Source organism: Arthrobacter sp. H-02-3, from assembly GCF_003097355.1.
GTDB classification, from domain to species: Bacteria; Actinomycetota; Actinomycetes; order Actinomycetales; family Micrococcaceae; genus Arthrobacter; species Arthrobacter humicola.
Window position 1 is genome coordinate 1 of record NZ_PYUI01000029.1, and the last position, 47,454, is coordinate 47,454.

At 64.3% G+C, this 47,454-nt stretch carries 47 protein-coding genes and 2 pseudogenes; 18 read left to right on the plus strand and 31 right to left on the minus strand.

What is annotated here, in order from left to right:
* Positions 1–169: 169 nt before the first annotated feature.
* On the minus strand, positions 170–514 hold the full coding sequence (locus C9424_RS19750) for a cupin domain-containing protein (protein ID WP_116768556.1): 345 nt from the start codon (positions 512–514) through the stop codon (positions 170–172).
* Between the two features lie 288 nt (positions 515–802).
* Here C9424_RS19750 and C9424_RS19755 point away from each other — a divergent pair, with 288 nt between their 5' ends.
* The 5 genes from C9424_RS19755 to C9424_RS19775 all read left to right on the plus strand — a co-directional run bounded on the left by C9424_RS19755 (position 803) and on the right by C9424_RS19775 (position 5,669).
* A complete protein-coding gene (locus tag C9424_RS19755; protein ID WP_116768591.1) occupies positions 803–1,447 on the plus strand; it encodes a DNA alkylation repair protein in 645 nt (214 codons plus the stop codon).
* Between the two features lie 197 nt (positions 1,448–1,644).
* Positions 1,645–2,493 (plus strand): SDR family oxidoreductase, encoded by an 849-nt coding sequence (locus C9424_RS19760; protein WP_116768557.1) that lies wholly within the window; start codon positions 1,645–1,647, stop codon positions 2,491–2,493.
* Between the two features lie 203 nt (positions 2,494–2,696).
* Complete coding sequence (locus tag C9424_RS19765) at positions 2,697–3,203, plus strand: hypothetical protein (protein WP_116768558.1); 507 nt, start codon at positions 2,697–2,699, stop codon at positions 3,201–3,203.
* Positions 3,204–3,423: 220 nt separating this feature from the next.
* Positions 3,424–3,948 carry a DUF2087 domain-containing protein gene (locus C9424_RS19770; protein WP_116768559.1) on the plus strand — a complete coding sequence of 175 codons (525 nt, stop codon included), beginning with the start codon at positions 3,424–3,426 and terminating at the stop codon, positions 3,946–3,948.
* A gap of 269 nt (positions 3,949–4,217) precedes the next feature.
* Positions 4,218–5,669, plus strand: a complete 1,452-nt coding sequence (locus C9424_RS19775; RefSeq protein ID WP_237563582.1) for a phospholipase D family protein — start codon at positions 4,218–4,220, stop codon at positions 5,667–5,669.
* 147 nt (positions 5,670–5,816) lie between these two features.
* Here the strand turns inward: C9424_RS19775 and C9424_RS19780 are convergent, their stop codons facing one another.
* On the minus strand, positions 5,817–6,422 hold the full coding sequence (locus C9424_RS19780) for a cysteine hydrolase (RefSeq protein WP_116768561.1): 606 nt from the start codon (positions 6,420–6,422) through the stop codon (positions 5,817–5,819).
* A gap of 1,018 nt (positions 6,423–7,440) precedes the next feature.
* On the opposite strand from C9424_RS19780, the gene C9424_RS19785 reads away from it, so the two are divergent.
* Both C9424_RS19785 and C9424_RS22250 read left to right on the plus strand, forming a co-directional pair.
* Positions 7,441–7,704, plus strand: a complete 264-nt coding sequence (locus C9424_RS19785; protein ID WP_116768562.1) for a cyclase — start codon at positions 7,441–7,443, stop codon at positions 7,702–7,704.
* Between the two features lie 189 nt (positions 7,705–7,893).
* A pseudogene (locus C9424_RS22250) lies at positions 7,894–8,146 on the plus strand (IS110 family transposase); the annotation flags it as partial.
* A 284-nt stretch (positions 8,147–8,430) separates the two neighbouring features.
* Here C9424_RS22250 and C9424_RS21350 read toward each other — a convergent pair.
* Both C9424_RS21350 and C9424_RS21535 read right to left on the minus strand, forming a co-directional pair.
* Positions 8,431–8,733, minus strand: coding sequence for a hypothetical protein (locus tag C9424_RS21350; RefSeq protein ID WP_133247543.1), 303 nt, complete (start codon positions 8,731–8,733; stop codon positions 8,431–8,433).
* 113 nt (positions 8,734–8,846) lie between these two features.
* Positions 8,847–9,335, minus strand: coding sequence for a DUF4304 domain-containing protein (locus tag C9424_RS21535; protein ID WP_161958263.1), 489 nt, complete (start codon positions 9,333–9,335; stop codon positions 8,847–8,849).
* Positions 9,336–10,085: 750 nt separating this feature from the next.
* Here C9424_RS21535 and C9424_RS19800 point away from each other — a divergent pair.
* The gene (locus C9424_RS19800; protein ID WP_116768564.1) at positions 10,086–11,060 is read left to right on the plus strand and encodes an aldo/keto reductase; all 975 of its coding nucleotides are present in this window, start codon (positions 10,086–10,088) and stop codon (positions 11,058–11,060) included.
* 202 nt (positions 11,061–11,262) lie between these two features.
* On the opposite strand, the gene C9424_RS19805 is transcribed toward C9424_RS19800, so the two are convergent.
* From C9424_RS19805 to C9424_RS19820, 3 genes are all read right to left on the minus strand, one after another.
* Positions 11,263–12,630 (minus strand): ferredoxin reductase family protein, encoded by a 1,368-nt coding sequence (locus C9424_RS19805; protein WP_116768565.1) that lies wholly within the window; start codon positions 12,628–12,630, stop codon positions 11,263–11,265.
* Between the two features lie 932 nt (positions 12,631–13,562).
* Complete coding sequence (locus C9424_RS19810; RefSeq protein WP_237563583.1) at positions 13,563–14,363, minus strand: hypothetical protein; 801 nt, start codon at positions 14,361–14,363, stop codon at positions 13,563–13,565.
* Between the two features lie 1,206 nt (positions 14,364–15,569).
* A complete protein-coding gene (locus C9424_RS19820; RefSeq protein WP_116768567.1) occupies positions 15,570–16,802 on the minus strand; it encodes a GIY-YIG nuclease family protein in 1,233 nt (410 codons plus the stop codon).
* A 109-nt stretch (positions 16,803–16,911) separates the two neighbouring features.
* On the opposite strand from C9424_RS19820, the pseudogene C9424_RS19825 reads away from it, so the two are divergent.
* Positions 16,912–17,201: pseudogene (locus C9424_RS19825) on the plus strand (transposase); the annotation flags it as partial.
* A complete protein-coding gene (locus tag C9424_RS22255; protein ID WP_133247544.1) occupies positions 17,182–17,409 on the plus strand; it encodes a helix-turn-helix domain-containing protein in 228 nt (75 codons plus the stop codon). The pseudogene C9424_RS19825 and the gene C9424_RS22255, both read left to right, overlap by 20 nt.
* A 111-nt stretch (positions 17,410–17,520) precedes the next feature.
* Here the strand turns inward: C9424_RS22255 and C9424_RS19830 are convergent, their stop codons facing one another.
* The 5 genes from C9424_RS19830 to C9424_RS22120 form a co-directional block, all read right to left on the minus strand.
* Positions 17,521–18,363, minus strand: a complete 843-nt coding sequence (locus tag C9424_RS19830; protein WP_116768568.1) for a GIY-YIG nuclease family protein — start codon at positions 18,361–18,363, stop codon at positions 17,521–17,523.
* A 44-nt stretch (positions 18,364–18,407) separates the two neighbouring features.
* A complete protein-coding gene (locus C9424_RS19835; RefSeq protein ID WP_116768569.1) occupies positions 18,408–18,803 on the minus strand; it encodes a hypothetical protein in 396 nt (131 codons plus the stop codon).
* 401 nt (positions 18,804–19,204) lie between these two features.
* Complete coding sequence (locus tag C9424_RS19840) at positions 19,205–20,209, minus strand: tetratricopeptide repeat protein (RefSeq protein WP_133247545.1); 1,005 nt, start codon at positions 20,207–20,209, stop codon at positions 19,205–19,207.
* 166 nt (positions 20,210–20,375) lie between these two features.
* Entirely contained in the window at positions 20,376–20,501 is a 126-nt protein-coding gene (locus tag C9424_RS22115; protein ID WP_272914167.1) for a hypothetical protein, read from the minus strand.
* 171 nt (positions 20,502–20,672) lie between these two features.
* Positions 20,673–20,795: a hypothetical protein gene (locus C9424_RS22120; protein WP_272914168.1), complete on the minus strand. Its 123-nt coding sequence runs from the start codon at positions 20,793–20,795 to the stop codon at positions 20,673–20,675.
* Positions 20,796–21,367: 572 nt separating this feature from the next.
* On the opposite strand from C9424_RS22120, the gene C9424_RS21760 reads away from it, so the two are divergent.
* Together C9424_RS21760 and C9424_RS19850 are read left to right on the plus strand one after the other, a co-directional pair.
* The gene (locus C9424_RS21760) at positions 21,368–22,171 is read left to right on the plus strand and encodes a helix-turn-helix transcriptional regulator (protein ID WP_202615940.1); all 804 of its coding nucleotides are present in this window, start codon (positions 21,368–21,370) and stop codon (positions 22,169–22,171) included.
* An 85-nt stretch (positions 22,172–22,256) separates the two neighbouring features.
* Entirely contained in the window at positions 22,257–22,610 is a 354-nt protein-coding gene (locus C9424_RS19850; protein ID WP_116768572.1) for a hypothetical protein, read from the plus strand.
* Positions 22,611–22,666: 56 nt separating this feature from the next.
* On the opposite strand, the gene C9424_RS19855 is transcribed toward C9424_RS19850, so the two are convergent.
* The 3 genes from C9424_RS19855 to C9424_RS19870 form a co-directional block, all read right to left on the minus strand.
* On the minus strand, positions 22,667–24,607 hold the full coding sequence (locus C9424_RS19855) for a hypothetical protein (protein ID WP_133247546.1): 1,941 nt from the start codon (positions 24,605–24,607) through the stop codon (positions 22,667–22,669).
* A 368-nt stretch (positions 24,608–24,975) separates the two neighbouring features.
* The gene (locus C9424_RS19860; protein WP_133247547.1) at positions 24,976–25,662 is read right to left on the minus strand and encodes a hypothetical protein; all 687 of its coding nucleotides are present in this window, start codon (positions 25,660–25,662) and stop codon (positions 24,976–24,978) included.
* A 499-nt stretch (positions 25,663–26,161) separates the two neighbouring features.
* A complete protein-coding gene (locus tag C9424_RS19870) occupies positions 26,162–26,644 on the minus strand; it encodes a hypothetical protein (protein ID WP_133247548.1) in 483 nt (160 codons plus the stop codon).
* Between the two features lie 916 nt (positions 26,645–27,560).
* Here C9424_RS19870 and C9424_RS19875 point away from each other — a divergent pair.
* Positions 27,561–27,758 carry a hypothetical protein gene (locus C9424_RS19875; protein ID WP_116768577.1) on the plus strand — a complete coding sequence of 66 codons (198 nt, stop codon included), beginning with the start codon at positions 27,561–27,563 and terminating at the stop codon, positions 27,756–27,758.
* Here the strand turns inward: C9424_RS19875 and C9424_RS19880 are convergent.
* From C9424_RS19880 to C9424_RS19895, 4 genes are read right to left on the minus strand one after another with little or no spacing between them, the layout of a single operon-like run.
* A complete protein-coding gene (locus C9424_RS19880; RefSeq protein WP_116768593.1) occupies positions 27,751–28,311 on the minus strand; it encodes an RES family NAD+ phosphorylase in 561 nt (186 codons plus the stop codon). The two genes, C9424_RS19875 and C9424_RS19880, sit on opposite strands and share 8 nt — an antisense overlap.
* The gene (locus C9424_RS19885) at positions 28,308–28,835 is read right to left on the minus strand and encodes a hypothetical protein (RefSeq protein WP_116768578.1); all 528 of its coding nucleotides are present in this window, start codon (positions 28,833–28,835) and stop codon (positions 28,308–28,310) included. Before C9424_RS19885 ends, C9424_RS19880 begins: the two co-directional genes overlap by 4 nt.
* A 43-nt stretch (positions 28,836–28,878) precedes the next feature.
* Positions 28,879–29,328 carry a DUF6884 domain-containing protein gene (locus C9424_RS19890; protein ID WP_116768579.1) on the minus strand — a complete coding sequence of 150 codons (450 nt, stop codon included), beginning with the start codon at positions 29,326–29,328 and terminating at the stop codon, positions 28,879–28,881.
* Positions 29,325–29,528, minus strand: a complete 204-nt coding sequence (locus C9424_RS19895; protein WP_116768580.1) for a hypothetical protein — start codon at positions 29,526–29,528, stop codon at positions 29,325–29,327. The genes C9424_RS19890 and C9424_RS19895 overlap by 4 nt, the downstream gene beginning before the upstream one ends.
* A gap of 113 nt (positions 29,529–29,641) precedes the next feature.
* Between C9424_RS19895 and C9424_RS19900 the strand changes: the two genes are divergently transcribed.
* The 3 genes from C9424_RS19900 to C9424_RS19910 all read left to right on the plus strand — a co-directional run bounded on the left by C9424_RS19900 (position 29,642) and on the right by C9424_RS19910 (position 32,330).
* The gene (locus C9424_RS19900; RefSeq protein WP_161958264.1) at positions 29,642–30,910 is read left to right on the plus strand and encodes a hypothetical protein; all 1,269 of its coding nucleotides are present in this window, start codon (positions 29,642–29,644) and stop codon (positions 30,908–30,910) included.
* A 172-nt stretch (positions 30,911–31,082) separates the two neighbouring features.
* Positions 31,083–31,646 carry a DUF805 domain-containing protein gene (locus C9424_RS19905; RefSeq protein WP_116768582.1) on the plus strand — a complete coding sequence of 188 codons (564 nt, stop codon included), beginning with the start codon at positions 31,083–31,085 and terminating at the stop codon, positions 31,644–31,646.
* A 156-nt stretch (positions 31,647–31,802) separates the two neighbouring features.
* Positions 31,803–32,330 (plus strand): hypothetical protein, encoded by a 528-nt coding sequence (locus C9424_RS19910; RefSeq protein WP_237563587.1) that lies wholly within the window; start codon positions 31,803–31,805, stop codon positions 32,328–32,330.
* Between the two features lie 72 nt (positions 32,331–32,402).
* Here the strand turns inward: C9424_RS19910 and C9424_RS19915 are convergent, their stop codons facing one another.
* From C9424_RS19915 to C9424_RS19940, 7 genes are all read right to left on the minus strand, one after another.
* Entirely contained in the window at positions 32,403–33,029 is a 627-nt protein-coding gene (locus C9424_RS19915) for a hypothetical protein (RefSeq protein WP_116768583.1), read from the minus strand.
* A gap of 88 nt (positions 33,030–33,117) precedes the next feature.
* Positions 33,118–34,989, minus strand: a complete 1,872-nt coding sequence (locus C9424_RS19920) for a hypothetical protein (RefSeq protein ID WP_116768584.1) — start codon at positions 34,987–34,989, stop codon at positions 33,118–33,120.
* A 190-nt stretch (positions 34,990–35,179) separates the two neighbouring features.
* Positions 35,180–36,079, minus strand: a complete 900-nt coding sequence (locus C9424_RS22010) for a hypothetical protein (RefSeq protein WP_237563588.1) — start codon at positions 36,077–36,079, stop codon at positions 35,180–35,182.
* Between the two features lie 158 nt (positions 36,080–36,237).
* A complete protein-coding gene (locus C9424_RS22015; protein WP_237563589.1) occupies positions 36,238–37,008 on the minus strand; it encodes a hypothetical protein in 771 nt (256 codons plus the stop codon).
* A gap of 146 nt (positions 37,009–37,154) precedes the next feature.
* On the minus strand, positions 37,155–38,993 hold the full coding sequence (locus C9424_RS19930) for a hypothetical protein (RefSeq protein WP_116768585.1): 1,839 nt from the start codon (positions 38,991–38,993) through the stop codon (positions 37,155–37,157).
* Between the two features lie 88 nt (positions 38,994–39,081).
* A complete protein-coding gene (locus tag C9424_RS19935) occupies positions 39,082–39,348 on the minus strand; it encodes a hypothetical protein (RefSeq protein WP_133247549.1) in 267 nt (88 codons plus the stop codon).
* Positions 39,349–39,353: 5 nt separating this feature from the next.
* Positions 39,354–39,575 carry a hypothetical protein gene (locus C9424_RS19940; RefSeq protein ID WP_133247550.1) on the minus strand — a complete coding sequence of 74 codons (222 nt, stop codon included), beginning with the start codon at positions 39,573–39,575 and terminating at the stop codon, positions 39,354–39,356.
* Here C9424_RS19940 and C9424_RS19945 point away from each other — a divergent pair.
* Entirely contained in the window at positions 39,562–39,924 is a 363-nt protein-coding gene (locus C9424_RS19945; RefSeq protein WP_133247551.1) for a hypothetical protein, read from the plus strand. The two genes, C9424_RS19940 and C9424_RS19945, sit on opposite strands and share 14 nt — an antisense overlap.
* A 278-nt stretch (positions 39,925–40,202) precedes the next feature.
* Positions 40,203–40,790 (plus strand): hypothetical protein, encoded by a 588-nt coding sequence (locus C9424_RS19950; protein WP_116768589.1) that lies wholly within the window; start codon positions 40,203–40,205, stop codon positions 40,788–40,790.
* 1,169 nt (positions 40,791–41,959) lie between these two features.
* Here C9424_RS19950 and nrdF read toward each other — a convergent pair.
* From nrdF to C9424_RS19975, 5 genes are all read right to left on the minus strand, one after another.
* The gene (gene nrdF, locus C9424_RS19955) at positions 41,960–42,934 is read right to left on the minus strand and encodes a class 1b ribonucleoside-diphosphate reductase subunit beta (RefSeq protein ID WP_091253615.1); all 975 of its coding nucleotides are present in this window, start codon (positions 42,932–42,934) and stop codon (positions 41,960–41,962) included.
* Positions 42,935–43,023: 89 nt separating this feature from the next.
* On the minus strand, positions 43,024–45,144 hold the full coding sequence (gene nrdE, locus C9424_RS19960) for a class 1b ribonucleoside-diphosphate reductase subunit alpha (RefSeq protein ID WP_116768590.1): 2,121 nt from the start codon (positions 45,142–45,144) through the stop codon (positions 43,024–43,026).
* 62 nt (positions 45,145–45,206) lie between these two features.
* Positions 45,207–45,722 (minus strand): class Ib ribonucleoside-diphosphate reductase assembly flavoprotein NrdI, encoded by a 516-nt coding sequence (gene nrdI / locus C9424_RS19965; protein ID WP_237563590.1) that lies wholly within the window; start codon positions 45,720–45,722, stop codon positions 45,207–45,209.
* Between the two features lie 54 nt (positions 45,723–45,776).
* Positions 45,777–46,022 (minus strand): glutaredoxin-like protein NrdH, encoded by a 246-nt coding sequence (gene nrdH / locus C9424_RS19970; RefSeq protein ID WP_018773329.1) that lies wholly within the window; start codon positions 46,020–46,022, stop codon positions 45,777–45,779.
* A gap of 456 nt (positions 46,023–46,478) precedes the next feature.
* A partial coding sequence (locus tag C9424_RS19975; protein WP_133247552.1) for an SAM-dependent methyltransferase occupies positions 46,479–47,454 on the minus strand: 976 nt, incomplete at its 5' end.

The window sequence follows — 47,454 nt, forward strand, 5'->3', positions numbered from 1 at the left end:
GGACCCCTTCCCCGACTGGCACCACTTCACGGCCGGGCACCCATTCCCCGCCGCAAACACCGACGACCCCGACTGGCCGGCACCCCTCGACGACCCCACCCACGAATGCGCCCTGTACCAATCCGCCTGAACGACCAGTCGCGGGCCGATTCAGATCTTGGGCCTGAGCCTAATCTTGGCGGACTATGTCGACCGAGATCTCCGACGCGGGAATCGTTCCTCGGTTCTCCAGCCAGTGAACGGTGTTCCGGTCCTCGGGCCAGCCCACCCCCGGCCCGTAGTCTGTAGTGACTCCATTCCTATGGTCGGTGATCGTTCCCTGCAAGATGTAGACGATGCCCGGTCGGTCTATATGGTCGTGCACCGGGCCGAAGACTCCCCCTGGCTCGAAGGTCACCATACGCATTCGAAGCTGGCGCCCGGCCATACCCTCGATCTCAGGGCCGAGGTCAACCGTCGCAAGCAGCTCCGACGTGACACCTTTCGTCTCGGGTACCGCCTGGTCTTTGCTCATCGCGCTTTCTCTCTGCACTTCCAGGGGCTAGCATTCGACCTTCAACACGAGCTGATCTCCGGACCGACGTGCCCGACGTGCCCGACGTCACGTCATTGAACCATGGAACCGGAATCGGCGTCTGGGACTTTTCCAGATTCTTTGACCCTCGGGGTTTGGTCAGCACCCCTCTTCAACCGCATCCCGAGTGCGCTCCTGACGGCGCAGGCTGACCGCTTTCCAAGTAGGCTCAACCTCACAATTGATGAACAGGAGGCCGAGGTGGCCGAGACGACGGCGGACGACGTGATGGCGGAACTGGCCGATCTTGAGGACCCGAGGGCACGCGTGGTGAACGAGAAACACGGTGACGATCACGGTGTGAACCTCGGCAAACTGCGCGCACTCGCGAAGCGGCTGAAGACCCAGCAGGACCTCGCGCGCCAGCTTTGGGAGACGGATGACACCGCTGCGCAACTGCTGGCGGTCCTGATCTGCCGCCCGAAGGCGTTCGAACGTCAAGAGTTGGACTTCATGTTGCGCCAGGCGCGCAGCCCCAAGGTGCACGACTGGCACGTGAACTACGTGGTGAAGAAGACCCCGCACTCCGAAGAGTTGCGCCTGACCTGGTTGGCCGACCCGGATCCGGTAGTGGCTAGTGCCGGCTGGGCGCTGACCAGCGAACGCGTGGCGAAGAAGCCCGAGGGCCTCGACCTCGCAGGACTGCTCGACGTCATCGAGGCGGAGATGAAGGACGCCCAGGACCGCCTGCAGTGGGCGATGAACCACTGCCTGGCCCAGATCGGGATCGAGCATGCCGAGCACCGCGCCCGCGCCATCGACATCGGTGAGCGCCTGGAGGTGCTCAAGGATTATCCGACTCCCCCGAACTGCACATCTCCGTTCGCGCCCATCTGGATAACCGAATTGGTGCGCCGACAGCACGATAAATAGGAGCGTTCGCACTCGACTGCGACCCCTGCTAGCTCTTGTCGGCAATCGAGCAATCCGCCGGAAGCACGCCGCATTGGGACGCCTTGAGTCCCGAAGGAACTTGTCCGGCCGGGCTGCCACCTGCGGATCCGGCAATATTCCGGCCCTCTGCGCATCTCGCTCTTGCTCTCTGCGGCCGTTGCGCGTATGAGAAGAGCATGGGTTCGCAACGAGACGTCCTCCGCGGCCGCGTGGCGGTCGTGACTGGCTCGACACGCGGTCTGGGGTTTGCAATGGCCCGGCTACTGGGGCATCAGGGCGCGACGGTGGTGCTGGCGTCCAGGTCGGAAGTGGACGTCGCGGCCGCCGTCGAGCGGCTGCACACGGAAGGGATCGCGGCGTCCGGACGTCACTGCGACACCGGTGAGCTGGCCGACGTCGAAGCCCTGCGCGACGAGGCCTTAGGCCGCGGGACGCTCGACATCTGGGTCAACAACGCCGGAGCCTCAGGTGTCTACGGGCCCACGGCGTCCACGCCGGTCGATGACTTCACGCGAGTGGTGCGCACGAATATCCTCGGCACGTTCCACGGGTCGAGGGTTGCGTTGCCCGTGTTCCTCGGCCAAGGCCGCGGCGATCTCGTCAACGTCTATGGCCACGGCGACCAGGGGCCGGTCGCGCTGCAGAACGCGTATGCGTCGAGCAAGCGCTGGGTCCGCCAGTTCACCGAGACGTTGCGGCTGGAGACCAAGGGCACCGGCGTCCGGGTGCATGGCATGAATCCGGGATTGGTGATGACAGACATGCTGGGGCACGTCACGTCCCAGCCAGGGTACGAGCATCGACTGGGCGGGCTGCAGGTCGTCGTCGGGCTCTGGGGGCAGAACCCTGACGACGCCGCGCGCCCTCTCCTGGACCTCGTAACGTCGGACGCCGCCGAGTTCCGGGATCTGACCAAAACGACCATGGTGACCCGCGGGGTGCGCAACGTGCTGGCCGGACGCCTCCGTCGCGCCAACCGCATGCCCCTGGACGTCGCTGTGCTGGACGCGAACCGCCAGGGCTGACTGAAGACTAGCAGGGGTCCATCGCGAGAGTAGCCGGCACAAAATTGGGGCCCGAAAGACTGAAGTCACAGCATTCGCCAAGGTTCTGCCAAGCATCGTCGCTTCCGGTTGAACGACTCCCTGCTTCCACTTTAGGCTGACGGCAACCAGCGAGCGAGATCCCGCCCGCACGGCCCGGGCCACTCATCATTGGAGTATCACGCATGTCGATTGCAAAGAAACTGGGCGCTGTCGTCCTGACCACCGCCGTTCTCACCGGTGCAGGTGCCGGAGTCGCCAACGCGGCTCCGACTAAAGCCGCACACTCGGTCTCCGTTAAGGCGTCCGCAAAGGCCACTGAGGCGAAGGCCAAGGCGCAGTTGAAGAAGCAGGCAGCCGCCGCGAAGCTTGCCGCTGTGAAGGCCAAGGTCACGTCCCTGAAGGCTGCCGCCGAGGCGAAGAACGCTGCCGCCGTTGCGGATGTCGCACAGAAGCACGCCGCCCAGGAGGCCAAGAAGGTCGCCAAGAAGGCCACCCAAGCCCAGAAGCGTGAAGCCACGGCAGCGAAAGTGGCAGCCCTAAAGGCAGCCGCTGACGCGAAAGCTGCAGAGGAAGCCGCCGCCGAAGCTGCGCAGGCCGCCGTCGAGGCCGACGCGAAAGCTGCCGAAAAGGCGGCAGAATCCGCGGCAGAGACCCCTGTCGCGCCGGTGGAGGATCCCGCCGACGCCTGATCCGAGCGCCCCTGGCTGCACCCCCTTCCGATACACCGGCCACCATCTGGCGGCCTTAGGGAAGGGGGTGTTGCCGTGTCCCGACACTTTCGCCCATCGCCGCGCAGCCGACCGCCCGCAGACCCTGTCCGTCGCGTCCGCTCCGGACTACGATCTTGCCTATTGACCAGACACACGCTGACCGGCACAGAATGGGTGGTCGCAGAGTGAGGAGAAGGCTGTGACCGGAGGGACGCGGCTGAGCGGACCGCACTGGCGGCGAGTGGTGGCGGCCCTCGCCAACAAGGACGCGCGGACCGTCTACGCGCAAATCGTACTGGGCGCCAAGCTCGCCGACGTGGTTGCTGATCTGAATGACCAACGGCGGAACCGGGCCATCGCCGCCCTGCTCGAGTCAGGGCTCGTCGAACGGAATGCTGCCAACGAACTGGAGGCGTCTGAGTCGATCTTCCGCGACCTGCTCACGCAGCAACCCCGGCGACAGGCGCAGACCGGAGTGGCTCGCTTCATGCGCCTAGGCAGAATCGATCGGTATCCAGCCAACATGGCGGAACGGCGGGAGCTCCTGGCCTGGATTGCCAGCGACGCAATCGAGCCGGGTGAACACCTAACGGAAAAGCAGGTAAATGAACGGCTCCTCAGTTATACCGATGACGTCGTGATGCTGCGCCGCTACATGATCGACTTCGGGCTATTGGAACGGACGCCCTCCGGCTCCTCCTACTCACGGCCCGATAAAACATAGGCTTGAACCGGACGCTGATCACCCTGTCGGTGGCATTGGTCAGCACAGTCGTAGGCTATTTTTTGAGACCGGACACTAGCGGCAACGGGCCCCGAAAGAAGGACTGAGTGGACAGTAATGCTGGTACGTGGTTTCTGAGTCGCGCCGAGCGGGGGAATCTGGCCACAGACGTCCACGCGGGGGGTGCCGGATCGCTGTCCTGGTCGGAGGGCAATCTAGTGCGGCCCCTGATTCATGGAGCAACCTACTTCGCCCGTCTGCATCAGGAGTTGACGGCTCTGCAGACGGGAGACCGCGTGTGGTTCACCGACTGGCGCGGCGACGCCGACGAGCGGCTGCTGGCCGACGGACCGTCGATCGGCGACGTGCTCTCGGGCTTGGCCCGCGCAGGCGTGGAAGTGCGGGGCCTTGTCTGGAGATCCCACGGAGAGCGCGTATCGGCCCCGATCAGCAGCCGATCCAACGAGCTGCTAAGTCATCAGATCAACGACGCCGGCGGAGAGGTGCTGCTGGATCAGCGTGTACGCCTCTTCGGCTCCCATCACCAAAAACTATTCGTCATCCGCCATCGTGACAATCCGTCGCGGGATGTCGCGTTCGTTGGCGGGATCGACCTTTCCCACAGCCGTCGGGACGATGCCGGCCACGCGGGCGACCCGCAAGCGGTGGACATGGATTCCCGGTACGGGAAACGCCCCCCGTGGCACGATGCGACCCTCGAACTGCGTGGCCCAGTGGTGGCAGATGTCCTGGCAGTGTTTGCTGAACGGTGGAACGACCCCCATCCCCTGGACCGGCGCACCCCCTACCGGATGCTGCTGCAACGTCTGGCCCGTATGCCCCGGCACCCCGAACCGCTCCCGGAGACTGCGCCGCCGCCCCCACCGGCGGGCCCTCACTCCGTGCAGCTGCTGCGCACCTACGGGGTGAAACGTCCTCCGTTCCCGTTCGCACCCGAGGGGGAACGCAGCATTGCCCGCGGCTATGCGAAGGCCTTCGCCCGCGCTCGCTCGCTGATCTACATCGAGGACCAGTACCTGTGGTCTACAGAGGTCGCAACCGGAATTGCGGAGGCCCTCGAACGGAACCCCGAATTGAACGTGATCGCCGTCGTGCCCCGCTACCCCGACTCCGACGGTGCTATAGCAGGACCGGCTATCCGGATCGGGCAACTGCGTGCCATCAGGATGCTGCGCCGGGTCGCGCCCGACAGGGTCGGCGTGTTCGATCTGGAGAACAGCGCCGGAACCCCGATCTACGTCCACGCCAAGATCTGCATCATCGATGACACCTGGATGACCTGCGGCTCAGACAACTTCAACCGCCGATCGTGGACCACCGACAGTGAGCTCACCTGCGCCGTACTCGATGCCACTGCTGACAACCGGGAAACTCCCGGCACAGACTCGGACCATGACGCTTCCCGGCCGTTGGCCCACGGGCTCCGGCTCCAACTCTGGGCGGAACACCTGGGCCTGGACCAGGACGATCCCCGGCTCCTCGACCCGGCGGCTGGGCTCAAGCTTTGGAACACCACCGCAGACGCTCTCGACCAATGGCACGAATCCGGGCAGCGCTCGCCTCGCCCCGCCGGACATGCGCGCCTCCACACCCCAGAGCCCGTGTCCTCCCTCCAACGTCTCTGGGCGGTTCCGCTTAGCCGCCTCGTCGTGGACCCGGACGGCCGCCCCCGTCGGCTGCGTGGCAGTACAGAGTTCTAGGCAAGCCGGTGTGGGCGAGTCGATAGAAATTGGCGTTCACATGGTCAACGATTGCGGCGCAGCGTGACGGCCACCAAATAGAGCGGAGGCAGAACGGACCGCACCATGGCTTCGTGCCGGACGGTGCGGCCTTCGTCCTCTGCAAAGCTAAGACAGCCGGCTGGAGAATTCCTCGGCAGTCATCGGGGTGGAGAACATCGGGTAGTCGTACGCGATCGCGTTGTCGTGTTCCTCAACCGATGTTGCAGCGACACAGTCGCTCAAAGTCACGACCTGGTACCCGTTCTCGTAGCCACTGCGCATGGTTGATTCGACGCAACAGTTCGTCAGGAACCCTCCCAGGACGATGGTGGTGATGCCTTTGCTGCGCAGGATGAAGTCCAGGTTTGTGCTGGCGAAGGTGTCGAGACCCCTTTTGCCTTCAATGACGATGTCGCCCCCGGCCGGCGCTAACTCGTCAATGATGGCCGCACCCCAGGTTCCCTTGACGAACACGCCACCGTCCACGACCCCCTTGAGGATCCCGTACGGATGCTTGCCGAGCTCGTTGTAGCCCTCGGCAAACGTGATGGGCGCGTGCATTACCGTGACACCGGCCGCGCGGGCCGCCTTTACAACGCGAGCCGTATTGGCGAGCATGTCCGTTTTTTCCATGACCGGTCGGACAGCGTCATGCAGCCCGCCTCCCTCGGACGTGAAATCGTTCTGGTATTCGATGAGTACAACGGCGGTGGTGTTCGGATCAAACTTCAAGGCATCCTCCTGATCGGCGGTGACGCGCCCGCGGCAATGCCGACGGTCGAGGTCAGACTAGCCTCGGCCCACGCACAGGACAAGGGGCCGCGTTGACTCTCTAAAAAGGTCCGGGAACGACGGGGCCGTGGACATCCTTGAGGGATGGGACTGACGATGAGCCAGCGGAAGGCTATCACGGTGATCAAGGCCAGGGCGTATGCCTGTGCCGGCCGGTGGGTGATTCCGCAGGCCCACCCGTTCGTCCAACCCGACAACGTTCCCCCGGATCCGCGTTGTCGCGGTCAAACCGGACCAGAGCATTTCCGATCACCTGTACCGTGTCGCGCGCGCCGCGCGGAGGCTGCCTGGCCGTGCTGGCCGCGGGCGCACGGCGGTAGGGACACGGCGGTCACCTCGGGATCATGGAGCACTCCCCGCCCGGCGGGCACCGTGCCACTTAGTCGCCGGCATGCCCGTCACCCCGGAGGTCGTGGCCACGGTCTGGCACAAATGGTTCGGCACAGCCTCGGCGAAACCGACGGCGAACCGGAAGAGCCCACCACCAAGATGGTTGCCCTGGCCGCTGACCTGCAGCCGGCACGCCACCTCGGACCGCCGCGCCGAACAGGTCGCCTACGCCACGGTCCAGAGCGCGTCGGACCTGCAGCTGATCGACCTGCCGCTGAACCGGCTCCTGGGCCTGAAGGCAACTGCACGGCTACGGGCTCCGGGACAACGGGATGGCCGCCCAGGCTGCCGCAGCCGGGATCCGCGTCGGTCAGGCAGGCGACAGGAAGCTCGCCAGCCGCAACGCCGCCGCACACTCGTCGCCCCGCCACCGCCCGCCCCAGTCCCCGTCCTGGCCGGAGTTCGGTCGCGTACACATCCGGGCCACCCAGTGCCTTGGCCGGCAGACGATCCATCGCCGCTGATAGCCTCTTCCCCGGAGCAGGGGACCGGCGTAGCTTTGGCTCTTGTCCAGCGGCGCCGGATCCTTCGACGCCGCGCACAAACACTCAACCCTGAGGAGTCCTCAATGGCACTCTTAGCCATCCAGCACCGCGTCGCCGACTACGACACCTGGCGCAAGGTTTACGATTCAGCGGCAGACATGCAGAAGTCCGCCGGCGTGACAAGCGAGTCCGTCCACCGGATGGCCGATGACCCTGACACCGTCTTGGTGCTCCACTACTTCGATTCCGTCGAGAAGGCGCGCGCCCTCGCTGCCAACCCGGAGCTAAAGCAAGCCGTCCAGCGCAGCGGCATCGTGGGCGAACCGCGCATCGAAATCTACGAATAGGGCAGTCGGCGCTACCTCGGGCCCCGCACGGCCTGGCCACCGACGGCCGGCGCGGCCGCGTCCACACATGGAACGTCAGACCTGCTCCTGCCCAGTCCGTCTCCGGCGGGCGAACTGCGGAGCCGCAGCGAAGCGCCGGCGATAGCCGAGACCGTGGCCAATGTTGGCGGTTGAGGCAGGAGATGCGCGGTCGCGGCGCCGTCCAAACTCCAGCGACCCTACGGGGACCGGGTGAAGACCGATGCCCGGGATGCCGAGCATCTGGCCCGGTTGACCCTGCTGGGCCAAGTCACCCCAGTGCGGGTCCCTGCCCCCCTCGCAGGAGGCAGCCCAGGATCTGGTGCGGGCCCGCGAGGACGTCCGCGCGGATCTCGTGCGGGCCAGGAACCGGCTCTCCAAGCTCCTGCTGCGCCACGGCCTGGTCTCTTCCGGCGGCGATGCCTAGACCGACGCCCACCACACCTGGCTGCACCGGCAAAGAGCAATTCGGCAATAGGGCCAAGAGCGCAGATCCTCCTTGATGCGGAGTCACGAAGCCCTGCGAGTCGGGTACTGCCATAAATCCATGATGCGTATTGCCAGTCATCCAACCCGCCCACCAGGGCGTCATCTCTGGGAGATCGCTGGCTCATGCCGATCGACCAATGTGGATCTTGAACGGATCATGGCCGGAGATTCTTATGTCGATGGTCGATACGACATTGAGCGCCACGAAGAGCAGGCGTCCTAGAAGTCGGACCGCCGCCATGGCTCCCCAACCGCTTCACGCTCGGCTTCTTGATTCGGGCGAAGATCAAGCACCTCCGCCACCGACGGGTCGTAATCGACAACGTGTCCGATCCCGACGACACGGTAAGAGCTCGCGTCGTCCGGATGATCACCACCGCACAGTGCGCACCAATCACCGTCCGGGCGTGTCACACACAGCACCGGCCGGATCCGATCGAAGACGTGGATGCACACATACGACTTCGTCTCGTAAGGGAGTTGTGGCTCCGATGTCGGAATCGTCACGGGTATCCATTCCATTCGTCGAGGGTTTTCGCGCCCCTCTGACGGTTGCACGTTCGACAGAGGTCCCAGATGTTGTCGATGTCTAAATAGTCCCTCGAGTGACGACAGCAATGAGCTGAAGACGGCACCTACGCGGTCAATAGCTCTCTCGCTGGACCCATAACCAACGACGCGGCGACCACCTTCTGCCCCGCCTCGTGGCGCAGACTGTTAAGGCTGGCAACCGCCTCCAGAACAGGCCCCAGGTGGATAGTGAAAAAAGCCAACAGATTCTCGGCCCGCTCCCTTTCAGGCATCGGCACGTCGAGGTCCAGCAGTGACGAGAGCCGGCCCTCCTCGCTTCCAGCAAGCCTCGAGAGGCGCGTCCGAAGATGGCACGCCTGCTCCTTCGGGGTCTTCACCTCTCCGAGGGGGCGCAGCCATAGTGCAAGGTTCACGTAATACTGCAATCCGTACCGCGACTTCTGCAGTTCGACCACGGTGATCACCTCATCAGTGATTCGGTACCACGATCCGCTCCTCTTCGAGAAGCCGGCGCCCTTCATGAAGCCGCCAAAGGTTGCTTGAATGACGTTCGAGGTCGTGATCCTCCGTAGGTGGCGACAGATCCAGTCCACGGTACATCGCCTGGATACATGTGGTTCACATCCCTGCAACCAGCCGGCGGCCACGTCGAATCGAGTGCACGCTTTTTCATACGCGTGCCATCGTGCTCCGAGTTCGCATGGACGGACTTGCGAAGGGTTTCGCGTTGGGCGCCGGCGTAACAAGCCCCGCACTAAAGACGTACGGGGCCTGCTGCGGCGATTACGGCCAAAACCAACTAGGTCGGCCGACGGCCTTCGAGCTGGATGGATGTGAGATTCCGATCTATCTATACAAATCTCCATAATTGACCCCAGTGTTCGCGGGAACTTTCGATCACTTGAATGAGCGGTTGTTCCAACTTAGTTGGCCCTTTTTCGAAGTCGGTCGGCTGACGCACTTGAACCGCGTTAATGGGGGTAGCTCCGAATGGCCAACAACCTCCGTTTCTGACGGATCGGATCGACCTTATCAGGCGTGTGCCCCGCGGTCTCCGAAGCCATCCTCGCAGCCGGACAGCACGGGCCAGCGGACCGAATTAAGCTGCCGTCACGGGTCGTCTAAGTCCCTTGCGACGACACTGCCGGCCGGCTCGGCATTAAGCCGGCGGCCTTTGATCTCCGCTCCAACCGGGCTGGTTCTCCAAACCCGGCCATCTGCCTGCGACGCTGCGACGGTGGGATCGGCCGGGGACCCCTTGCGTGCACACAGTTGGCCGTTCTTCACATAGCGTGGGGGCAAGGGCCGCAGCCGGGCCCGGGACTGTTTGACGGAGGACGAACGTGGAATACATCAAACTCGGCAACACCGGCATGGACATCTCCCCGCTGGCACTGGGATGTATGACGTACGGGGACCCGGGCCGGGGCCCGCATCCCTGGACGCTGCCGGAGGACCAGAGCCGGCCGCTGATCCGCCAGGCCGTGGAGGCGGGGATCAATTTCTTTGACACTGCCAACGTGTACTCCAACGGTTCCAGCGAGGAAATCATAGGCCGGGCCCTGGCGGATTTCACCCGCCGGGATGAAACCGTCATCGCCACGAAGGTGCACGGCGCGATGCGGCAGGGACCCAACGGGCGGGGCCTGTCCCGCAAGGCCATCTTCGCCGAACTCGATGCCAGCCTGACCCGGCTGGCAACGGACTATGTGGACCTTTACCAGATTCACCGGTGGGACCCCGCCACGCCGATCGAGGAGACTCTGGAAGCCCTTCACGACCTCGTCAAAGCTGGCAAAGTCCGCTATATCGGCGCATCCTCGATGTCCGCCTGGCAGTTCAGCAAAGCGCTCTACCTTCAGCAATTAAACGGATGGACCCGTTTCGTCACCATGCAGGACCACTACAACCTGGTCTACCGGGAGGAGGAACGCGAAATGTTCCCCCTCTGCGCGGACCAGAAGATCGGGGTGCTGCCGTGGAGTCCGCTAGCGCGGGGGAAGCTCACCCGGGACTGGGACGAGAAAACCAACCGCTCGGAGAAGGACGAGTTCGGCAAGACGCTTTACACCACGGAGGAAAGCGACAGGGCGGTCGCCGAAGCTGTGCGCGTCATTGCCGAACGCCGCGGCCTGCCCCGCGCCCAGGTCGCCCTGGCATGGGTCCGCTCCAACAGCGTGGTCAGCGCGCCGATTGTCGGGGCGAGCAAGCCGGCACATCTTACCGACGCCGTCGCCTCCCTGGAACTGACACTAACCACCGAGGAAAAGGCGGAACTGGAAAGCCTCTACGTCCCGCACGCGGTCGCCGGATACTGAGCAGCGACGGCGTGCAGTGACCCGGCGGCAGCACCAACCGCGCGATTGACGGACGCTGAAGCGCGGCCTGGCCCGGATCTGACAAAGTCAGCACACGGGGCGTCGCGGCGTTCAGGCCGTGGGCCTTTCGCCCCTCATCATCAGGTGAGTATCCTGCCGGCGGCTGAATCGGCAGAGAACCCCATTCGTCCCGGCGGACAACTCAGCGCCACTGGAAGTACTCGCGGTGGATGTTGGCTGTGCGGACTCCTGCAGAACGGAAGGTCTTCCGGAACTGCCGGAGCATGGGATCCGGCCCACCCATGAAGACCGAGAGCTTCCGGGGCGGGGTGTCCACGGCGGCAAGCACCTGCTCGGGCGTCAACCGGCCGTCGACGGCGGTGTCCACCAGGTGCACGGTCAGGCTTGGGTAGTCTTTCGCGATGGATGTGATTTCCGCGGCGAACGGGGACGGCCCTGCCGAGGTGACAAAAAAGTGGACTGACTCCCGCAGATCCCCCTCCAGGGACCGCAGCCAGCTCAGAAACGGTGTGATTCCCACACCGGCCGCAATCCAGACCTGGTGTTCCGTTCCCTTGTGCCTGTCGAACCGGCCGTAGGGTCCGCCCACCACCGCCGGCATTCCGGGCTGCACCACGTCAGGAAGCCTTGTTGTGTGGTCCCCAAGCGCCTTGACGGTGATACGCAGGTGCTGGTCCCGGGCCGAACCGGACATGGAAAAGGGATGGCGTTGCCAGCCCTGCTTGGTTTCCAGGTAGATCATGGCGAACTGGCCAGGCCGGAAGTCCAGCGGCTTGCCGAGCGGTGCAAGGCGCAGCTCCACCAGATCCGGGGCCACCGCTTTGACCTGGTCCACCTGGTAGTCGTGGTGCGGCAGGAAGCGGCGCGCCAGGAGCTCCCGATAGGCGTAGAACGCCAGCCCGACGCCGCCGATGGCCACGAAACTCCACCGTAGCCCGGGGGCGGCGTCGAACGCGGTGGCGTCCAGCAGTCCGTGGAAGAACCCGGCCGCAACAAATATTCCCGTCAAACGGTGGAAGCCCCGCCAGCGCTCGTAACCACCCAGCAGGCGGCCCACCAGGCGGACCGGCCGGGCGCTTCCGAGGCCAAGGACCAGGTCACGCACCCGCGCGGGGACCATGGTCCGCCAGCGCGGCAGGATGGCCCAGGCCACCAGGGCCGCGAGCCCGGAGATCCCGATGACGGCAAGGGTTTTCCCCACGCCGGTCGCCTCCGGGTTGGCTGCCAGCTCGATGTGCGGAAGCAGCAGGACGGTCCCGGTGATTGCAGCACGCCGGTGCCAGATGGCTGCGTGGTCAATCCCGCCGAACACGTGCTCCACCTGCGGAAGGGTGCTGATCAGGACCAGGGCGATGGAGAGCAGCAGGATCGACTCCCCGCCGAAGAGTTGGCCGACGTATCGGGCGGCAGGTTCCCCCGCGGGACGGGCCAGGAGCCAATACAAGGCGTAGGCTCCCGCGAGGATGATGATCACCGTAGGGCCCACGCGCCGCAGGGGCACGCCCGGGAGCGACGTCAACGGTTTGGCTCCGGGCTGCGGAACTACCAAGAATCTCGCTCCTTCATCACGGCTTGCTCGTGCAGCACCGCCTAGCCGTCATCCTAGGCCAGCCACGGGCGGCGCAGAGAACCAGACACCAGCATGGGCGGTGGTTGTGCCGGGCCGATTGACTTGCCGATTGAGCAGCGTGCCCCGATGTGAAAGGTCTACGTCATGGCGAATGCCCTTCTGCGTCCCAGCACCCTCCCCCACTGCCTCGCACCCGCTCCTCGTCATCCCGAATTATCTGCATAGGTATTCCGCTGCCCCCTCGATCTTGCTCTTGCTAGGCCTCACGATGCCACGTTCCGGTGAGGTCAAGGGGTTAAGGAGGATCATGGCGGCCGCTCCGAGGGTCAGGACCGCTCCGGCTGCTGAGCCGAGCATGGCTGCCAATCGGGGCGTGGCCCCGGCACGCTTCTTGGCGGCACGGTAGAGGCCCGAGGGACACGAGGGCGCAGGGCGTCGCCAGAACCGAGCCCACGCCGTAGAGGGCCTCTATGTCCGGCACCCGCTTGTGGAGGTGGGTCACCGGCCGCACCGTGAGCACGCGGAGGAATGGGCCCGTTTTTTGGCCGCTAGTGAAGCGGCTGCGCAGGAAGAGCCGTGGCTGAAGACTTCCTTCGCGGCACTTGGCGGACGATCCTCCCAGGCGTTACCGATCATGGAGCATCAAGCTAGAGTCCGTGAGACTCTGCGGGCACCTGGCCCGGGTCGTCATTAGGCCAGAGTGCCGGGAAGCATCCAATCGAAGTCAAGGGGACGCAAGTCCTGGTCATCGGGCTAAAGGGAAGGACCCTGAACTTGCCCGACCCGCGATCCACGACGCCGTCCACCATCTTCATGTCAGCCCAGCGGCCTCAACCGCACCAGAGCCCCGCAGTTGACTGCCCCTTCATTTCCTGGCGTGGAAGATCGTCCCTGCGCAGAGCGACCCCGGATCAGAAATTGATCCCTTTGACGAGAGCGATGAACCTGTCCTTAGTCTGTTCGGTTGTGGGACCGGTCGGGGAGATCAGGATCTGTGTGGTGAAGATGGCCATGTTCTGTCCGCGGGCCACCATGAGGGACATGTACGTGAGCGGTACCTCGCTTGGGGGTCGGAGGGACTTAGGTCCGCCAGGGTCTGACCGGACTATGAGGATCGCTCTGTCTCCGACGCCCTCGATCTCTTGGCCGTCCGGCACCGGCCGGGACAGCAATGAAGCACCGCCCGGATGGAATTCGATAGAAAATATGAGCGAGTCCGGTCCGGGAGTGCCCACCGCGCCGAAAGTGTACCGGCAGTTGCCCTCGCCTGGGAGGACCTGAGCCTGGGTTGTGGCGTCGAACGCCTGCTTGAGTGCATCGGCGCTGACCAGGGCGCACACGGGATTGTCTGTCGTGGTCTGCGGACCGACGGGCGGTGCGGACGGAACGCTGAGCGCGCTCCCGTTGCCCCACCCGCCCTCGACGGCCGCTTGGGCGAGCGCGCGGGCCGTGGCGTTGCCGTCGGGTACGGGGATTCCCGGAGACATCGGTGGCGTGGCCACGACACGCAGGTCTAGAGACTCGTTGCCGCGTACCGCCTTGAGGACCGTGTTCGCCGACGCCCCGTTAGCCTCGCCGCGGAACCACCCCGTCCACTGAAAGCACGCGAAGTCGCCAATGCCTGCCAAGGGCGAGCAGTCCGGGGTCTTCTTCCCCTCGGCAATGTCGGCCGCCGATGCGGGAGAAGTCAACGTGACGGTCAGGGCGTTCATGCCTTTGTCCGACTTGCTGATGTAGCCACACTGGTATGCGGGGCTCCCTGCCGTATCGCCCGACTGGATTTGTCCCGTGCCGGCGAAACTCGGATCGACCTTGGCTGCAATCTCCGGTGTGATGAGATCGCAGGCCGCATTGCCCGAACCTGACGACGACCGCGTTGACGACGGCGGCGTACCCCCTTGCGCACATGCTCCGAGGAGAAGCGCAAGCACCACCGAGAGCGCGAGACCTTGCCGAGAAGCACGGATCCGATGAACGCGCATGTTCCCACCATCCCCCGAAACTGCCCCGCCCCGTTTGAGTTGCGACACCGGTGGGACCCACGCTAGGGATCAGCAAGAAGCACTACTAGTGCCGATCGGCCCACACATCCGACCGCGGCGCCGTGGGCCGGGATCAACGGGATGTCTTTGGACCGGTCCCCTGCAAGACCTGCCAAGACGTCTTCACCCCGTAGGCCTTCTCTCCCGAGCGAGTGCGAATCCGACGAACACATCGAGGAGTTCGAGAACTACTGCCTGAACTACACCGTCGACTGACGCCCGGTTCCGGGAATGCCAGGGATCCCCTCAACCGCCATGGCGCGTCGGCGAGACACCGCCCCTGCTATGCCGTAAACATGATGCCTATGATGGAAGCACCGCTGCCTCAGGCAACAGATGAAGCCGAGGATGCTCACGCACATCGCGTGATCTTCTCCGACCCCGACGCAGGGAAAGCGATTGCCGCGCGTGACCTGGACATTTCAAGGGTTGCTCAGACTGCTGTATTCTTGTTCCCCCTCTAATCACGCGGTGGATCCGAAGGGTAGGAAGAACAGTTGAACACAGCAGTCCGAGCAGCTCGCGATCCCGTAACCGCCGCCGGACGTGTTCGTGGAGACCACGGCTCCGTCCACGGTGACCCGGAAGGTGACGGTCCCGCTGTAGCTCTGATTCTGGGCTGACAGGTATACGAAATGGCCGCGGGGCATGGTGTAGCCAGTTGTCGTATCGAACCGCTCACGACTTCGAAAAAGAAGGGACGACCGACTGTGAGATGTAGATCTATTTGGAAGAACTTCCAATAACGCATCGGCGGAATCCCGCGGGGCACTTGTCCTGAGTGCTGGCGCGAAGTGGCCCGTCTACTTGGAAGTTTGTGGCACCGGAGTGGCAGCCACTTCGGGCGCCAGAATTTAGAACGATCAGGTGCTGGTTCTAGTTGAGCCCCAGTCGGTATTCCTCGGCCTCAGCCTCGTCGATCCAGTCGATCAGTTCTACGTCGTGTTCTCGCAGCGCGGCCAAAACCTCGTCCGGGCGGACCCGGAAGAATTCCTTGCGACGGTTCACGCGGTTCACTCGACGGTCATCGAAGTGGCAGTGCAACATGGACTCGATGCTCACGGCGTCAGCAGAGAAGAATAACGCATGCACGTCGTATCTATATGGAACCGAGGCACTGCTCAGCTCCCGGATCCGGTCGAGGGGGTCCAAACGCCTAGTGAGACCGATCTTGACGATGTCCGGTCCGAAGGCGCCCACGTTGGAGATGACGTAGACGTAGCCTGCCCTGATGTTCGCGGCGCGGAAGTCGATTTCCTTCAGCTCTTCTTCGAGAGCGAGTATCTGCTCCTCCACCCGGGCGATTCCAGTCTTGTCACCTTGGGCCTCCAGCGCCACCATGACGTTGTAGTAATGGTCCAACTCTTTCTGCAGCTTTGCCCGTTCTGCCTCAAGCTCCCGCTGAGCCTGGGCTTCTTCCCGCAATTCCGCCCGGCGCTCACGCTCTTCCTCTTTCTCCCTCAGCACACTGTTGCGGTGTACCTCCAGGAGCCTTAATTCGTCTTCACGCAGCAGATAATATTTGGCCTCCAAGTAAGCTCCGAATTCGACGCCAATCTTGTTTAGCTTGTCCCAGGTCTTGTTGAGTCGCCGCTGGCCGTCCCAGAAGCTTCCAGTCTTCCGGGTGGCTTCAATTTCCATTTGAATGTTCAGGATGTTCAGGAGGAGTGGCCCGATGCTGGCTGCAAATTTTTTGGGCATGTCGACCATCGAGCCGTCGGTGGACGTCATCCACAAAGGGTTGTTCACAGATACTGCAGATTTGTTGCGGATAAGCGCTTTCGCCTGGGACCTGAGCGACTCAATTTCACTCATGACAGACACGGAATTGTCCGCAATCGTTTTGTAATCGTGGAAGCCGAGGGCGGCCGGAAGGTTATCGGTCGACACAGCAGCCGCCGCTTCCTCCAGGTGCTTCAAAAGCTCTTTGGCAGCGTCGATCTCGGATTGCAGCCGAACTAGTTCAGCTTTCCGCGCGTCCCGTTCTCCGTCACTGACGACATTTCCGAGCCGGATCTCCCATTGGCTCCCGTCCCACCATTGCACCAGATCAACCAAATGTTCATGACCTCGAACCGGATACCAGCCCGCTGGTTGAGACACGTCCATACTTCCCCCTAGTCGGCGCGTGGATACGCACGAGATGAGGGTACCAAGCACTACATCTGCGCACCGAGACGATTTGCGACCGCCAAGCCGTGGCGCGTCGGCCTAGACTGTCCGGACGCTGGAATGCCTGCGCGGCATCTCGACCCTGACAGCATTTGGCTCGCCGTGGAGATCGGCGATTGGGACCGGTTCACCGGCTCCACGATCGGCGCGTACCCGTGGCTGGTGCCGACCGAGCATTCCTCCGGGGCGTTCCGGTCCCAGGGCTCGATCACGAAAACCGGCAACACCCACGCCCGCCGGCTGCTCGTCGAGGCCGCCTGGCACCACCGCAGACCCTACGACCACCCGTCCCGCCTGATGCCGTCAGGTTTCAGAAGTGATCCGCGGGCACATGGGCCGACAGAGGCTCTCGGGCCCGGCGCTGGCCACAAAGCTCGGAAACTCCCAGAACTACTTGGCTAAGAGGTTGAGGGATGAGACGCCGTTCTCCGTGAACGACATCGAGAATATCGCCACGGCGCTCCAGATCCCGCTCCTGGACCTGAACCGTGAGGCGACCGCTATCGAGGCAAAGATCAGGCATGAGGGACGCCTACCGGAATAGGCCACACCCCTTGATGCATCGTAAGGTCGTCTGCAGTTGACGCCCTCTGTGTGAAATCTGGGATAAAGTCCAGTCCATGTGTTGAGGCCTATAGAAGACGGCCCTATCCTGTCAGTTCAGGTTCATGCCGAACTGCCGCGTGAGGAGAGCCCGCTTGAAGTGGGCTTCGGCTGCATCCACTTGGGCGGCCGGCGCGCTCGGTGAGAAGACCTGCAGGATGCTGAACTGGAAGTGCTGCCGGTGCCGGGCGTCGGCGGCGGCCAGCTCCCGAAGGGCGACGTTGCCGCCGTGGCCGTTCCTGGCGTACTCGCTCCAGCGGCCCAGGAAGCGTTCGGCGCCGTCGGCTTTCCCCACATACAGTTTGCCGGTGCTGGTGTCGGCGATGAGGTAGATGCCCTGGACGGATCTGAGGGCCGTCTGCCATTGCCCGTAGCGGTCATCCGAGATGACGGCCTGGAGCTCGTCGTAGCTGACAAGGAGCGAGTCGAATCCGGGGAACGGCACGCTGGCCGGGTCGGCGACCTCGACAACACTCATGGAGGTTGCCTGGTCCCCTGTCTTGGCCCAGTTCACCGGGTCGTTTGTCCACTCAATAACCAGGCGGTCCTCCAGGGCGGCGAACACCGGCGAGGGCCGTAGGTCGAAGTAGCGGCGAAGGTCCGTGCGCTCTGCAAGGACTTCGCCATGGTTCTCGTGCGCGGTAAGGAACCGGGCCCGCCGTCCGGTAGTGGCGAGGAAGTTCAGCCAGATCTTAGGAGGAGTCGCGGGCAGTTTGCGGTTGCGGATGCCTTGTTCCCGCACGTACGGCAGGAGGTTGGGTCCCATCGCATCCGCCCGCGTCTTCAGCCCATCAGGTTTGAGCGTATGCCGGATAACCAGCACTCCCTCTGGTGCGAGCCCAGCCGCGTCGAAGAGATTTCCGAGGCGCAGACCGCCCGAGATGTCGTTATCCATTTACTGCCTTCTCCTAATCGACCGACCGCCTCGAACGTTCACGATCAGGCCTTGCAGAACCCGTTCGCCTTGATGACGTCGATGATCTGCTGCGCCTCAGTGTCGGAGACCGACTTCACTTTGCCACCGGTGAACCGGGCCTTGGCCACGGTGATGAGTTTGTCCGCAGCGACGCCGCCGAGGATGCTGGTGCATTGGTTGCGGGCGTTGTCGACAGCCTTGCCGTTGTCCAGTAGCGGGTTGATCTTGGCGAGGTCGGCGCGCAGGCTAGCGGCCTGGGCAGCGTCCGGCCTCGGGATCTGGCTAACAGGAGCCACGGCTGCCGCGGATGCCGCCGCTGTCAGGGCGGCTGGCGTCTCGGCCTTCGGTGAGCCGGCGCAACCGGTGACGAGCAGTGCTGTCAGAGCGGTGAGCGATGCGGCAGCAATGATCTTCTTCATGGTTCCCCCAGGAGTGTTCAGTGTGCCCCGGACAAACACGGGGCCCCTCAGAGGTTAGCCGACCTCCGCGGCGGGAGCCTTGTCGCACCGATTGCTACGGCAGTTCGGAAGCTCACGGTGGCGGCATCACGATGAGCCCAAGATTCGAGCATCGATCCTGGAACGCAGGGGCCGATTGATGATCGCGAGCCGGATTTCGGTCACCGCCTGAACGTCAACCTGATCGGAGCCCTTGTGCAATGGCAAACGTCATGCACCGTTGGCCGGCAAGTGAAACTCGCGCGCGCCGGGTGTCACCCCTCCGTAGAAGCGAGTCCATGACCAGAGTCGGCGGACCCGAGGGACGGGAGCCGGATCGCAGAACGCCTCGCCAAGCTGGAAGCTGTGTGATGTCAGCGTGTTCAACGAAACCGCCGGGGCCCAGGGTTGGGAGTCATCGCTACTGTAGCCGCCACGCAGTCTTCAGCCTGCGGCCGGAGTCTGGATTCTCTAGCCGGGCCGACCACGTGCAGGCGATTCGCTTCACAGACCTTAGTGTTCGGGTGGTCCGGGCCTAAAGTAGACCCAAAGATGGCCAGTGCCCTGTCGTACAGCTCCAGTGATTCCGTGGTTCTTCCCTCGTCGCTCCTGAGAGAAGCCAGGTTGTTCAGCAGGGCTGCTATTTCAGGATGGCCCTCGCCCAAGACTCGCTCCTTGATGAGGAAGGCCTCCAAGTACCCGGCCTCAGCGGCTGCGAAGGCCTTTTTCTTCTGCTGTATGGCAGCGAGGTTGTGCAGCTGGACCGCGACTTCGTAATGGTCAGGGCCGAAATGTGCCTGCCACATTCGGAGGGCAGTCTGCAGCGCAGCCTCGGCTTCCGGGAGGCGCTCCTGCCCTGCGAGAACGGCCCCTAGGACCGATGTATCGGCCGCTACCCCCACCGGGTCCGGAGGGTCAGCACGCTCGCGAAGCTCCAACGCTGTCCGTATTGCGGGCTCGGCTTCATCAAAGGGGCCCTGGACGTGCAACAGGCCGGCGACGTTGTGATAGATGCCCGCCGCCTCCGGGGTGTCCGGCCCCAATACCTGGGTCGTCAGCAGCTGCGCCTGGGCGTAGTGCCCCTCGGCTTCCCCGAAATGCCCGGTGTCCTTCGCCAGGATCCCCTGAGCATTGCAGATGGCGGCCATGCGGAGGAGTTCTTTCGGGTTCTGCTCCGCCAACTGATAGGCGGCGGCCAACATCTCGGATGCCTGCCCGTAGCGCCCGGCGAGACGCAAGGTGTCACCGAGCCGTGTGAACACCTCACTTAGCCACACATCCCTCATCGCCGACCGACGGACGGCCTGAAGAACCTCGACCGCCGCTCGGAGATGTCCAATCGCGTCATCATGGTTCCTTGCTTCCTCAGCAGCCGTGGCAAGGGCCATCAGGACGTCCGCGCGTGCCGTGGCGGCTGGCAGCCGATGCCGGCGCACGCGCAATCCCGCCAAGGCAGCACCCGCCACCTCGGCGGCCCGGTTTCGATCGCCGGCCGCCAAAGAAATGAGGGCCAGGCGATTCCGTCGTCTGGCCCCTATACGCCCGCCGAACATGTCACCTTCCAGCCAGCGGTTCGGAGTGGTTGAACGCCACACCCGCCAGGGCGGGTGCGGCCGTCGCGGCGGCCAGACCCAGGGCGCAGGCGACGGTCCAGAACAGGCGTTTGGTGGTCGTCTTCATGATGATTCCTCCTCAGGTGCGGGATGCTTACCGTCCGATGAACGGTTCGGAGTGGTTCAACGGGACGCCTGCCAGGGCCGGTGCGGCGGCCAGGCCCAGGGCGCAGGCGACGGTCCAGAACAGGCGTTTCGTGGTCTTCTTCATGATGATTCCTCCTAAGGTACGGACGGCTTACCGCCCCGTGAGCGGTTCGGAGTGGTTGATGGCCACACCTGCGAGGGCGGGTGCGGCGGCCGCGGCGGCAAGGCCCAGTGCTGCCAGGACTGCGAGAGCGACGCGTTTGGTGGTTTTCACGGTGAATCCCCCTTCTTAGATCTGTCTGTTGCCGGATACCGAGGTGGCTCTGAATGGCTGATTTTGATGCCCGCCAGAGGCGGGAGCGGCCAGTGGTGGCCGCGAACCCGGCTCCGGTGAGGACGAACAGGGCTTTGGCTACCGGCTAACGAGCGGCTCTGAATGGTTGAGCCTCTCCCCGGCGAGGACCGGAGCTGCGGTTACGACGACAGTGCCTAGTGCTGCCAAGGCAGCCCAAAGGATGTATTTGGTGGTCTTCATGGTGGTGCCTCGATTGGTGCGTTTAGCGCGTGGTGAGCGGATCTGAATGGTTTAGTCTCGAGCCGGCGAGGGCCGGCGAGGCTACGGCCGCGACGATGCCAGGTGCCGCGGCGGTGAGTCGGTTCCTATGGAACATGTCTGCAGGACCTGTCCGACTTCTTTTGCAGTCCATCCTGCTAAAACTCAGAATATAGACGAGAGGCATTTGTCCCAATAAGCAGTTATACGTACGTCCGGTGGTCACTTGCAGCCGCGCCGCTGGAAAGCATTTTGTTGCGTTGCCCGGGCGCGTCCAGATCTAGAATGCAGGCGTGGCCCGTAATGAGGAGCAGTACAGGACGTGGCTGGAATTCTTGGGAGAAATCTTTCAGCAACCGCTCGGGGTGTCTTCGCGATACGAGGAGCAACTCCTTGTTCTCCTTCGTCAGTCGTTTAATGGTGCGTGCTGCACGCGAAACCGTGTGAGCCCGGCATGGGAGGATCACGTCCTCGGTTGCTGGCCCCGGGATTACATACCCGATGAACCACCTGGGGGCTATGACTTTAGACAACAGCCGCTGTTGCGTTGGTATGCGTTTTCCGGACAGTCGGGACCTCAGTCCTTCGGGCGAGTTCCTGATGCTCTGGCTGATAGCAGCCTAAAACGGGCTTGGGAGGAAGTGTCCCGGCCGTGGGGGATGAACCATCAGTTGTCCATACCGTTGCAAATAGGCGGAGGCGACCATAATGCCTACCTTGTCTCCCGGCCTGACCGTGACTTCACCGAGCAGGAGCTTGCCTTGGCTAGGCTGTTGCAGCCAATTCTGACCTTGCTTGCCCTCCACTTTGGGATTGCGCAGTCGAATAGCGGGGCAAGCCTGGATGGCTCCGCACACGATTTGACGGCGCGAGAAATGACGATAGTGACTCTCCTGAGCCAGGGGCTAACCGCGGAGGGTCTGGCCAGACGGCTCAGCATCTCGCCGCGCACCGTTGGAAAGCACTTGGAGCACATCTACCGCAAGCTAGATGTGCGCGACCGCCTGATGGCAGTGCAAACTGCACACGAACTGGGTCTATTGACAGCGACGGCTGCCAATTTCCGCTTCAATGACACCGAACACGACAGGCCTTGACCCTTTCGACTTCCAGGTCGGCGCGCCAGCGCGTCACGGCCCGGGCAGGTCAGTGGCTTAGGCCTTGCAGAAGCCGTTCGCCTTGATGACGTCGATGATTTGCTGGGCCTCGGCGTCGGACACCGACTCCACTTGGCCGCCTGTGAAGCGGGTCCACTATCTCGAGCTCGTAGAGCCGATCAAGCAGCTGAAACGCGAGGGCCGGCTCGATGAGCCACTCGTCCTCTGCTACAAAGCCATCGAGGCCGCCAAAAAAGACGCCGGCGGCCGCGAGCCCGCGCCCTGGTACACCGAGCAGGCCGCCATCGTCCACCGAAAGCTCTCCCAGAAGGACGAGGAGATCGCCGTGCTGAAGCGGTGGCTGGCCAAATGCCCCAAGGCGCGCCGTGTCGGGAGCCGTGTCGCAGAGCGCCTCTCCAAACTGGAACCCGCTTCCTGACACGTCAGGGGGCCAACTCGCGACAGTCGGTTACGTGCCGGGCACGGGGCCAGTGGTCACACGACCTGGACAGAGGTTGCTGAGGTCTTCGACTTAGTGGTGTAGCCGGTCTTGGTGCCGGTGACGGTGACCGTGATGGTCTTGCCCGCCTGGCCCGCCGTGAGCTTGTAGGTCGCAGCGGTCGCGCCAACGATGGAGACGCCGTTGGCCTTCCACTGATAGGTCAGGGCCACCGGGGCCGGCCCCCAGGTTCCCGGAACCGCCGTCAGGGTGGAACCGACCTTCACCGTTCCCGTGATCGTCGGAACCGGAGCCGGTCCGAGCGAGCCCGGAGCCACCGCGACCGTAGCGGTGGAGGTCTTTGATTTGGTCGTGTACCCGGCCTTGGTCCCGGTGACGGTGACCGTGACGGTCTTCCCCACCTGGGCGGCGGCAAGCTTGTAGGTGGAGGCGGTCGCGCCGGTGATGGCGACTCCGTTGGCCTTCCACTGATAGGTCAGCGCCACCGGCGACGGGCCCCACGTTCCCGGGACAGCCGTCAGGATCGAGCCGACTTTCGCCGTACCCGTGATCGTCGGAACCGGAGCCGGCCCGAGCGAACCCGCGGCAACTACTGCCGTAGCCGAGGAGGTCTTCATGCTCATGGTGTAGCCGACCTTCATTCCGGTGACACTGACTGTGAGCGCCTTGCCCGCCTGGCCCGCAGCGAGCTTGTAGGTGGAGGTGGTCGCGCCGGTGATGGCGACGCCGTTGGCCTTCCACTGGTACGCCAGGGTCACGGGAGCCGGACCCCAGGTTCCCGGGACAGCCGTCAGGGTGGATCCGACTTTCGCTGTGCCCGTGATTGTCGGCACCGGAGTGGGTCCGAGGACCAATGGTTTGACGAAAAGAGCAAAGTCGATGCCCGTGAGGTCTTGGCCCTCGGTGACGGTCACCGGGACTGCCGTCTCGACGGAGGTTGCGTTCTTGTACCACTGCTGAGGGATGGTGTTTGTTCCGTCGAAGAATAAGTTGTAACTGCCCGCCGCCAGCCGCGATAAATTGAAGGTTCCGTCGGCGCCGACAGGAAATACTGAGGCCATCAAGCTGGGGGACCCGACCGGATACGCGCGTACAAAGCCGCCGGCCGGGCTGGCGCCAAGCGGCGCGGTGACCTTCCCGCTGATGCTGGAACCCTTCTTGAGTGCGACGTTGATGCCGGCGAGGTCCTGGCCCGCGGCTACGGTCACCGGGGTGGCCGTCTCGAACGAGGTTGCGTCCTTGTACCACTGCGTAAGGGCGTTGGTGACACTCCCGCCGAAGACCAGTTTGTAACTGCCCGCTGCCAGCGCCGACACCTTGTACGTCCCATCGGCGCCCACCGAGGCATAGCCCGCGGAATTGCCCGACCCGGCCGCCGGTTGAGCAGATACGCCCACGAGGGTCAGGTCGACACCGGGCGGCGCAGTGATTTTCCCGCTGATGGTAGAAGCCTTCTTGAGGGTGGCGTTGATGCCGGTGAGGTCTTGGCCGGCGGTCACGGTCACCGAGGTTGCAGTCTCGGATGAGGTCGCGTTGTTGTACCACTGCGGAAGTGCGTTGGTGTCGGCCCCGCCGAAGTCCAGTTTGTAGCTACCCGCAACTAGCGCGGAAATCCTGTATGTCCCGTCGGCGCCCACTAAGCTAAGTCCCACGTAAGCGCCGGACCCGGCCGCGTAGGAATAAACCCTCACTTTGGTCAGGTCGACCCCCGGCGGCGCCGTGATCTTGCCGCTGATGCTGGCAGCCTTTTTCAGGGTGACGTCGATGCCGCTGACGGCTTGGCCCGCGGTGACGGTCACCGGGGTTGCCGTCTCGAAGGTCGTCGCATTGTTGTACCACTGCGGCAATGTGCCGCTGTCGATGCCATAAACGGCACGGAAGTTTAGTTTGTAGGAGCCCGCTGTCAGCCAGGGCACCGTGTACGTCCCGTCGGCACTGATGAAGCCAATGTTCGCGGAACCGCCAGAACTGGTCATTGAGTCCACGCTCAAGGAGGTCAACTTGACGCCGGCGGGCACGGTGATCTTCCCGCTGATGCTTGCGGTCGACGTGTCAACGGCTGCTGCTGCGGGGTGGCCCCAAACGAACAAGAGTGACAAGCAGACCAGGACTGAAATGGCCAGCCGCATACGCAGCTCACTGGCAAAGAGAAGCATGTTCCCCCAATAGATTCTTCCGTGCAGGACCAGCCCGCTCGCCTCTGCCGCGAGTCTAGCCGCGAGTCGAACAGAAGACCTTGTGTTTTCCTTTAGTGACGACGCAGCAATGGAGCACGGTCAACAAAGCTACCCAATCCGACTTGTGTTGATCAGCCACATTGGACAGGACTGCCGAACTAGTCCCGTCAAACTATCTGGACCGTGGCAGCGGAGGTCTTCGACTTGGTGGTGTAGCCGGCCTTGGTGCCGGTGACCGTGACCGTGAGGGTCTTGCCCAGTTGGGCGGCGGCGATTTTATAGATGGCGGCGGTCGCGCCGGTGATGGCGACGCCGTTGGCTTTCCACTGATAGGTGAGCACCACCGGCGCGGGCCCCCACGTCCCCGGGACGGCGGTCAGCGTCGATCCGACTTTGGCCGTTCCCGTGATCGTCGGCACCGGGGCCGGCCCTAGCGTGCCCGGGGCAACCGCGGCGGTGGCCGTGGCTGTCTTCGACTTGGTCGTATACCCGGTCTTCGTACCGGTGACGGTGACCGTGAGGGTCTTGCCCAGTTGGGCGGCGGCGATTTTATAGATGGCGGCGGTCGCGCCGGTGATGGCGACGCCGTTGGCCTTCCACTGGTAGGTCAGCGCCACCGGCGCGGGCCCCCACGTCCCCGGGACGGCGGTCAGCGTCGATCCGACTTTGGCCGTTCCCGTGGACGTCGGCACCGGCGCGGAGAGTGCCGTGCACGAGGCCGGGAGGGGTCCATTGGCAGGGACGGAGGTGGTCACCCCGGCCCCGGAGCTGTCCGCAAGGATGACCGGTGTCCCGGCGGCCTGGCAGCTGTAGCTCATGCTCCACGTGAGCAGGTGATCCGTCTCGGTGCCCACCGCGTCAGGGAAGTATTGCCCATCGAATGGCGGCTGCCCCGCGGGTACCGGGCCATGGCACCCTGTCGTGGGCGTCGTAATGGAGTGCGACGGCCACTGCGATGCCGGCGGGGATGTGTACGTCTTCCCTCCGATCGTCACAACGGCGCCCGCGCCCGGCGGCGGAGCTTGGAGATACGTGCTGGGGACGCACCTCGGGTCGTTGTACGCGGTCGTTACCCCCTGGCGGAACGAGAAGGTCACCGTCCCGCTGCCCCCGGTGGTGCCCGGAGTTATGACCCCCGCGATGCCTACGCCGGCGCTGGCGTTTGCCGCGCTGAGCCCAGTGACGAGGCTGGTGCCGAGAAGGGCTGCACCGAGTGCGGCAGATGCCCATTTCCTGATGTGCGCGGATTTGTACGACAAGAGTCCCCCATATTGGTCGATGCGAAATTCATAACCCTCTGATGCTCGGCACAATGGTGCCTCTTCAACCAAGCGCCACGTCGAACTAACTCCATCAAACAACCCGGGCAGTGGCCGCTGAGGTCTTCGATTTGGTCGTGTAGCCGGTCTTGGTGCCGGTGACGGTGACCGTGATGGTCTTGCCCGCCTGGGCCGTCGTGAGCTTGTAGGTCGCGGCGGTCGCGCCGGTGATGGAGACACCGTTGGCCTTCCACTGATAGGTCAGGGCCACTGGCGCCGGACCCCACCTCCCCGGGACTGCGGTCAGCGTCGAGCCGACTTTCACCGTTCCCGTGATGGTCGGCACAGGTGCCGGTCCGAGCGTGCCCGGTGCAACCGCGACCGTGGCGGTGGAGGTCTTCGACTTGGTCGCGTACCCGGCCTTGGTTCCGGTGACGGTGACCGTGATGGTCTTGCCCAGCTGGGCCGCGCCGGGCTTGTACGTGGCGGCGGTCGCGCCGGTGATGGCGACGCCGTTGGCCTTCCACTGGTAGGTCAGCGCCACCGGCGCCGGTCCCCAGGTGCCCGGAACAGCCATCAGCGTCGAACCGACCTTCGCCGTGCCCGTGATCGTCGGAACCGGCGCGGAGAGGCACGAAGCGGGGAGGGGGCCATTGGCAGGAATTGTGTCGGAAGACGGGTATGTATCCAGCGATGAGATAGTTCCCCTCACCTGAGTGCCCGGAGCGCGGCAGGAGTAGTCAATACTCCACGACAGTTGGTATTCCGCCACGTGGTAGGTCACTCCGGAAATCGTGTTCCCGGCGCCGTCCTTGCATGTCACATTATTGAAGGTGTAACCGTTTGTATTTGTTCGGTTCCACTGCGTTAAAGCTGGCGCTTTATATACATTTGAGCCGATTGTAATGGAGGAAGCAGCGATGTTCGGGTTGGAGTATTTGCCGCCCTGACCGACGCACCGCGGATCGCTGTAGGTGATGACTGCGTAGCTCGAAGTGCCCTCCGTGACTCTCACCGTGCCCGATCCGCCGGTCACGCCTGGTGCCACGTGCAGGTAGCCCGGGAAGTTGACGGAGGCGCTTGCGGCGCTAAGGCCAGTGACGAGGCTGGAGCCGAGAAGTGCCGCACCGAGTGCAGCAGAAACCCATTTCCTGATGTGCGCGGATTTGTACGACAAGAGTCCCCCAAACAACTCGGTGCGATGTGCGTGACATGCGTGATAGTAGCCGGTAGACCAATCTTTGGACATGGCAGCTCTTGGTTTATTGCCGGTGTTACGTCGTCAAAACGGCTGGAGCCACGCCATTAAGGAGGACCTTGCGCGGTGCATCGACCGGGTGAGGATCGTCCCGCTTCCCTCCTAGACTGTCGCCATGACCACGAACGCTCTGGGGCTCTCCGCCCTGAAGGCCGCCATCACCGAGCGCCTCAACGCCCACGACCTGCTCGGCGTCATGGCCCACGGGGCACCCTAGGACGAGTACGACCCGGAAATGGAGGACTTCGCCGCGCTGATGGCCGCCGGCGAGCCCATCACCCCGGCGGTCGCCGCGACCGTCTGGCACAAGTGGTTCGGGGACAGCCGCGGGGAGACCGCGGGAGAGGTTGAGCCGCCGACGTCGGCTATGACTGCCCTGGCGGCAGACCTGCAGGCCATGCAGGACCGTTCCAAGGACTGTAGCGTCAGCTGAAGAGCCGCTTGATGACGCCTGCGGCCTCCAGCACATCCGGGTGCGTCAGGCTCAGCGGCACCGGGTCGTCGGCGACGCGGAGTCCCGCATACTCCCACAGCCCGAAGCTGGCCCACATGGGCTCGTAGTAGGACCACCAGGAAATGCCGTCGTGGCCGCCCCTGTCGTAAATGGCCCGGGCCCACTGCTGGGTAACGGGGCGTTGACGTGAGACCACGCTGCTCGGGCGCAGTCCGAGGTCCTGCAGCTCGTAAGGGTCGTCCAGATCCAGGACGGCGGGATCGCCCTCGTACCGGACGAGCGCCTTGACCGTCCCCGCGGGGGCACTGGGCGGCACCGCCAGGATGGGCGCGGTCCAGCGGGAGAACTGCCCGAAGGCTTCGGCGATGGCCCCCTGTGCAGTGTCGCCCACGTAGAGCACCCGGCAGTCGCCGTCCGGATCGTCCACGCGTCCGCTGCCCTGGTGCGGCCAGACAAAGAGCGGGTGCCCGTTCTCGGCAGGGCTCGTTGCGCGGGGATGCCAGTTGATGACCCGCCAGTAGTCCGTGCTCAGGCGAACGCCCCTTGCTCGAAGGCCTTCATGGCTTCGATCACCGGTGCGGCGCCGTCGATCCGGTACACGTCGATGGGCCTGGCGCCAAGGTGCGGGTTCTGCCCTTCCAGCCACAACGTGGCCTGCTCTGGGGTGAAGGCGGCCAGCAGGTGTCCGACCAACCCGTCAAGGTCCATCAGTTCGGCGCGGTTTTCCCGCGTGGGCTCCTCGACCCCGGACGCCCAGCGGCCCGGCCGGTCCGCGCTGACGCCCAGGAGTGCCGCGACCGTGTTGTTCCCGAGCGTTTTGACGAGCCTGAGCGCGACGGCGTCGGGGGCGTACCCGCTGGTGTCCTGGATGTTCAGGGACCGGGGCTGGCGCGAGGTCTTCTTGCGGCGGCCGGTTTTGCGTTTCGGCTCCACGTAGGCGAAACCCTTGGGCAGGAGGGCCTTACCGGCATGAACCTTGAGCTTCAGGCTGGTGCCAAGAACCTCGACGAGGATTTCACCCTCGGCGGTGCCGGAGCTGACCTTTTCATGCACCAAACACTATCCGTTGGGCGACGGTCCTGGAAGGGCCTGCCGGTTCTTAGGCGCCGGTGGGCTCAAGCGCGTTGAGTTTTACGGTCAGCCAGCCGAGCTGCTGGCCGATGCCGAGGCCCTTCATGGGGACGACGACCGGCCATCGGCTGTTGTGTACCGCGATGCGGTACTGCTCCCCCGCCAGGGCGACGATCGTGACGTTCTCCAGGCCGGCCAGCTCGGCGTCGAGCTGGTCCTTGACCCGGGCGCCCCACTGATGGATCGGCGGCGTGGTCCGGTGGTTGGTGCCCAGGCGGATGTCGTACGGCTCGATCACAGTGTCCGGGTGAACCAGCCCGTGCTTGGCGGAAAGGACGTACCAGCGGTCACAGGTGGCCTCGGCATAGGCGGAGGCCTTCTTGAACAGCTGGGAGACGTAGAGGTCACGGGCCGGCGCCGGGCGCTTCAGCTTCTGCGATGCGCAGCCGACCAGGCCGATCGTGATTTCGTTGCTCATTGCCGCTCCAGTTCACCGTCCGGAATGCTTCTATGCCGCAAGCCATGCGTAGAGGGACTGGCCAGGCCGGAGTTCTCGAGCGCGATGAGTGACCGGTGGGCGACGTCGGCATGCGCGGTGAGGAGTTCGTCGATGAGCCGGTCGGTGATGGTTGTCGCTGTCTTGGGCACCATGTGTGCGGAACGGCGGGTTGCCGTCATCGCGCCGGACAAAGCGCCCGCTTCGCAGTTAGGCTCTGCTGTGGGGGAACAATCAACTGCCCGGCGGACGCCGCCGGAGCCATCCCCCGCGGCTCTTGAACAAGGTGGGGGACTTGAAGAACAGAATACGATCCGGTGTGACCGGAGGGGCGAGCCTCGGGATGCTCAGGTCTCTGGCGGCCTCAGTCGCCGTACTGGCCGTGAGTGCCGGAATGCTGGCTCCGGCCGCTCGGGCCCTGGCCGTGGAGGACACCGGATCAGCCGCCTCAGCCGTGACACCCCCGCTGCAGGCGGCGGCACTGACCACCGGAGCGCCGGCTTCTGGCGGGCCTCCCCGGGCCGTGGGGTCCTGGCCGATACCGCAACTGATCACCTATGCTCCCGCCGTGTACTCCTGGTCTCAGACGCCGGACATCTATCCGGGCAAGGTCTTCAACCTGTCCGGAAGCGGCTTTGCCGGTGCCACCATCTCCCTGCAGCGCCTCACCGGCGGTCTCTGGACGACCGTGAAAACCACGCCGGTGCTGACGACGGGCAGCGCCACGCTGACCTACACGTTTACGGCGGAAGGGACCGGCAAGTTCCGGGCCATCCTGAACAAGGCGGGCAAGCGGCTGGCCACCTCGGACCAGCAGGCGGTCTCGTACGCTCGGCAGGACACCTACGTCCAGGCCGAGAACTCCTACGCGAGCAGCCCTTTCTCAACCGCGGAGGGCCGTGTGGCGGCCGGGACGCAGTGGTCCACCACCTACGACCTGTACAACGCTCTCAGTAACCGCCGCGGGTCCCTGCAGGAATATCGGGACGGGCTCTGGCGGACCATTCAAAGCGTTGACTTCACCCAGGCCTCCGGCTGGAAAGCCACGGTCAAGACCCCGCTGGTGAACGCCACGACCAGCAAGCGCTACCGGCTCACCATTGCCGCCACTGCGCAGGAAAAGGCTTGGACCTCGGGGTCCACCGTCATCTCCCACATGAACCCGGCAGACTACACCGGGTACAAGAAGGCCGCGTACGACTACATGAAGCCGTACTGCGACAAGCAGGTCATCACCCTCATCGGCGGCTACACCAGCTTCGCGTGGTGGCCGTCCTACCGGATCGAAATGGCCCAGACCTACGGGACCGGGAAGTCGCTGCAGTACGTGGCCCTGCACGAATGCGCACACATCGCCTCCTTCAAGCTCTACAACGACGACGCAAAATTAACCGCACGCATGAACGCCATCTACGGCAGTTGGCCGGCGGGCAAGGAGCAGCTCGCCGACTGCGTGGCGTACGCGATGGGGGCCGACAAGAACTACGGCGGCACCTATACCCGGGACTGCAGCGGCTACCGGGGCACCGCCGCCAGGAAGATCCTGGCCGGACAGAAGCCCTGACAGCGGGGCCCCTTGCCCTTTCACCGGGCCAGGCCTTCCGAGTCCTGACCTGCGAAAACACTGCGCCCGATACCGCGGCCCGAGGATGTTTCGCCGATACGATGGCAGCGCAGAGCCCGGTCGAAACCGGCGTCCGCTGATCTAGCCCTATCCACACCATTGAAGGAGCACGATGTCAGGTCTTCAACCTCCGCAGGGCCCCGGCCAGCAGTCATGGCCGAGCGAGCAGCCGCGGCACACCCGGGGCTGGGCGTCCAACCCGTACGCCGCACCTGCCTACCCGGGCTCGGCATCCGGGCCGGTGCCGCCCTGGGCACCGTTGTACGGCGCTTCCCTGCCGGAGGCCGTGGCGAGATTCTTCAAGAAATATGCCACGTTCTCCGGCCGGGCCAGCCGGAGCGAATACTGGTGGGTGGCACTAGTCTCCGGAGTCCTCTCACTCATCCTGAACATCTTCACGCTTGTCGGCGGATCCGCCGGCGCGACCCTGCGACCCGACGGCACCACCGTCCCTGGCCCCGGGTACATTATCGGACTCATCCTGTCCGTCATCATTTCCCTGGCCATCATCATCCCGTCCCTGGCAGTATCCGTCCGGCGGCTCCACGATGCGAACATGAGCGGCTGGATGTACCTCCTGGTGCTGGTTCCTTTAGTCGGGCCCATCCTGATCCTCGTCTTCCTGGCCCAAGGCCCCAAGCCGGAGGGCCAGAGGTTCGACAGCCCGACCTGGTAGACCCCAGCTCCACAGTGAAGGCGGCTACGCCATCAGGCAGGAAGAAGCTCCCAGTCGCCCGGCTCATGGACGAGGCGCCGGACAATCCCGTAGCCACCGGCGGCCTTTCAGGACGGGAAGCCCGTCCAACTCGGCCTGGGCCGCTTCGAGGGAGCCATGCGTGACGACTTCGTTAAGGCGGGGCAGGAACTTCACCCCTTACTCCAGGTACGGCTCCCCGAACTCGGTGTACTTGCCCTCGAACTGCTTCTTCGTCAGCAGAAAGCCGGGGCCCGCTGTCGGGAGGCCGTTGACGAGGAGGCCCGGATCGAAGCCGATCCGGCCGCCCGGTTCGCCGTCTCACTGGACCGGCTCGCCTACGCCAAGGACAACCACGTGCTCGGCACCGACCTGGTCCGCACGTTCGTCCGTCGGAATCCGCCGGCCACGCTTGACGGCAAGCTCAAGGAGGATGCCGCACGGCTGCGCGGCGGCATCCGGGCTCTCACCGGCCGGGATCAGGTCCTGGGCGGCCGTTACGGTGAACTGACCGTGGCGGTCCGGGATGCCGGAGGCTCGGTGTTAGACTGGGTCACCGACTCCGAGGCCCGGGAGGTCGTGCTGCGGATCGGTGCGGCGGACAAGGACCTGGCGCGCCGGATCGCCGCACGGGCCGTCTGCCTTAGCGCAGGCCGGTGGCGGTAAGGAGCGGCTAATCCGGCACGAAACACCTGCAGCAAGGGGCGGTCCGCTGGCGGCCCCCTTCCGCTTTCCGGATCAGGGGTTCTCGCGTTCGCTGCGACGAGCCCAGACGAAGGCACCGGCTGCGACCAGCAGCAGGGCTACGGTGGCCCCGGCAATCACCAGCGCGGCCGGACCCGTATCCGAGGATGCTTGCGCCACCACGGCCGGAACATCGACGGAAGGGGAAGCCGATGGAACCTGTGCTGGCGCCGACGGGGCCTCAGCGGCTTCGGCCGGTCCCGGCGTTACCGCCGCGGCTGCCGGTGTACTGGGGGCTGTCGGCGCCGGAACCGTGGGTGCGGGTGTCTCCACCGGAGTCGGAGCCGGCACCTCCCCGGCAGGTTTGAGCACTCCCCCGCTGGGGTCAAGGACGATCCCGGCGGGGTCGGGCTCACCGTCGGCGCTGGCAGTGGCGCACGCGTCTGCGTCGTTGAAGTAGACATGCACGTAACCTGCCGGGCACACGAACGGGTCCGGCGTGGCGACGTCGGTCATGTCCGGCTCTTCGTAGGCCCTGTCGGTCGGGCTGACCGTCGGATCTTCCGTGGAATGGTCGCCGGTGGCCGTCTCGGCGGTCGCGGCCGGGGCTCCGGTCAAGGCAAGCAGGGCCGCCGCGGTCAGCACTACAACCAGGGCCGAGATCTTACGTAGGGGATTCATACTGTTCTTTCATGGCTGCGCGGCAGCCTGGAGGGACCGGCCAAAGTTCCCCGGCCACGTCATGCCGGGCGCCCGGGGAAGCCGTGGGTTAGCTGGCGATGCGCGCCGCGCTGGTCCGGGAGACGGTCGTGTAGCCGAGCCGGGAGCCGGTGACGCTGACGGTGAGCTTGGTGCCTTTGTCGGCGGTCCGGACCTTGTAGGTCGGCTCCGTGGCTCCGGAGATCGTGACGCCGTTGCGCAGCCAGCGGTACGTGAAGGCAACGCCCCAGGTCCAGGTGCCCCGCTTCACGGTCAGGACATTCCCGGCCATCACGGTGCCGGCTATCGTCGGCGTGGCCGCAACCAGTGCCGCAGCGGCCACCTTCGCCGGGGTGTTGACCGTCTGGGTTGTCAGGATCTTGCCTTCGATCGTGGAGGTGACTCTGGCGGAGATTTTCTTGCCGTAATCTGCCCCCACCAGGGTGTAGTCGCTGCCGGTCGCCCCGGCGATCGGGGCGCCGTCGCGCAGCCACTGGCGGGACTCTTTCACCACCCTCATGTCATAGCGGGTCCAGACGCCGGCGTTGACGGTTAGTGTCTCCCTCACGGTCGCTGTGCCGCTGATGGCCGGGGCTTTGGTCTGATCCGGGTCATGCATGCTCAAGGGCTTGGGTGCAGTGACCTTGATGCGGGTCGGGGCATAGCCTGGGGCCGAGACCGTCACGAAGACGGAGACGATCTGGTTAAGTTGGAACCTGCCCGGGGCGTAGCTCGGGCCGGCGTCCCACATCCTTCCGTCCGGCAGCATCCAGTCGTAGGTGAACGTCAGTCTCTCGGCCGGTTCGGACCAGGCGCCGGCCGTCACGGTCATCGGCGTGCCGGTCATGAAGGACCCGGTCAGGACGGGCTTGGTGACGTTCCTCAGCGGCTTCAGCTCGACACCTGTGCCCGCGGCAGCCGGCACGGCGATCGCGTTGGAGTAGGAGGTGCCGTAAGACCAACGCCTCGTGCTGTGTGTCTCCACGACCAGTGTGTGCCCCTGGTCCTCGGCAGTGATGCTGCGGGTCATCCCGGTGGCTCCGGGAATGAGGACACCGTCCCGCAGCCAGGTGTAGGTGTGCCCGATCGGTTCACCCGGCCCGGTGAAGCCCTGCCAGGGAATCTCGTCGACGGCGGTGAGGACGTCCCCGAGCCCGGTGTTGCCGGTGACCACTGTGCCCGGGGTGGGGTTGAATTCGGACACGCCTCTCGGGAGCGAGGTCCGCGTGGCCGGTGTGAACCCGGGAGCGTGGCCGGTGATCCTGACGCTGAGCAGCCCCGTCGAACCCCATCCCGTGGTGTCGAACATTTTCGCGGTGGCACCCGGGATGGGCTCACCGTCGCGAAGCCACTGATACTGGAAGTAGATGACCGGCGCTCCCGAAAACGACCCGGGCATGGCGATCACGAGGCGGCTGGGATCGTCGAGGCTGGTGCCTTCACCGACCAACTGGAACGAGACGCCCGATGCCTGAATGGAGGGAACGGCGGCGCCGGCATTCGTGACGGGGACGGTTTTGGTGGACTGTAGGGTCGTCTTGGCGTAGCCCGAGGCTGTCGCCGTGGTCTTGACCCGGATGCCCTTGCCGAGGTCCGCCTCGGTGAGCAGGTAGGTCGGGCCGGTGGCGCCGAGGACCGGCACGTCGTTGCGCAGCCACTGGTGCGTGAAGGTGGCGTCCGCGGGATCCCAGGTGCCGTCGACAACGGTCACGGTGCTGCCGACCTGAAGTGCTCCGCTGATGCCGGGCCGCGGGCCTGCGGCGGCGGTGTCGACCAGCAGGGCGTATCCCGCTCCGTTCTCGGCCGTACAGAATTTGACGGAGTCGACGACGGGACCGCAGGGGTCCGCCGTCAATGAGGCGTGAGCCGGCACGGCGAGGCCCGCAAGCGAGAGCGCGGCGAGTGCCCCGGCGATGCCGAGACGGATGGTCTTGTTTTTCAATTGTTCCCCCAAAGTCGTCGGGCCGGTCCCCCGGGCCCATGCTGATAGTAGCGCCCGTGACCGGTTTGCGACTACGTCGCTGCAGTTCAGGGTGCAGGATTGACGGCGTAACCTCACGGGGTCACCAATGAGGGCAACGGTGCCCGGGCGACGCGCGGACCCTTTGCTTCGCACCAGGTGAGGACCGCGTTCAGCGGGCGAAGTACGCTCCGCTGGTCTGGGTGACGGTCGTATAGCCGAGCCGTGAGCCTGTGACCTCGACGGTGATCCTCTTGTCCCGGTCGGCCGTCCGGACCTTGTACGTCGAAGACGTGGCCCCGGAGATCGGGACGCCGTTGCGCAGCCAGCGATACTTGAACGAGGTACCTTGAGTCCAGGCGCCGGGCCTCGCGGTTAGGACTTTCCCAACCTTGACGGTGCCTGAAATCGTCGGCTTGGCAGCCTTCAGGAACGCCGGCGCAACACTCCCCGCCCCGACTGTCTCTGTTTTAAGGACTCTGCCGTTGAGCGTGACCGTGTGGCTGACGGATATGCGCTTGCCGACATCCTCAGCCCGCAGGTGGTAGGAACCACCGGTTGCGCCCTTGACGGGCACGTCGTCGCGCAGCCACTGCCAAGTCCCGCTCAGGCCCGCAGGATAGTCGGACCATTCACCGCCGGACACCTCAACTATCAGCCCCATTCTCAGGACCCCGTTGATGGAAGGGCTCTTCGTTTGGTACGGGTCAGCTGCGGTCACGGGCTTCTGCGCAGTAACTTTCACCCGGCTGGTGGCGTAGCCGGGTGCGGAGACGGTCACGAGGACGGTGATAGTCGAGCCGACGTGGGTGTTGTTTGGGACGAACGAATCGCCGCCGGACGAGACCTTCCCGTCCGGGGACAGCCAGTCGTAAGTGATCGTCAGGTTCTCGGCCGGTTCGGACCAGGTGCCGGCCGTCACCGTCATGAGAGAGCCGGTCACGGAGTTACCTGTCAGGACCGGCCTGGCGACGTTCGTCAGCTGCTTCAGCTCGACGTCCGCGGGGACCGGCACTGCCGCCGGCACTGCGATCGGACGGGAGTAGGCGTCGTACCTCGAAGTGTCGGTCATCAGGACCAGGGTGTGTCCCTGATCCTCGGCGGTGATGGTGTAGGTCAGCCCCGTGGCCCCGTCGATCTCGGCGCCGTCACGCAGCCACTTGTAGTGGTGGGCATAGGCGGTCTCGCCGCCGGGGATGTGTACCTGCCACGGAGCGGTGTCTTTGCCGGTCAGGACGTCCCCGAGCCAGTGCCGCCCGCGACTATGGCGCCGGGGGTCGCGTTTTCGGGATAGACAGCCGCTGGCGTTGAGGTGCTGGTGGCCGGGTCGTACCCGGGAGCGTAGGCGGTGACCCTGACGCTGAGCGCCGCCGGAGGGGCCCAAGCCGTGGTGTCGAACGTTTTGCCGGTGGCCCCGGGTATCGGCTCGCGGTCACGCAGCCATTGGTACAGGTACAGGCGGCCCTTGGGGCCCAAGGAGAGAGGCTCGGCCATCACGAAGTTCGTGGTGCTTTTGGTTGTGACCTTCACCTGCAGGATCTGGATGGTGGGGACGGCGCCGGCGGCGGCCGTGACCGGCGCGGACTTGGCGGACTGCACTGTGGTTTTGGCATAGTCCGGTGCTGTCGCCGTGGTCTCGACCCGAATGCCCTTGCCTAGATCCGACCGGGTGAGGGTGTACGTGGTGCCGGTGGCGCCGAGGATCGGCACGTCGTTGCGCAGCCACTGGTGCGTGAGCATTGCGCCCCAGGGGTCCACGGGGCCGTCGATCGCGGTGAGCGTGTTGCCAACGAGCAGGGCGCCGCCGATAGTGGGCCCGGGGACGGTGACGGCGCTGTTGACCAGCACGGGGTAATGGCGCCCGTCCGGGGCCAGACAGATCTTGACCGAATCAACCAGCGGGCTGCAGGGATCAGTTGCTGCCTGCGCCGGAACCGCGAGCCCGGCCAGCAGAGCGGTGAGTGCCCCGGCGGCGGCGAGACGGATGGCTTTGTTGTTCAATTGTTCCCCCAATAGTCTTCGGGCCGGTCCCCCGGGCCCTTCAGTTGATAGTCGTGTGCCCCGAGCCCTTCCGGAAACATGAACACCAGCGAGCAGAAGACGGTCTGGTGATGCCATTCTCGTTGGCCCCTCACCCGGTGAGACGGTCAGCGGGCGAGGAGCGCGAAGCTGCCGCGGGCCGCCGTCTTGTAGCCGGCCTGGGTGCCCGTGACACGGACGGTGAGCCTCTTGCCCTTGTCGGCCGTCCGGACCTTGTACGTTGAGGCCGTGGCGTTGGAGATCGGTATGCCGTTGCGCAGCCACTGGTAGGTGAAGACGGTCCCCTTCGTCCAGGCGCCGTGCTTCGCCCTCAGGACCGAGCCGGCTTTGGGTGTTCCCGTCACCGTCGGCATGGCCGTGGCCAGTTTCCTCAAGGGAACCGGCCGTAACGCGGTGACCGTCTGCGTCCGGAAGATCCTGCCCTTGTATGCGGTGGACACGGCCACGGAAAGCGTCTGTCCCGCGTCGGCGCCCACCGGGGTGTACGCCTGGCCCGTTGCTCCGCGGATGGGCGTGCCGGCGCGCAGCCACTGGTAGGTGTTCTTCAGGTCCTGGTCGTCGATTCTGCTGTCGAAAAACGGGTCGTAGACCTTGAACGGCACACCGATGACAGGGTAGCTGGCGAACCAGGCACCGTGTACCAGTTCCGGGTCGGGCTCAGCCACACGGGACGGGGCCGTCACGGTCACCTTGGTCGTCTGGTAGCCCGGGGCGGACGCCGCGACCGTGACGCTGAGCGTCCTGCCGAGCAGGCCGACGTCGGGCGTGTAGGTGGCCTTGTCGGAGTCGCGGAGCAGCTGCCCGTTGACGGACCACCGGTAGGAGATCGTCAGCTGGTCGTTGGGCACGGACCAGGTGCCGGGCGTGACACTGACCGGCTTGTTCATCCGGGCTTCCCCGTCCAGGACGGGCAGCGAAACGTTGGTCAGCGGCAGCTGCTCCGCCGGGGCCCCGGGCACCTGGAGCTGACGCGTGTAGGTGATCCCGGGGTTATCCCACGTCGGGGTGGTGCTGGTCCGCATCACCAGGACTGAGCCCCGGTCCGTGTCCGTGACCGTGTAGGTGTTCGTGGTCGCCCCGGTGATCTCGATGCCGTCGCGCAGCCATTGCAGCGTCGTTCCGCTGTCTTCGGTCACCGGCTGCCCGGCGGTGAGCACCTGGCCCGGTTCGGGCGTTCCGGCAATCGGTGCGCCCTGCGGCCAGGCACCACCCACCGACGTCGCGAACGAGGTCAGGGTGACCGGTTCGTATCCGGGCGCGTAACCTGTCACGGCCACACGGATCCGCTTGCCCCCGTCGGCGCTGGTGTTGCGGTGGCTGACGCCCGTGTCGCCGGGAATCGGGACCCCGTCGCGGGTCCACTGATACGCGAACAGGATGCCGGGCGTGATCCAGGTGTAGGTCTTGGCGTAGAGGTAGCCGTACATGCCCCCGACGCCGGTGATCGAGACCCTGGACGGAGGGGTGACCGTGGGCAGTGAATCGTCGCCGGCGGCGGTCACCGGGGCTGACGTGGCGGATTCTACGGTCGACGCCGCGTAGCCGGCTGCTGTGGCGGTCGTCTGGACCCGGATGCCGTTTCCGATGTCCGCCGCGGTCAGCTTGTAGGTGGTGCCGTTGGCGCCGGGGACGGGGACACCGTTGCGCAGCCACTGGTGCGTGAGCGTCGCATCGGCCGGATTCCACGCGCCGTCGTAAACGGTCAGGCTGTTGCCGTCGACAAGGGCGCCGCCGATGCCCGGGGGCGGGCCGGTCAGGTCCTTGTTGACGGACATCTGGTAGATCCAGCCGTCCAACGCGGTGCAGGGTTTGATCGAATTGGCGACCGGGCCGCAGGCATCGTAAGGGGACGACGGCGTCGATGCTGCGTGCGCCGGCATGGCGAGACCGGCCAGCGAGAGCGCGGTGACGGCGCCGGCGGCGGCGAAGCGGATGGCTTTGTTCAATTGTTCCCCCAGGTCTTTGGGCCGGTTCCCTGGCCCCTGCTGATGATGCTACTGCCCACCGGGCACTTCGTCGTTATGTTTCCGCAGGTCAGGGCGCTGGAATGGGTGTGTAGCGTTCCACCGACCACAGGTCCGCGGCTAACGCGGCAGGAATCCAGGACCCGTGGTGCACCTCCCCGCCGGGGGTCACGCTGGTGACCCGCCAGAGGCTCGTGTCGGAGAGCACGGCAATGATCCGTTCACCGCGTGCATTCACGTACTGCAGGGCGGTGCCGGGGCTCTCGGGCAGGTCGACCTGGGACCAGCCGGCCTCCGGCACTTTAACGGTCGGTTCCTCGAGGGCTGTCTGCGGCATGACCATCATTTCTTCGGTTTGGGGGCAGGGGCAGTATGGGCCGGCGCAGGCGCCGGGGTGTAGATGCCGGTGTCGCGGTGCTGCGGGCTGACGGCCGCGCACAGCATGAACAGCAGGACGGAGACTCCGATGGCGGCGGCGATCAGCTTCCAGGAGGACAGGCGGGCCCAGGACCCCCGGCCGGTGGTGATCGTGTACAGGGCGGTCAGCAGGATGAAGACCGCCACGGCGAACAATCCGGTCCCGAATCCGCCGATGATGCAGGACGCCCAGGAGGCTGGTCTCATCACGTTGGGCGGTCTGGCCGTCGGCGCTGCCCCGGCCAGCTCTTCGACCTGCCCGGTCGGGCAGCACGGGAATTCCCTGGGCGGACCGGCAGGCTGGTGCGCCGATAACCCCAGTCGCGGCGGAACCGGCGGCGACGGCACCATCAGCGGAGGCGGCAGCACCAAGCCCTCGTCTCCGCCCGCGGGCCCCACCCCGCCCAAGGTGACACTGCCGCCCGCACCGGTCTATGCTCCTGCCCCGGTTTCATTGCTCTTCGATGCTCACGCCATCCTTGGTGCGGTCATCTGATGCCCTTGGCCCCATATCGTGCCACGACCCCGTCCCGCTTGATGCCGACCATATCCCGGACGAAATAGAGCTGTATCAGCGAATGTACCCAGCTCCCCCGGCAGTTCATCCTGCCCCGTGAATACGTCGACGTTTTCCCACATGGCCCAACATCTTGGCAAAGGAAGAGCCGGGAAGTCATGACTTCCCGGCTCCCGCTAAGGGACACCGCCGTTGGGGGAAGCAATAGTAGTAGTCGGGTCCCTAGGAAGACGTCCGCGTTGTGCGGATGTCCAAGAATGGTTCTTCAAGCCACGGACGTTGTCGCGGTGCTTGCGAACATCAACGTCGCAACCGGCATGCCCCGCTACTCAGTCCTGACTTGGCTCATTCGCTTAGTGCGTGAATTCTTGGTCGCGGACGGCGTCGAGGATGGCTTGCTGCTTGGCTGTGATGGCGGGGGCGAAAAGGATCAGGTGACAGCCTCTGATTGGGCCGCCGAGCTTGCTGATTCGTTAGCCCACCGTGGCCATGGACTGGCACAGATCACGGTAGCGAGCTACAAAGTCACTGCAGGACGGGATGCACTGATCGAAACAGCCAAAAATGTCGCACTTGTGGCAAGTTGGTCAGTCTATGAGCTCTCAGCGATCAATGTAAGCCCGGACCCTTTGATTCTGCCGGAGGCTGGCTTGATTGTTCTTCACGACATAGACACGCCCCTTCCAGGGGCTGTTCCCGTACTCGTGGGAGCCTTCCAGCACCTTATCCAGCGCGATCTTCCCGTTGCGCTGCTCGTGATCGGAACTGTCAGGGGAATCAGGGCTCTACGCGGACATCCGGCAATGGGCTTCCTCAGCCGCGCTGAGTCTGTGACCCTATCCTGAGCCCTCCACGAGGAGTCTGGGCTGGTAAAGGCAGCCGATGAAGCGGTCGGCGCGATGCTCGATGAATGCTGGCAGTCTCAAGCCGCTCAGCCCTCGAGGACCTGGCATTAATATGAGACGTAACAGCCTGTATCACTAGTGATACAGGCTGTTAGTAGAGTTGCATACCGCAAAGAAATCGAAAGGCGTTTAGATGGCCGTTTAAGTGCTAAGGCAGTCCGGGACAACGCCAAACGAACCGAACTTGTTCCCCCAAGTCCCCGTTCCAACAGTCGGCATCCATGAGCCCTTGGCAATCGCAGGAGACTGGCACGGCGACTTGGGCTGGGCGATAACCGCAATCCAGTCGGCCGCCCGTGAAAGCGTCAGCACGATATTGCACGTCGGCGACTTCGGCTTGGACTGGCCAGGCGCTAGACGAGGACGCTACGAAGCCAAATTGAACAAGTAGCGTCTCAACTTAGGGATCATGCTGATCGTGTCGGGCGGCAATCACGACAACCAAGTGCTGCCAGAAGAAGTAGCATCCGGACGCGATGGTGGTGTCAATCGAGTCCATGAGGCCGACAGACGGAACTAGCGTTCTGTTGATCCAACTGGGCCCAAATTAACAATTGTTAGAGTGCGGAAAATTTAGAAGCGGATTTGTTAACCTGCAACCGTGCTTGACAACACAAATACATAGATGAGCTAGGCCAGCGGGACCATCAGCAGCAAAGACAGAACGGTGAATTCGACCACCGCGCTCCCCCCGCTCGGAGCCGTTGTCCCCGATGGCATCGTCAGGGCCGGATGGCGGGTTGCCCTCGGTGGAAGACTTCTGACTAGACGAGGAGTGCATCCACATAGAGCGGGAGGGGTCTTCCACTTAGGCGTCATCTCACATGAGAGCCCGAATCGGACCAAGTTGGACCGAGGTCAAGTTGACCAGGGTCCAACTTGGTCCGAAAGAAATCAACCAGCCCCGAATCTCACAAACACAGTTGGCCAGCTGTATGAAACAGTTGGCCAACTACTGTGAAACGTGGCCATCTAAGTTGGGAAATGGCCAAGTACCGTGGAACCTCACACCGCTTTAGTGGCAGCTACTTGGAAGACTTCCAACTGGACGATGCGTTTCTTCCAAATAGGGTGCCATTCTTCCAATTAGGTCGACATCTCACACCGACCTAGAAGTCCCAGTCCTCATCCTCAGTATTGACAGCCTTGCCAATCACATAAGACGAACCCGAACCCGAGAAGAAGTCGTGGTTCTCGTCCGCGTTAGGCGACAGGGCCGACAGGATGGCCGGGTTCACGTCGGTGACGGAAGCCGGGAACATGGCCTCGTAGCCCAGGTTCATGAGCGCCTTGTTGGCGTTGTAGTGCAGGAACTTCTTGACGTCCTCGGCCAGGCCGACGGAATCGTAGAGGTCGTGCGTGTACTGGACTTCGTTCTCGTACAGCTCGAAGAGCAGTTCGAAGGTGTAGTCCTTGATCTCCTGCCGGCGCTCCTCGGAGACCTTCTCCAGGCCCTTCTGGAACTTGTAGCCGATGTAGTAGCCGTGCACGGCCTCGTCGCGGATGATGAGGCGGATGAGGTCGGCCGTGTTCGTCAGCTTGGCCCGCGAGGACCAGTACATCGGCAGGTAGAAGCCCGAGTAGAACAGGAAGCTCTCCAGCAGCGTCGAGGCCACCTTGCGCTTCAGGGGGTCGTCGCCCTGGTAGTAGTCCATGACGATCTGGGCCTTCTTCTGAAGGTTCTCGTTCTCGGTGGACCAGCGGAATGCCTCGTCGATCTCCTTGGTGGAGGCCAGCGTGGAGAAGATGGAGGAGTAGCTCTTGGCGTGCACGGACTCCATGAACGCGATGTTCGTGTAGACAGCCTCTTCGTGCGGGGTGAGGGCGTCCGGAATCAGGGAGACGGCGCCGACGGTGCCCTGGATGGTGTCCAGCAGGGTCAGGCCCGTGAACACGCGCATGGTGAGCTGCTGCTCGTCCGGGGTGAGCGTCGCCCACGACTGGATGTCGTTGGACAGCGGCACCTTCTCCGGGAGCCAGAAGTTGTTGACCAGGCGGTTCCAGACATCCACGTCCTTGTCGTCCTGGATGCGGTTCCAGTTGATCGCCTCGACGTGGCTAAGCAGCTTGACCTTTTCGGTCATGTCATCCCCTAAAGGTTGGGTTCTTCGTTAAGTTAAGCGTACGACGGCGGGCGGGCGCCCGCCGTCGCACAGTCACGATTGAGTTGAAGCTACAGCATGCAGCTGACGCAGCCCTCGACCTCGGTCCCTTCCAGCGCGAGCTGGCGGAGACGGATGTAGTAGATGGTCTTGATGCCCTTCTTCCAGGCGTAGATCTGGGCCTTGTTGATGTCGCGCGTGGTGGCGGTGTCCTTGAAGAACAGCGTCAGGGACAGGCCCTGGTCCACGTGCTGCGTGGCGGCGGCGTAGGTGTCGATGACCTTCTCGTAGCCGATCTCGTACGCGTCCTGGTAGTACTCCAGGTTGTCGTTCGTCAGGTACGGCGCCGGGTAGTACACGCGGCCCAGCTTGCCTTCCTTGCGGATCTCGATCTTGGACGCCACCGGGTGGATCGAGGAGGTGGAGTTGTTGATGTAGGAGATCGAGCCCGTCGGCGGGACAGCCTGCAGGTTCTGGTTGTAGATGCCGTGCTCCATGACGGAGGCCTTCAGCTCGCGCCAGTCATCCTGGGTGGGGATGTGGATGTTCTTGAACAGCTCGGCGACCTTCGCGGTCTGCGGGACCCATTCCTGCTCGGTGTACTTGTCGAAGAACTCGCCGGTGGCGTACTTGGACTTCTCGAAGCCGCCGAAGGTCTGGCCGGTCTGGATGGCCAGCAGGTTGGAGGCGCGGACCGCGTGGTACACCACCGAGTAGAAGTAGATGTTGGTGAAGTCCAGGCCCTCTTCGGAGCCGTAGTGGACCCGCTCGCGGGCCAGGTAGCCGTGCAGGTTCATCTGGCCGAGGCCGATCGCGTGGCTCTGGTCGTTGCCGCGGGCAATCGAGGGCACCGAGGTGATGTTGGACATGTCCGAGACGGCCGAGAGCGAGCGGATGGCCGTCTCGATGGTCAGGCCGAAGTCCGGCGAGTCCATGGTCTTGGCGATGTTCAGCGAGCCCAGGTTGCAGGAGATGTCCTTGCCCGTGTGGTCGTAGGACAGGTCGTCGTTGTACGTGGTGGGCTGGGAGACCTGGAGGATCTCGGAGCACAGGTTGGACATGATGATCTTGCCGTCGATCGGGTTTTCCCGGTTCACGGTGTCCTCGAACATGATGTACGGGTAACCGGATTCGAACTGGATCTCGGCGAGGGTCTGGAAGAACTCGCGCGCCTTGATCTTGGTCTTCTTGATCCGGGAATCGTCCACCATCTCGTAGTACTTCTCGGTGACCGAGACGTCGGAGAACGGCATGCCGTAGACCTTTTCGACGTCGTACGGGGAGAACAGGTACATGTCCTCGTCCCGCTTGGCGAGCTCGAAGGTGATGTCCGGGATGACGACGCCGAGCGAGAGGGTCTTGATGCGGATCTTCTCGTCCGCGTTCTCGCGCTTGGTGTCCAGGAAGCGGTAGATGTCGGGGTGGTGCGCGTGCAGGTACACCGCGCCGGCGCCCTGGCGGGCACCGAGCTGGTTGGCGTAGGAGAAGCTGTCCTCGAGGAGCTTCATCACGGGGATGACGCCGGAGGACTGGTTCTCGATCTGCTTGATCGGCGCGCCGACCTCGCGGATGTTGGTCAGGGCGAAGGCCACGCCGCCGCCGCGCTTAGACAGCTGCAGGGCGGAGTTGATGGACCTGCCGATCGACTCCATGTTGTCTTCGATGCGGAGCAGGAAGCAGGAGACCAGCTCGCCGCGCTGCTTCTTGCCGGCGTTCAGGAACGTCGGAGTGGCCGGCTGGAAGCGGCCTTCGATGATCTCGTCGACCATCTGGGTGGCGAGCCTCTCGTCGCCGCGGGCCAGGTGCAGGGCCACCATGCAGACGCGGTCCTCGTAGCGCTCCAGGAAGCGCTTTCCGTCGAACGTCTTCAGCGTGTAGGAGGTGTAGAACTTGAACGCGCCCAGGAAGGTCTCGAAGCGGAACTTCTTCTTGTACGCGCGGTTGAAGAGCTCGCGGATGAAGTTCATCGTGTACTGGTCGAGGGTTTCGCGCTCGTAGTACTCGTTCTTGACGAGGTAGTCGAGCTTTTCCTCAAGGTCGTGGAAGAACACGGTGTTGTTGTTCACGTGCTGCAGGAAGTACTGGTGCGCGGCCTCGCGGTCGGCCTCAAACTGGATCTCGCCGTTGGGGCCGTAGAGGTTCAGCATGGCGTTGAGCTCGTGGTAGCCCAGGCCCTTGTACGCGGCCGGCATCTCGTGCTTTTCCTGCTTCTCAACAGCCGTGGCGGTGCCCCCGTGGGAGCCTGTGCCCCCGGTTACTGTTTTGTCTGCGACAGTCGTGTCCAAAACTCTTCCAATCCTTGTTGTACACGGGAGACGTCTTCCGGCGTGCCCATGAGTTCGAACCTGTATAGGTGGGGGACGTTGCATTTTGCGGCGATGATGTCCCCCGCCATGCAGTAGTTATCCCCGAAATTCGTGTTGCCGGCCCCGATCACTCCGCGGATCAGCTTCCGGTTGCCCGGGTCGTTCAAAAACCTGATGACCTGCTTTGGAACAGATCCCTCTCCCCCGGTGCCGCCGTAGGTCGGCACCACCAGAACGTACGGTTCCCGGGCCGCCAGCGGGGCGTCCCTCGAATAGAGGGGGATCCTGGCGGCTTCGACGCCCAGTTTCGCAACGAAACGTGCGGTGTTTTCCGAGGTGGAGGAAAAGTAGATGAGGCGGCTTTGGGTGATCTCGGGAGCCGCTGTGCTGACCGCTTCCCCGCTGTCAGCCGTGGCGGCCGCCCGATCTTCAGTAGTTGCCCGATCTTCAGTTGTCACAACCATTGGACTCACCTCATCTACCGTCAAATCCTGCCTGGTAGCGGCGTCCGGAGCGCTTCAGGCTACAGCGACGGCGGCGGCCTGCGCCAGTTCTTCGATCTTGTCCGGGCGGAAACCGGACCAGTGGTCCTGGTCGGTGACGACGACCGGGGCCTGCATGTAGCCCAGGGACTTCAGGCGCTCGAGGGCCTCCGCGTCCTGGGAGATGTCGACGCTCTGGTAGGCGATGCCCTTCTTGTCCAGCGCGCGGTAGGTCGCGTTGCACTGAACGCAGGCCGGCTTCGTGTAAACCGTAACGGTCATGGTCCTTGTCCCCTTTGTTGAAAGTCTTGTTCGGAGCGCTTCCCCGGCTCCGACTGCCCCGCGCTGATGCTCTGCTGGAACTGTATGTCGATACTACATGTAGTGCAAGAGCCTCACGTGGACCCCAAGATGATGTATTACAAGTATGTCATTTAACCCACCGATAATCCACAGGAGGGGGCCCGCCAAATGTCCGGAATTCAGCTGTTTTGGCGGACGAAATCCACACCCTGTGGAGTAGTTAGCCACATTAATCACCCCCGCGTGTCGCACCGCAGACGGCGTGTCGCGCACGTTTTTCGGGGGTGCCCGGGGGTGTCCGGTGGTGGTGCCGGCCACTACATCTGGTGTCCGGGAACACGAATGAGGCGGACACCGTGGTGTCCGCCTCATCGGATCGTGATTGTTCTAACACCCCGCGTTCCGACACTCCGCAGTGACCGGCGCCACGGGTACCTACCCAAGCGACTCCGGCCGGCTGAGGAGAATCTGGTCGACGCCCATCCGGGCCTCGGCGAAGCTGCGCAGCGCGCCCACGAGGTACAGCCGCCAGACCCGGGCGATTTCCTCGCCCATCATGGCGACGGCGGCGTCATGGTTCTCCTCGAATCGGGCGTACCAGGCCTCCAGCGTCCGGACGTAGTCCCGGCGCATGCCCTGCACCCCCTGGATCTCGAACCCTGCATCCTCCAAAAAGCCGAGGGTCTCCCCCACCGGGCGCATGTGCATGTCCGGCGCGATGAAGGACTCGATAAACGGGCCGCCGCCGGGGTGCTTGCCGTTCCGGGACATCTGCTGCACCAGGACCCGGCCGCCGGGCCTGACGTTGCCGAACAGGGCGGCGGCGTAGACGGGGTAGTTGCGCTGGCCGACGTGCTCGCCCATCTCGAGGGAGGCGACGGCGTCGAACGGCCCGTCCGGGATCTCGCGGTAGTCCTGGACCCGGATCTCGACGCGTCCTTCCAGCCCGCGCTCCCTGATGCGGGCGTCAATGAACGCCTTCTGCTCCACCGAGAGGGTGACCCCGACGACGTCGACGCCGTAGTGCTGCGCGGCGTGCAGGCTCAGCGAGCCCCATCCGCAGCCGACGTCGAGCATCCGCATCCCCGGGGCCAGGCCGAGCTTTTGGCAGACGAGGTCCAGCTTGTCCCGCTGGGCGTCCTCGAGTCCGTACCCGGGTGAGCTGTCCGTCCAGTAACCGCTGGAGTAGGCCATCTGCGGGTCCAGGATCAGGGCGTAGAAGTCGTTGCTGAGGTCGTAGTGGTGGCCGATGGCCGCCCGGTCCCGCATCAGGCTGTGCCGCCGGCCCCTGACCCGTGCCTGACTGGCCGGGGGCTGGGGCGGGGCGCCCAGGGCGCCGGCGGTTTTGGCGATCCGTCCGCCGGCGGGCCGGCGGGGGGGGGGGGGGGCGGTGGCGGTGCGGGCGCCGGGG

Excerpts from the sequence above, each read along its gene's own strand:
- C9424_RS19950 (WP_116768589.1), top strand. The coding sequence starts at position 40,203 with ATGGTTCTTCAAGCCACGGACGTTGTCGCGGTGCTTGCGAACATCAAC.
- nrdI (WP_237563590.1), bottom strand. The coding sequence starts at position 45,722 with ATGGTTGTGACAACTGAAGATCGGGCAACTACTGAAGATCGGGCGGCC.
- C9424_RS19810 (WP_237563583.1), bottom strand. The coding sequence starts at position 14,363 with ATGAACGCCCTGACCGTCACGTTGACTTCTCCCGCATCGGCGGCCGAC.
- nrdH (WP_018773329.1), bottom strand. The coding sequence starts at position 46,022 with ATGACCGTTACGGTTTACACGAAGCCGGCCTGCGTTCAGTGCAACGCG.
- C9424_RS19910 (WP_237563587.1), top strand. The coding sequence starts at position 31,803 with ATGCGTGACGACTTCGTTAAGGCGGGGCAGGAACTTCACCCCTTACTC.
- C9424_RS19945 (WP_133247551.1), top strand. The coding sequence starts at position 39,562 with ATGAAGACCGCCACGGCGAACAATCCGGTCCCGAATCCGCCGATGATG.
- C9424_RS19850 (WP_116768572.1), top strand. The coding sequence starts at position 22,257 with ATGACGTCGATGATTTGCTGGGCCTCGGCGTCGGACACCGACTCCACT.
- C9424_RS19890 (WP_116768579.1), bottom strand. The coding sequence starts at position 29,328 with ATGAGCAACGAAATCACGATCGGCCTGGTCGGCTGCGCATCGCAGAAG.
- nrdE (WP_116768590.1), bottom strand. The coding sequence starts at position 45,144 with ATGCCGGCCGCGTACAAGGGCCTGGGCTACCACGAGCTCAACGCCATG.
- C9424_RS19935 (WP_133247549.1), bottom strand. The coding sequence starts at position 39,348 with ATGCCGCAGACAGCCCTCGAGGAACCGACCGTTAAAGTGCCGGAGGCC.
- C9424_RS19835 (WP_116768569.1), bottom strand. The coding sequence starts at position 18,803 with ATGAAGAAGATCATTGCTGCCGCATCGCTCACCGCTCTGACAGCACTG.
- C9424_RS19785 (WP_116768562.1), top strand. The coding sequence starts at position 7,441 with ATGGCACTCTTAGCCATCCAGCACCGCGTCGCCGACTACGACACCTGG.
- C9424_RS19915 (WP_116768583.1), bottom strand. The coding sequence starts at position 33,029 with ATGAATCCCCTACGTAAGATCTCGGCCCTGGTTGTAGTGCTGACCGCG.
- C9424_RS19755 (WP_116768591.1), top strand. The coding sequence starts at position 803 with ATGGCGGAACTGGCCGATCTTGAGGACCCGAGGGCACGCGTGGTGAAC.
- C9424_RS19765 (WP_116768558.1), top strand. The coding sequence starts at position 2,697 with ATGTCGATTGCAAAGAAACTGGGCGCTGTCGTCCTGACCACCGCCGTT.
- C9424_RS19895 (WP_116768580.1), bottom strand. The coding sequence starts at position 29,528 with ATGACGGCAACCCGCCGTTCCGCACACATGGTGCCCAAGACAGCGACA.
- C9424_RS22010 (WP_237563588.1), bottom strand. The coding sequence starts at position 36,079 with ATGACCGACACTTCGAGGTACGACGCCTACTCCCGTCCGATCGCAGTG.
- C9424_RS19855 (WP_133247546.1), bottom strand. The coding sequence starts at position 24,607 with ATGACCAGTTCTGGCGGTTCCGCGAACATTGGCTTCATCAGTGCCGAC.
- C9424_RS19820 (WP_116768567.1), bottom strand. The coding sequence starts at position 16,802 with ATGGACGTGTCTCAACCAGCGGGCTGGTATCCGGTTCGAGGTCATGAA.
- C9424_RS22115 (WP_272914167.1), bottom strand. The coding sequence starts at position 20,501 with ATGAAGACGACCACCAAACGCCTGTTCTGGACCGTCGCCTGCGCCCTG.
- C9424_RS19870 (WP_133247548.1), bottom strand. The coding sequence starts at position 26,644 with ATGGCTGTTCCGGGCACCTGGGGACCGGCGCCGGTGGCGCTGACCTAC.
- C9424_RS19830 (WP_116768568.1), bottom strand. The coding sequence starts at position 18,363 with ATGGATAACGACATCTCGGGCGGTCTGCGCCTCGGAAATCTCTTCGAC.
- C9424_RS21350 (WP_133247543.1), bottom strand. The coding sequence starts at position 8,733 with ATGGAATGGATACCCGTGACGATTCCGACATCGGAGCCACAACTCCCT.
- C9424_RS19760 (WP_116768557.1), top strand. The coding sequence starts at position 1,645 with ATGGGTTCGCAACGAGACGTCCTCCGCGGCCGCGTGGCGGTCGTGACT.
- C9424_RS19905 (WP_116768582.1), top strand. The coding sequence starts at position 31,083 with ATGTCAGGTCTTCAACCTCCGCAGGGCCCCGGCCAGCAGTCATGGCCG.
- C9424_RS19840 (WP_133247545.1), bottom strand. The coding sequence starts at position 20,209 with ATGGCCCTTGCCACGGCTGCTGAGGAAGCAAGGAACCATGATGACGCG.
- C9424_RS19875 (WP_116768577.1), top strand. The coding sequence starts at position 27,561 with ATGGAGGACTTCGCCGCGCTGATGGCCGCCGGCGAGCCCATCACCCCG.
- C9424_RS19750 (WP_116768556.1), bottom strand. The coding sequence starts at position 514 with ATGAGCAAAGACCAGGCGGTACCCGAGACGAAAGGTGTCACGTCGGAG.
- nrdF (WP_091253615.1), bottom strand. The coding sequence starts at position 42,934 with ATGACCGAAAAGGTCAAGCTGCTTAGCCACGTCGAGGCGATCAACTGG.